The sequence below is a fragment of the Mesorhizobium sp. B2-3-6 genome, assembly GCF_006442305.1.
Lineage (GTDB): Bacteria > Pseudomonadota > Alphaproteobacteria > Rhizobiales > Rhizobiaceae > Mesorhizobium.
Map to the genome: position 1 here is coordinate 1 of NZ_VFVW01000003.1, position 54,943 is coordinate 54,943.

General features: G+C 63.1%; 55 protein-coding genes, 1 tRNA gene and 2 pseudogenes. 24 read left to right on the forward strand and 34 right to left on the reverse strand.

Annotation, left to right across the window (positions count from 1 at the left end):
• Positions 1–267: 267 nt before the first annotated feature.
• Positions 268–454, reverse strand: a pseudogene (locus tag FJ953_RS30820) (serine/threonine protein kinase); the annotation flags it as partial.
• 221 nt (positions 455–675) lie between these two features.
• Between FJ953_RS30820 and FJ953_RS09135 the strand changes: the two are divergent.
• Positions 676–1,200: an EF-hand domain-containing protein gene (locus tag FJ953_RS09135; RefSeq protein ID WP_140495889.1), complete on the forward strand. Its 525-nt coding sequence runs from the start codon at positions 676–678 to the stop codon at positions 1,198–1,200.
• Positions 1,201–1,532: 332 nt separating this feature from the next.
• Here the strand turns inward: FJ953_RS09135 and FJ953_RS30825 are convergent.
• Positions 1,533–1,637: pseudogene (locus FJ953_RS30825) on the reverse strand (DUF488 family protein); the annotation flags it as partial.
• A 25-nt stretch (positions 1,638–1,662) separates the two neighbouring features.
• Between FJ953_RS30825 and FJ953_RS09145 the strand changes: the two are divergent.
• A complete protein-coding gene (locus FJ953_RS09145) occupies positions 1,663–1,884 on the forward strand; it encodes a DUF2188 domain-containing protein (protein WP_140495891.1) in 222 nt (73 codons plus the stop codon).
• A 177-nt stretch (positions 1,885–2,061) separates the two neighbouring features.
• On the opposite strand, the gene FJ953_RS09150 is transcribed toward FJ953_RS09145, so the two are convergent.
• Positions 2,062–2,137 (reverse strand) — tRNA-Ile (locus tag FJ953_RS09150).
• 145 nt (positions 2,138–2,282) lie between these two features.
• On the opposite strand from FJ953_RS09150, the gene FJ953_RS09155 reads away from it, so the two are divergent.
• Positions 2,283–2,993: an SIMPL domain-containing protein gene (locus FJ953_RS09155; RefSeq protein WP_140524832.1), complete on the forward strand. Its 711-nt coding sequence runs from the start codon at positions 2,283–2,285 to the stop codon at positions 2,991–2,993.
• Positions 2,994–3,261: 268 nt separating this feature from the next.
• On the opposite strand, the gene FJ953_RS09160 is transcribed toward FJ953_RS09155, so the two are convergent.
• On the reverse strand, positions 3,262–3,618 hold the full coding sequence (locus FJ953_RS09160; RefSeq protein WP_140516721.1) for a hypothetical protein: 357 nt from the start codon (positions 3,616–3,618) through the stop codon (positions 3,262–3,264).
• A gap of 257 nt (positions 3,619–3,875) precedes the next feature.
• Positions 3,876–4,322: a YcgN family cysteine cluster protein gene (locus tag FJ953_RS09165; RefSeq protein ID WP_140524949.1), complete on the reverse strand. Its 447-nt coding sequence runs from the start codon at positions 4,320–4,322 to the stop codon at positions 3,876–3,878.
• A 197-nt stretch (positions 4,323–4,519) separates the two neighbouring features.
• Between FJ953_RS09165 and FJ953_RS09170 the strand changes: the two genes are divergently transcribed.
• Positions 4,520–6,664, forward strand: a complete 2,145-nt coding sequence (locus tag FJ953_RS09170) for an OmpA family protein (protein WP_140624054.1) — start codon at positions 4,520–4,522, stop codon at positions 6,662–6,664.
• A 364-nt stretch (positions 6,665–7,028) separates the two neighbouring features.
• Here the strand turns inward: FJ953_RS09170 and FJ953_RS09175 are convergent, their stop codons facing one another.
• From FJ953_RS09175 to FJ953_RS09185, 3 genes are all read right to left on the reverse strand, one after another.
• Positions 7,029–7,895 (reverse strand): NAD(P)-dependent oxidoreductase, encoded by an 867-nt coding sequence (locus FJ953_RS09175; protein ID WP_140495895.1) that lies wholly within the window; start codon positions 7,893–7,895, stop codon positions 7,029–7,031.
• 142 nt (positions 7,896–8,037) lie between these two features.
• Positions 8,038–8,718, reverse strand: a complete 681-nt coding sequence (locus tag FJ953_RS09180; RefSeq protein WP_140624056.1) for a helix-turn-helix transcriptional regulator — start codon at positions 8,716–8,718, stop codon at positions 8,038–8,040.
• 8 nt (positions 8,719–8,726) lie between these two features.
• Complete coding sequence (locus tag FJ953_RS09185) at positions 8,727–9,599, reverse strand: S1C family serine protease (protein ID WP_140495897.1); 873 nt, start codon at positions 9,597–9,599, stop codon at positions 8,727–8,729.
• A gap of 168 nt (positions 9,600–9,767) precedes the next feature.
• On the opposite strand from FJ953_RS09185, the gene FJ953_RS09190 reads away from it, so the two are divergent.
• Positions 9,768–10,718: a trypsin-like peptidase domain-containing protein gene (locus FJ953_RS09190; RefSeq protein ID WP_140581996.1), complete on the forward strand. Its 951-nt coding sequence runs from the start codon at positions 9,768–9,770 to the stop codon at positions 10,716–10,718.
• A 10-nt stretch (positions 10,719–10,728) separates the two neighbouring features.
• Here FJ953_RS09190 and FJ953_RS09195 read toward each other — a convergent pair whose 3' ends face one another.
• Complete coding sequence (locus tag FJ953_RS09195) at positions 10,729–11,154, reverse strand: VOC family protein (protein WP_140624058.1); 426 nt, start codon at positions 11,152–11,154, stop codon at positions 10,729–10,731.
• A 66-nt stretch (positions 11,155–11,220) separates the two neighbouring features.
• Here FJ953_RS09195 and FJ953_RS09200 point away from each other — a divergent pair, with 66 nt between their 5' ends.
• Positions 11,221–11,814: a TetR/AcrR family transcriptional regulator gene (locus FJ953_RS09200; protein ID WP_140555972.1), complete on the forward strand. Its 594-nt coding sequence runs from the start codon at positions 11,221–11,223 to the stop codon at positions 11,812–11,814.
• Positions 11,815–11,856: 42 nt separating this feature from the next.
• On the opposite strand, the gene FJ953_RS09205 is transcribed toward FJ953_RS09200, so the two are convergent.
• Positions 11,857–12,810: a LysR family transcriptional regulator gene (locus FJ953_RS09205; protein WP_140560664.1), complete on the reverse strand. Its 954-nt coding sequence runs from the start codon at positions 12,808–12,810 to the stop codon at positions 11,857–11,859.
• 108 nt (positions 12,811–12,918) lie between these two features.
• Between FJ953_RS09205 and FJ953_RS09210 the strand changes: the two genes are divergently transcribed.
• Positions 12,919–13,554, forward strand: a complete 636-nt coding sequence (locus FJ953_RS09210; protein ID WP_140495902.1) for an FMN-dependent NADH-azoreductase — start codon at positions 12,919–12,921, stop codon at positions 13,552–13,554.
• 55 nt (positions 13,555–13,609) lie between these two features.
• Here FJ953_RS09210 and FJ953_RS09215 read toward each other — a convergent pair whose 3' ends face one another.
• Both FJ953_RS09215 and FJ953_RS09220 read right to left on the reverse strand, forming a co-directional pair.
• Complete coding sequence (locus FJ953_RS09215) at positions 13,610–13,909, reverse strand: AzlD family protein (RefSeq protein WP_140495903.1); 300 nt, start codon at positions 13,907–13,909, stop codon at positions 13,610–13,612.
• The gene (locus FJ953_RS09220; protein WP_140555975.1) at positions 13,906–14,643 is read right to left on the reverse strand and encodes an AzlC family ABC transporter permease; all 738 of its coding nucleotides are present in this window, start codon (positions 14,641–14,643) and stop codon (positions 13,906–13,908) included. Before FJ953_RS09220 ends, FJ953_RS09215 begins: the two co-directional genes overlap by 4 nt.
• Positions 14,644–14,814: 171 nt before the next feature.
• Here FJ953_RS09220 and FJ953_RS09225 point away from each other — a divergent pair, with 171 nt between their 5' ends.
• On the forward strand, positions 14,815–15,273 hold the full coding sequence (locus FJ953_RS09225) for an Lrp/AsnC family transcriptional regulator (protein ID WP_140524836.1): 459 nt from the start codon (positions 14,815–14,817) through the stop codon (positions 15,271–15,273).
• Positions 15,274–15,419: 146 nt separating this feature from the next.
• Positions 15,420–16,622: an MFS transporter gene (locus FJ953_RS09230; protein WP_140560661.1), complete on the forward strand. Its 1,203-nt coding sequence runs from the start codon at positions 15,420–15,422 to the stop codon at positions 16,620–16,622.
• A gap of 77 nt (positions 16,623–16,699) precedes the next feature.
• On the opposite strand, the gene FJ953_RS09235 is transcribed toward FJ953_RS09230, so the two are convergent.
• The 8 genes from FJ953_RS09235 to FJ953_RS09270 form a co-directional block, all read right to left on the reverse strand.
• The gene (locus tag FJ953_RS09235) at positions 16,700–16,993 is read right to left on the reverse strand and encodes an HlyU family transcriptional regulator (protein ID WP_140495907.1); all 294 of its coding nucleotides are present in this window, start codon (positions 16,991–16,993) and stop codon (positions 16,700–16,702) included.
• Between the two features lie 113 nt (positions 16,994–17,106).
• Complete coding sequence (locus FJ953_RS09240; RefSeq protein ID WP_140555979.1) at positions 17,107–17,781, reverse strand: PadR family transcriptional regulator; 675 nt, start codon at positions 17,779–17,781, stop codon at positions 17,107–17,109.
• Positions 17,782–17,947: 166 nt separating this feature from the next.
• A complete protein-coding gene (locus tag FJ953_RS09245; protein WP_140496404.1) occupies positions 17,948–18,316 on the reverse strand; it encodes a DCC1-like thiol-disulfide oxidoreductase family protein in 369 nt (122 codons plus the stop codon).
• 20 nt (positions 18,317–18,336) lie between these two features.
• Positions 18,337–18,606 (reverse strand): DUF333 domain-containing protein, encoded by a 270-nt coding sequence (locus FJ953_RS09250; protein ID WP_140495909.1) that lies wholly within the window; start codon positions 18,604–18,606, stop codon positions 18,337–18,339.
• Between the two features lie 105 nt (positions 18,607–18,711).
• Entirely contained in the window at positions 18,712–19,005 is a 294-nt protein-coding gene (locus FJ953_RS09255) for a GYD domain-containing protein (protein WP_140495910.1), read from the reverse strand.
• Positions 19,006–19,213: 208 nt separating this feature from the next.
• Positions 19,214–21,238: an RNA polymerase sigma factor RpoD gene (gene rpoD / locus FJ953_RS09260; RefSeq protein WP_140495911.1), complete on the reverse strand. Its 2,025-nt coding sequence runs from the start codon at positions 21,236–21,238 to the stop codon at positions 19,214–19,216.
• Between the two features lie 521 nt (positions 21,239–21,759).
• Positions 21,760–23,694 (reverse strand): DNA primase, encoded by a 1,935-nt coding sequence (dnaG, locus tag FJ953_RS09265; RefSeq protein WP_140560660.1) that lies wholly within the window; start codon positions 23,692–23,694, stop codon positions 21,760–21,762.
• 141 nt (positions 23,695–23,835) lie between these two features.
• Positions 23,836–24,231, reverse strand: coding sequence for an RcnB family protein (locus FJ953_RS09270; protein WP_140495913.1), 396 nt, complete (start codon positions 24,229–24,231; stop codon positions 23,836–23,838).
• A gap of 390 nt (positions 24,232–24,621) precedes the next feature.
• Here FJ953_RS09270 and FJ953_RS09275 point away from each other — a divergent pair, with 390 nt between their 5' ends.
• The 3 genes from FJ953_RS09275 to FJ953_RS09285 all read left to right on the forward strand — a co-directional run bounded on the left by FJ953_RS09275 (position 24,622) and on the right by FJ953_RS09285 (position 28,018).
• Positions 24,622–26,283 carry a Na/Pi cotransporter family protein gene (locus FJ953_RS09275; RefSeq protein WP_140495914.1) on the forward strand — a complete coding sequence of 554 codons (1,662 nt, stop codon included), beginning with the start codon at positions 24,622–24,624 and terminating at the stop codon, positions 26,281–26,283.
• 218 nt (positions 26,284–26,501) lie between these two features.
• Positions 26,502–26,711 carry a DUF2061 domain-containing protein gene (locus tag FJ953_RS09280; RefSeq protein WP_140495915.1) on the forward strand — a complete coding sequence of 70 codons (210 nt, stop codon included), beginning with the start codon at positions 26,502–26,504 and terminating at the stop codon, positions 26,709–26,711.
• Positions 26,712–26,833: 122 nt separating this feature from the next.
• The gene (locus FJ953_RS09285) at positions 26,834–28,018 is read left to right on the forward strand and encodes an MFS transporter (protein ID WP_140555985.1); all 1,185 of its coding nucleotides are present in this window, start codon (positions 26,834–26,836) and stop codon (positions 28,016–28,018) included.
• Positions 28,019–28,127: 109 nt separating this feature from the next.
• Here the strand turns inward: FJ953_RS09285 and FJ953_RS09290 are convergent, their stop codons facing one another.
• Positions 28,128–28,685: a GNAT family N-acetyltransferase gene (locus tag FJ953_RS09290; protein ID WP_140582017.1), complete on the reverse strand. Its 558-nt coding sequence runs from the start codon at positions 28,683–28,685 to the stop codon at positions 28,128–28,130.
• Positions 28,686–28,737: 52 nt separating this feature from the next.
• The gene (locus FJ953_RS09295) at positions 28,738–29,442 is read right to left on the reverse strand and encodes a DNA helicase (RefSeq protein WP_140624060.1); all 705 of its coding nucleotides are present in this window, start codon (positions 29,440–29,442) and stop codon (positions 28,738–28,740) included.
• A 290-nt stretch (positions 29,443–29,732) separates the two neighbouring features.
• Between FJ953_RS09295 and FJ953_RS09300 the strand changes: the two genes are divergently transcribed.
• Positions 29,733–30,722: a hypothetical protein gene (locus tag FJ953_RS09300; RefSeq protein WP_140624453.1), complete on the forward strand. Its 990-nt coding sequence runs from the start codon at positions 29,733–29,735 to the stop codon at positions 30,720–30,722.
• A 46-nt stretch (positions 30,723–30,768) separates the two neighbouring features.
• On the opposite strand, the gene FJ953_RS09305 is transcribed toward FJ953_RS09300, so the two are convergent.
• Positions 30,769–31,560 carry an alpha/beta fold hydrolase gene (locus tag FJ953_RS09305; protein WP_140624062.1) on the reverse strand — a complete coding sequence of 264 codons (792 nt, stop codon included), beginning with the start codon at positions 31,558–31,560 and terminating at the stop codon, positions 30,769–30,771.
• A 100-nt stretch (positions 31,561–31,660) separates the two neighbouring features.
• On the opposite strand from FJ953_RS09305, the gene FJ953_RS09310 reads away from it, so the two are divergent.
• A complete protein-coding gene (locus FJ953_RS09310; RefSeq protein ID WP_140560658.1) occupies positions 31,661–32,587 on the forward strand; it encodes a LysR family transcriptional regulator in 927 nt (308 codons plus the stop codon).
• 36 nt (positions 32,588–32,623) lie between these two features.
• On the opposite strand, the gene FJ953_RS09315 is transcribed toward FJ953_RS09310, so the two are convergent.
• Positions 32,624–33,073: a GatB/YqeY domain-containing protein gene (locus FJ953_RS09315; protein WP_140524847.1), complete on the reverse strand. Its 450-nt coding sequence runs from the start codon at positions 33,071–33,073 to the stop codon at positions 32,624–32,626.
• A gap of 278 nt (positions 33,074–33,351) precedes the next feature.
• Between FJ953_RS09315 and carA the strand changes: the two genes are divergently transcribed.
• A complete protein-coding gene (gene carA, locus FJ953_RS09320) occupies positions 33,352–34,563 on the forward strand; it encodes a glutamine-hydrolyzing carbamoyl-phosphate synthase small subunit (RefSeq protein WP_140555988.1) in 1,212 nt (403 codons plus the stop codon).
• A 13-nt stretch (positions 34,564–34,576) separates the two neighbouring features.
• On the opposite strand, the gene FJ953_RS09325 is transcribed toward carA, so the two are convergent.
• The 3 genes from FJ953_RS09325 to mntR form a co-directional block, all read right to left on the reverse strand.
• Positions 34,577–35,878, reverse strand: coding sequence for a TCR/Tet family MFS transporter (locus FJ953_RS09325; RefSeq protein WP_224671676.1), 1,302 nt, complete (start codon positions 35,876–35,878; stop codon positions 34,577–34,579).
• Positions 35,879–35,999: 121 nt separating this feature from the next.
• Complete coding sequence (locus FJ953_RS09330) at positions 36,000–36,932, reverse strand: neutral zinc metallopeptidase (protein ID WP_140555992.1); 933 nt, start codon at positions 36,930–36,932, stop codon at positions 36,000–36,002.
• A 204-nt stretch (positions 36,933–37,136) separates the two neighbouring features.
• Entirely contained in the window at positions 37,137–37,586 is a 450-nt protein-coding gene (gene mntR / locus FJ953_RS09335; RefSeq protein WP_181165236.1) for a manganese-binding transcriptional regulator MntR, read from the reverse strand.
• Positions 37,587–37,818: 232 nt separating this feature from the next.
• Between mntR and FJ953_RS09340 the strand changes: the two genes are divergently transcribed.
• From FJ953_RS09340 to FJ953_RS09350, 3 genes are all read left to right on the forward strand, one after another.
• Positions 37,819–39,183, forward strand: a complete 1,365-nt coding sequence (locus tag FJ953_RS09340; protein WP_140555994.1) for an Nramp family divalent metal transporter — start codon at positions 37,819–37,821, stop codon at positions 39,181–39,183.
• A 46-nt stretch (positions 39,184–39,229) separates the two neighbouring features.
• Entirely contained in the window at positions 39,230–40,072 is an 843-nt protein-coding gene (locus FJ953_RS09345) for a protein-L-isoaspartate O-methyltransferase (protein ID WP_181169820.1), read from the forward strand.
• 102 nt (positions 40,073–40,174) lie between these two features.
• Complete coding sequence (locus FJ953_RS09350; RefSeq protein WP_140524852.1) at positions 40,175–40,825, forward strand: dihydrofolate reductase family protein; 651 nt, start codon at positions 40,175–40,177, stop codon at positions 40,823–40,825.
• A gap of 61 nt (positions 40,826–40,886) precedes the next feature.
• Here FJ953_RS09350 and FJ953_RS09355 read toward each other — a convergent pair whose 3' ends face one another.
• Positions 40,887–41,756 (reverse strand): LysR substrate-binding domain-containing protein, encoded by an 870-nt coding sequence (locus tag FJ953_RS09355; protein ID WP_140524953.1) that lies wholly within the window; start codon positions 41,754–41,756, stop codon positions 40,887–40,889.
• Between the two features lie 95 nt (positions 41,757–41,851).
• Between FJ953_RS09355 and FJ953_RS09360 the strand changes: the two genes are divergently transcribed.
• Complete coding sequence (locus FJ953_RS09360) at positions 41,852–42,451, forward strand: LysE family translocator (RefSeq protein WP_140495928.1); 600 nt, start codon at positions 41,852–41,854, stop codon at positions 42,449–42,451.
• 62 nt (positions 42,452–42,513) lie between these two features.
• Here FJ953_RS09360 and FJ953_RS09365 read toward each other — a convergent pair whose 3' ends face one another.
• Positions 42,514–43,308 (reverse strand): SDR family oxidoreductase, encoded by a 795-nt coding sequence (locus FJ953_RS09365; RefSeq protein WP_140560656.1) that lies wholly within the window; start codon positions 43,306–43,308, stop codon positions 42,514–42,516.
• A gap of 192 nt (positions 43,309–43,500) precedes the next feature.
• Between FJ953_RS09365 and FJ953_RS09370 the strand changes: the two genes are divergently transcribed.
• Positions 43,501–43,965 carry a MarR family winged helix-turn-helix transcriptional regulator gene (locus tag FJ953_RS09370; RefSeq protein ID WP_140495930.1) on the forward strand — a complete coding sequence of 155 codons (465 nt, stop codon included), beginning with the start codon at positions 43,501–43,503 and terminating at the stop codon, positions 43,963–43,965.
• Between the two features lie 41 nt (positions 43,966–44,006).
• Here the strand turns inward: FJ953_RS09370 and FJ953_RS09375 are convergent, their stop codons facing one another.
• A complete protein-coding gene (locus FJ953_RS09375) occupies positions 44,007–45,185 on the reverse strand; it encodes an MFS transporter (RefSeq protein ID WP_140516769.1) in 1,179 nt (392 codons plus the stop codon).
• A gap of 194 nt (positions 45,186–45,379) precedes the next feature.
• On the opposite strand from FJ953_RS09375, the gene FJ953_RS09380 reads away from it, so the two are divergent.
• The 4 genes from FJ953_RS09380 to carB all read left to right on the forward strand — a co-directional run bounded on the left by FJ953_RS09380 (position 45,380) and on the right by carB (position 51,395).
• Complete coding sequence (locus FJ953_RS09380; RefSeq protein WP_140624066.1) at positions 45,380–45,736, forward strand: helix-turn-helix transcriptional regulator; 357 nt, start codon at positions 45,380–45,382, stop codon at positions 45,734–45,736.
• Positions 45,737–45,807: 71 nt separating this feature from the next.
• Complete coding sequence (locus FJ953_RS09385; protein ID WP_140624067.1) at positions 45,808–46,566, forward strand: metallophosphoesterase family protein; 759 nt, start codon at positions 45,808–45,810, stop codon at positions 46,564–46,566.
• Between the two features lie 217 nt (positions 46,567–46,783).
• Complete coding sequence (locus FJ953_RS09390; protein ID WP_246674768.1) at positions 46,784–47,635, forward strand: SH3 domain-containing protein; 852 nt, start codon at positions 46,784–46,786, stop codon at positions 47,633–47,635.
• A gap of 256 nt (positions 47,636–47,891) precedes the next feature.
• The gene (gene carB, locus FJ953_RS09395; RefSeq protein WP_140624071.1) at positions 47,892–51,395 is read left to right on the forward strand and encodes a carbamoyl-phosphate synthase large subunit; all 3,504 of its coding nucleotides are present in this window, start codon (positions 47,892–47,894) and stop codon (positions 51,393–51,395) included.
• Between the two features lie 146 nt (positions 51,396–51,541).
• Here the strand turns inward: carB and FJ953_RS09400 are convergent, their stop codons facing one another.
• From FJ953_RS09400 to FJ953_RS09415, 4 genes are all read right to left on the reverse strand, one after another.
• A complete protein-coding gene (locus tag FJ953_RS09400; RefSeq protein WP_140624073.1) occupies positions 51,542–52,855 on the reverse strand; it encodes an RNA-directed DNA polymerase in 1,314 nt (437 codons plus the stop codon).
• A 103-nt stretch (positions 52,856–52,958) separates the two neighbouring features.
• Positions 52,959–53,747, reverse strand: coding sequence for a type I restriction enzyme HsdR N-terminal domain-containing protein (locus FJ953_RS09405; RefSeq protein ID WP_140624075.1), 789 nt, complete (start codon positions 53,745–53,747; stop codon positions 52,959–52,961).
• Positions 53,748–53,909: 162 nt separating this feature from the next.
• Positions 53,910–54,302 carry a RidA family protein gene (locus FJ953_RS09410; RefSeq protein ID WP_140624077.1) on the reverse strand — a complete coding sequence of 131 codons (393 nt, stop codon included), beginning with the start codon at positions 54,300–54,302 and terminating at the stop codon, positions 53,910–53,912.
• Positions 54,303–54,444: 142 nt separating this feature from the next.
• A complete protein-coding gene (locus tag FJ953_RS09415; RefSeq protein ID WP_140624079.1) occupies positions 54,445–54,909 on the reverse strand; it encodes a cupin domain-containing protein in 465 nt (154 codons plus the stop codon).
• Positions 54,910–54,943 lie beyond the last annotated feature (34 nt).

Here is a 54,943-nt window from a genome sequence, read left to right on the forward strand (position 1 = left end):
TGTAAGCCAGCAGCACCAGGAATGCTGCCGGCCGAGAGGTCAACGTGCCAATTGAGGTGAGCACGCTCGTGATCGGGCGAGTTGCCATCATCAAGAACTTTCGACTGCAACGCAGGTTCCCGTTGTGCCAAGCTCTACAATGCATGCCGGCGGAGCGCCAAGCAGTGGTGGGAGCGCATGTTCCATTCCAAGCGGCGTTCGATCATCTTTTTTAGGAGCAGCCTGCGAGCATTCTCTATCTCACCATTTCGGCAGCAACGATCACCGTGGTTTGTGTTCCTCGATTGCGCGTTCGATAGCCTTTACGCGTCTCACCCAAGCGAAGGTCGGCAGTCTGGAAATCGTCTGATGGCCGCGCCACTGACAGTCTCCGAAGCCGACAGTTCCTCAACACGGGTTCGGGCGTCCAGCCGTGTGAAGATGCAATCGCTTCCAGTTCGGCGGCGGTTTGCGTCGTCGGCGCCCGCCAAACGGTGAGTACCCCGCAGCCGTGAGCGAGGCGGCCCATCAAATGACCGAAGATGTTGTCGCTCGACATCGCTGCATCGTACTTCAGCTGCCGAACCTCACGATTTGAGCTTCTATTGTGCAGCTTGCATCCGGAACCAAAGTCTGAGGAGCAAGTTTGGCCGTGATGCCGAAGTTTGGCATGGCCATTCAAGGAAGGAAAATCCGATGAAAGTACAATGTGGGACGACGGCAGCTGCCGCTGCTTTGGTCATGTTAAGCTTGCCGGCGCTGGCCCAGACGAGTGGGACACCGGAGCTTAAGCCGCCGCCGCAGCAGTCTGGATCCACACCACTGCCAGGCCCTAACAAACAGACAGAAGACCAGACGCGTGAGATGATGCGGCAGATGATGGACGAGATGTTACAGGACAAGCTGCAGGGAGATCGCGGCCCCGAAGAAAGGCTTCCGCATCGGCAAGATTGGCACCGGGACATAGGGCAAGGGCCGCACGATGGGGACAGGATAGCTCGAAAGCCTGATCGCATGGGGCCTCGCATGATGCACGCGGCCAGGATGAAAATAATGTTTGCGATAATGGACGCCGACGGCGATGGAGCACTTTCGCAGAGCGAGATCCAGGATGTGATCGGGAGGATATTTGACGTCGTCGACGAGAACGGCGATGGCAGGATTGATTTGGAGGAGATTGAATCCTTCTCACATAGTCGCGGAAGTGGAGAGATGCAGTAGCACTTCGAACTTAGGCGCTTTTTTGGACGCTATCCCTAGCATCGGTTGGTAGTATGCCCGGCTGGTCGATCGGACCTCCACACCGATGCGAGCATGCTCGTGCAGTGACCCGAAGCAGGCAAGCGTCTCTTCAATTCGTGGAACGTGCCAGATGCCGAAGTGCCTCGGCGCTTCCAGCAAGGTTTCATGAATTGGCTCAGTTCCGCACCCTGATGGGCGGCTGGTGCAGGCAAAGCACGTCTATTCAAATGCAGGACTGCACAAAACCCGGCGCAAGCCGAACATCCGCCTCACACACCCGACCTTGCGCGTCTCCGATGCCGCGGCGGCGCGGACTCGCCACGACTGATCAGATAATTCGCGACGATTCTCCTGTGGCAGCGCCACCAAAGCGTTTCCGAGCACATGATGGCGCACCGCTGCTGCCTGCCGACGGACAAACGAACCTTAACGGAGACTTTCATGGGCAAAAATCAGCATGTCGTACCTCGCGACGGTCAGTGGGCGGTGCTCGGCGCCGGCAATAACCGCGCCACTTCGCTTCATCCGACCCAAGCCGGTGCGGTCGCCTCGGCAAGAGACATCGCCATCAACCAGCACAGCGAGGTGGTGATCCATCGCCCCAACGGGCAGATCCGCGACTCGAACTCTTACGGCAACGATCCCTTCCCGCCGCGCGGTTAGCGGCTTCAACACAAGGATATCCTGCGCACGTAAAAATAGGCGCTCTTCTTTCTTATCAGACCAGCGACTTTTGCCACCCAAAACCACCCAAATGTTGGAGCCAATGTTGGAACCATACAGGGCGGAAAGCGCTTGGAAACAGCAGTTTGTAGGATTTACAAGGGGTCTAGAGGACGATGGTGGGCCCGGAGGGACTCGAACCCCCAACCAAGCGGTTATGAGCCGCCGGCTCTAACCATTGAGCTACAGGCCCCACGCGGGCTGGATTAATGTTTTTCGCATCGCGGCACAAGGCTTTCCGGGACCGCTGGTCACAATCGTCCAAATCAGCCCATAATCGCGCCATAAGGAGCCGCGTGCGCCCGCTGGGCGCGGATATGCTTACCCGAGGAGATTTCATGACCAGACCTCTTTTGCCCCTCGCACTCGCCGCCGCCATCGCCTTTCCGGCGCTGGCCGCGGCCGCTGAGTCGCCGACACCGCCCCGTATCGTGGTTTCGGGCGAAGGGGCGGCGACCGTAGCGCCCGACCTGGCGGTCCTGACGCTCAGCGTCATGCGCGAAGCCAAGACGGCGCGCGCCGCACTGGATGCCAACAACGACGCCATGGCGGCCGTGATCGCCGCGATGAAGTCGGCCGGCATCAAGGACCGCGACCTCCAGACCGCGGGCATCCAGATCAATCCGCGCTATAACTACACAAACAAGCCCGACGGCGGCCAGGAGGCCGAATTGATTGCCTACCAGGTAACCAACACGCTGTCGGTGCGCGTGCGCGATGTCGACAAGACCGGCGAGATCCTCGACAAGGCGGTATCGCTGGGCGTCAACCAGGGCGGCGGCATCGTCTTCACCAACGACAATCCGGCTGCCACCGTCACCGAAGCGCGCAAAAAGGCGGTGGCCGATGCCATGGCCAAGGCCAAGACGCTGGCGGAAGCCGCCGGCGTCAGCATAGGCCGGGTGATCGAAATCACTGACCAGAACATCGCGCCGCCACCGATGCCGATCAACGCCAAGGCCTTCGACGCGGCCGTCGGTGCTGCTCCGGTGCAGGCCGGCGAGAACGCCTACAATGTCCAGGTCACCGTTACCTTCGAACTGAAATAAGCGTCTTCGATGGTCCATGGCCGAGCCCGACCCTGAACCGTCCGCCGTGGTGCATGAAAAACCCGCGGGATCGCTCCCGCGGGTTTTTTGAGCCGCATTCTTCCCGAAGGAAAGCGGCTCCACTACTCCAGACCGACCTTCGCAGAAGGTCGTGTCTCCAGACTGATCCTGAAAGGATCGATCTTCGCAGAGGGTGGGTGTCTGCCGACTGACCCCGCAGAGGATCATGCCGCTACCAACCCTCGCAGAAGGTCGCGCCTTAAGAGGCTCAGCGGTTGATGATCGGGCAACCACGCTCATTGGCGAACACGATGACGACGCGGTCGCCATACTGGCGGCCCATCACCTTGACCGTGCGGCGGCTGACGTCGACGACGCGGGCACGGTGCAGCCCCATGCGTTCGGCCTTGTTCAGGGCCCAGTCGGGCGAACAGCCGCGGCGCCAGTCGTCGCGGCGTTCATCGCGGCGGTGGCGATAGCCGTCATCGCCGGCATAGACGCCGAAGCGCGGATCGTTGTTGTTGCCGAAGCCCAGGTAAAGGCTGTCGGCATGGGCGGGAACGGCCGCCAGCGTGCCGAGGCCGACGAGGGCCGAAAGGGCTGCCGTTTTCACCGAGTTGAACATGGTCTTCTCTCCTTGTTGCGGGCTCTCGCCCGTCCTCTTGAAATCGATGATGGGAGAATGCACCCGCCTGTCTGAACTATTTACGAACCTGCCGTTCATCGGCGGTTCATGTGGCGGAAAAAGGAAGCTTCTACGGGTTTTCCAACAATGTGCCCCAAACGTCTCGCATGGTTCCTGGTTCCTGCGCGCCCTTGCGGACACCGGCCTCAGGGCTCGTCATCCCGATGCGAGCTATGGTTCCTCGTCCCGATGCGAGCTTATGGCTCGTCGTCAAGCATATAGTCGAAATAATCCTCCGGCTCGGCCAGATCCGTCTCGTTGGCCTTGACCCGGCCGCGCATCGACATGCCGGCCTCATGCACCGTCTCGGCACTGCCCGACACCAGACGGTGCCACCAGTAGAGATCGTGCCCCTCCGCGACCAGCCGGTAGGCGCAGGTGCTGGGCAGCCAACTGATGGTGCGTACATTTTGCGGCGTCAGCCCGACGCAATCGGGAACGCGCGCCAGCCGGTTGTGATAGTCCGAACAGCGGCATGTCTGCGCGTCGAACAGGCGGCAGCCGACGCTGGTCCAGTAGATGTCGCCAGTATCCTCGTCCTCGAGCTTCGACAGGCAGCATTTGCCGCAGCCGTCGCAGAGCGATTCCCACTCGGCCGGGCTCATTGCTTCCAGCGTCTTTGTTTTCCAGAACGGCGTTTCCATCTCCGGCATGTGGCCCCAGCCGCCGCGAAGGTCAAGCAGGGCAAAGGCTGGAATGGGGCGGCACCCCCGTCGAAAGACATGAAGTTGCCTTCAAAAGGCCGGCCAATCGCCCCGTACGGTCCCTAACCATGAGCCGCCGGAACCAATTTCGTTAAAATCGGTTTCGGCAAGGATGGGACCCCACAAGGAGAATTTCGATGAAACGCCAACCACGGATTCTGGCAGGCACCGCACTCGGCCTGCTGATAGCATCCGCGCCGTTGGGCGCATCCCCGCTTCAGGGAAGTGCCGCGTTCGGCCCCATGCGAGACAGCGCAATGCCGCTGGTCCTGGCCCAGGACACCCAGACTGACGATGCACAGCAGAGCGACCAGGAACTGCTACGCAAGAAGAAGCGCGATCAGCAACAACAGCAGACCGAACAGGCACCCGCACAGCAGTCCGCGCCAGCCGCCGAGGAACAACAGCCACGCAGGAAGAAGCGCGATCAGCAGCAGGTCGAGCAGGCGCCGGCTGGTGAAGCCGCGCCCGCTGTCGAGGAACAACAACCGCGCAGGAAGAAGCGCGATCAGCAACAGCAGACCGAACAGGCCCCCGCGCAGCAGGCCGCACCAGCTGCCGAGGAACAACAGCCGCGCAGGAAGAAGCGCGACCAGCAGCAGCAGACCGAGCAGGCGCCAGCCGGTGAGGCAGCACCCGCCACCGAGGAACAGCAGCCGCGCAGGAAGAAGCGCGACCAACAACAGCAGACCGAACAGGCACCGGCGGGCCAAACGGAACCTGCCAACGACAACCAGCGCAAGAAGCGCAAACAGGAGCAGCAGGCCGAGCCCAGCGCCGTGCCGACACCGAAGGAAGCACCTGCCGCAGAAGCACCCAAGGCAGAACCGGCACCCTCAGGCGAGAGGCCGGCAGCCCAGGGCGAACAACCCCAGGACAAGAGGAAAAAGAACGCCAGACAACCGGCTAGCGAGCAGCCGGCGAATGGCGAACAGCAGCCGGCCAATGGCGAACAACAGCAAACCGGCAGGCAGCCTGCAACGGGCGAGCAGCCGGCCACGGGTGAACAGCCGGCCACGGGTGAACAGCCCAGTGCCGGCAAGGCCGCGCCTGTCCAGGGGCAAAACCCCGAGCAGGCCGAGACGCCCGCCGACAAGAACGCTGCCCCCATTCTCGACAGCCAGAAGGATGCCAGACGCCGCGGCCGCGGCGAGAACGGCCAGGCCAGCAGGAACCCCGCCAACCAGAATGGCGAGCAGCAAAATGGCGAGCAGCAGAATGGTGGGCAAAACGCCCGGCAGGGCGGTGCTCAGGGCCGCCAACCCGCGGTCGCTCCCGTCGACCAGGGTCCGCCCCCGACCGACGATAGAGCTGCTCAGCAGGAGATCAAACCGGAAAAAATCGTCCCGGTTACCGAGGAGAAGGGCAAACGCCTCGAGCGCGCACCGGACGAGAACATCCGCGACCGCCGCCGCCCCAAGGGTGTCGACGTGCTCAAGGAGATCGGCGATCGCGTCATCATTCAGCTCAACGATCAGACATACGTTCAGAGCAGTGACCGGCCGCGCCTGACCCGCGGCGCCAAGGATGTCTACTATGAGGATCTGTCGCAAGGCCGCACGCGCGAGACAGTCGAGCGCGACAACGGCGTGCAGATCGTCACCATCCGCAACCGCTACGGCGACATCATCCAGCGGTCGCGCATCATGCCCGACGGTCATGAGTATGTGTTGAGCTATGTCGACGAACGAAGCTACGACGACGATAACGATTGGCGCGATCCGGGCGACGACCTACCACCGATGCGGCTGACCATTCCGCGCCGGGACTACATCCTTGACTCCGAAGAGGTCGAAAGCCCGGACGACTACTACACCTTCCTCGAGCAACCGCCGGTGGAGAAGGTGCAGCGCCTCTATTCGATCAACGAGGTCAAGCGTTCCGCACGGGTGCGCGACATTGCCCGACGCATCGATCTTGACACGCTGAACTTCGAATTCGGCTCTTCCTCGATCTCCGATGCCGAGGTGCAGAAGCTCGAGGGTGTCGCCACGGCCATGGAGAAGCTGTTGAAGAAGAACCCGGCCGAGACCTTCCTTATCGAAGGCCACACCGACGCTGTCGGCACACCGGAGGCGAACCTCGCTCTGTCGGACCGCCGCGCCGAAGCGGTGGCCGAAGCGCTGACCAACGCCTTCGGCATACCGCCTGAAAACCTGACCACGCAGGGCTATGGCGAGGAATATCTGAAGGTCGACACCTCAGGCCCCAACCGCGAGAACCGGCGTGTCGCCATCCGCCGCATCACCTCGCTGGTGGCGCCGGTGGCGAGCAACAACTGACCACGATCCGGGAGCCGGAAACCGGCTTTCGGAAAAGATCATGGTCGATCAAATTTCTGCATTTCCAGACGCTTGAGCAGGCTTCTGGAATCGGATCGGTAAAAGGCCCATCCCGGTTTCGCCGGGATGGGTGAGATCGCGGCAACGGCCCAAGTTCAACAAGAATTGTCCTGGTGTTAGATCCCGCTCATTGAATCGCGAGATGGCCTACCCCAGATTCAGGATCGGGCGTTCCCTGCCCCGTCCCGACTCCAGCGGGACGCACTGAGCCCCGCCGGCCCTCTCCGGCGGGGCTTTTTGCTTAGAGCAACTCCAGGAATGTCTGAAACCGAGTTCCATCCGGAATTTGCGCCTCGATACATCTTTAGAAAGCCGTCCTGATCTTCGTGTCGGAATTGGCAAACACCTCGTCCGGGACAAAAAAGTCGCCGGCCAGCGGCCCGGCCGCACCCGGCGCATACACCGAAAAATCGCTGATCCCCTCGGCGCGCAGCACTTCCTCGTCGATGTAGAAATTGCCGGTCGCTTCGCGTGATGGCCGCATGAAGATGGCATGCGCGGCATCGGCCATGATTTCGGGCGAACGGCTCATCGCGGCCACCGTCGCGCCGCCCAGAAGATTGCGCACCGCCGCGGTATCGATGGTCGAGATCGGCCACAGCGAATTGACCGCGATGCCGTCCTTGGCGAACTCCGCGCTCATGCCCAGCGTGCACATGGACATGCCGAACTTGGCCATGGTGTAGGCGACATGGTTCTTGAACCACTTGGCCTTCATGTCGAGCGGCGGCGCCAGATTCAAGATATGAGGATTCCCGGCCAACTTCAGATGCGGAATGCACATTTTGGAAACGAGAAACGTGCCGCGCGTGTTGATCTGGTGCATCAGGTCGTAACGCTTCATGTCGGTTTCCAGCGTGCCGGTGAGCTGGATGGCGCTGGCATTGTTGACACAGATATCGATGCCGCCGAATTTTTCGACCGTCTTGGACACCGCTTCGGCCACTTGCGCCTCCTCGCGAATGTCGCACAGGACCGGCAACGCCTTGCCGCCGGCTTGCTCGATCTCTTCAGCGGCGGTGTAGATCGTGCCCGGCAGCTTCGGATGTGGCTCAGCGGTCTTGGCCGCGATCGTCACATTGGCGCCGTCGCGCGCGGCGCGCAAAGCGATCGCGAGCCCGATGCCGCGCGACCCGCCGGAGATGAACAGCGTCTTTCCCTTGAGCGACATTTTTCCTCCGCTTGCATTGTCCGGTGGCGCGATCCTTGCCTGTGGCGGTCCCGGATACAAGAGCTTGCGGCGGCAGGCCATGCTGACGCTGCGGAGGGTCCATTCGTTGGCGATGATCGTCAATTCCGGCTGAGACGTCACCTCAGACCAACACCAGCCCCTGCCGCATGGCAATGGCGATGGCATCCGTTCGGTTGGCGGCGCCGAGCTTGATCAGGATCGCTGCGACGTGGAACTTCGCCGTATGCACGGAAATGTCGAGCCGCCGCGCGATCACCTTGTTGGGCGCGCCTTCGGCCAGCAGCGCCAGCACTTCCGCTTCTCGCGGCGACAGCGCCGGGCGGGCGGCATGCTCGTCGGGATGCTCCTCGTCGAAAAGGCCGTCGCCGCCAATATCGCCGCCGTGGAAATCATCGCGGCGGCCAGGAACGGATCCGCTGTCGCCAAAGACGCGGTAGCCGGCCGCCGCCAGCCTGGCGGCGGCCGCAATCAGCATTGCATCCGCCGCCGTCGGCAGCACGGCGAACACCTGCCCCTGCGGCCGTGCCAGACCGGCCTGCGAAGACAACAGCACCCGCGCGGTCGCGGCGGGAACGGCGTCGCCCTCCCCTGTTCCCGCACCCGTGGGGCCGGCGGTCTCGTCGACGATGGCGACATCGACCGCTTCGCTGCTGCCCGGCGTCACCGGCAGCAGATCGTCGGTCGCGGCAAGCGACGCGGACAGCCGCTCGGCGCGCGCGGCATCACCGAGCGCGACCAGCACGACCAGCTGCCGCTCGCCGGTGCTGCTTTGCGTCATCTTGCCTGTCGCGATCGCGTCCATTAATCCTCTCAGCTGAGCGGCTTTTCGCCGACCGTCAGCGCCACGTCGCGCTGTTCTCCGCCGCGCACGACACCGAGCGTAACCGAAGCTCCGGCACTGTCGGGGCCGAGCCTGCGGATCAGCTCGCGCGGGCCGCTCACCGCCTCGCCGTTCCAGGCGACGATGATGTCGCCGAGGGAAAGGCCGGCGGCCTTGGCCGGACCGTTGTCATCAAGGCTCATGACGATGGCGCCGCGGGCCTCGCCGTCACGGATCGGATGCAGACCGGCGCCGAGATAGCCGCGGGCGACATGGCCTTTTTCGCGCAGCGTTGCGACCGCTCGCTCGATCGTCTCGTAAGGCATGACCAGCGCGCGGCCGCGCGGCCCGAACAACAGCATGCCGATCAGCGCGCCCTTGGCATCGAGCACCGGGCCGCCCTCGAAACGGCCGCCGGCGCCCACCGCCAGGTTGATGCGCCGGTCGATGGTGCCGCCGCGCATTGAGCGCCAGGCCGGGCCGACTTCGCCGACCGAGCCCGAAACTGCCAACGCCGAACCCCGGCTGTTGCCGATGGCGACGGCAATGTTGCCGGGCCGCACCGCATCCGCCCTGGCCAACGGCTCGGCATTGGTAGCACCGGCCGGCTTGAGCAGGGCGACGCCGGTCGAGGGATCGCGGCCGACAAGATCGGCCTTCACCGTCTCGCCCGAAGCCAGCGTCAGCTCGATCTCCTCGCCGGCCTCGACGGCTTCCTCGGCGGCAACGAAGTAGCCGTCGCGCCAATGGAAAGCGCTCGCTGTGCGATGATTGTGGGTGGTGAAGCTCGCGGTCGCCGGTGCCGCCTTGGCTGCCAGATCGGCAATGGCTTCCGAAAAGGCACTTAGATTGAATTCGCTCATAACAGTCTCCTGGGTTCATCCATGCCCCAGATATCGCGCGGCAGCGCGCTTGGAGATACTCGCCTGACGGCTAGTCGGCCGGGCGACTGGCCATCTGGTCAGGTCGCGGCGGATGAAGCCGCTCCGCACATATAGTCATCGTTGCGCCTGAAAACATGGAGCCTGCCAATGGCCGTTGCTGCCGCCAAATTCCAATCCGACGACGCGCTGCTCGACGCCTACTCGACGACGGTGGCCGATGCTGTCGACCGCATCGGCCCGGCTGTCTGCCGCATCGAGCGCATCGGTGGCCAGGGCGGGCATGGGTCGGGCTTCGTCATTGCGCATGATGGGCTCGTCGTCACCAACTTCCACGTCGTCGGCGATGCCAGAACGGTGCGCGTATCGATGCCCGACGGCGCCTCCAGCGAAGGCCGCGTGCTCGGCCGCGACGCCGACACCGACATCGCGCTGGTGCGCGCCGACGGCAGCTTTGCCGATGTCGCGCCGCTGGGCGATTCCAAGCGCCTGCGGCGCGGCCAGATCGCCATAGCCATCGGCAACCCGCTCGGCTTCGAATGGACCGTCACCTCGGGCGTCGTCTCGGCGCTCGGCCGCTCGATGCGCGCTTCCACCGGGCGGCTGATCGACGACGTCATCCAGACCGACGCCGCGCTCAACCCCGGCAATTCCGGCGGACCCTTGGTATCCTCGGCGGGCGAGGTGATCGGCGTCAACACCGCCATGATCCATGGTGCGCAAGGCATTGCCTTTGCCGTCGCCTCCAACACCGCCAATTTCGTCATTTCGGAGATCATCCGTTTCGGCCGCGTCCGTCGCGCCTTCATCGGGGTGTCGGCCGACACCGTCAACCTGCCCCGTCGCGCAGCCCTTCTGTCACAAGTATCGAGCAAGACCGCGGTTCGGCTGCGCGGCGTCGAGAAGGAGGGCCCTGCGGCCAAGGCCGGCCTCAGGGAAGGCGATATCGTCGCCGCGATAGACGGCCGACCGGTCACCGGCGTCGACGACCTGGTGCGTTTGCTCGACGCCGAGCGGATCGGCCGCGAGACGCGGTGCACGGTGGTGCGCCGCACCGGTGTCAGCCAGGTGACAGTGACGCCAGTGGCAAGGGCTGGTTGAGGGTTTCCACTCAGGCGCTCACTGCACCCTGCGCATACTGTGCCAGGAATTCCTCGCTTGGCGGGATCGGCTTGATGACATCGATCAGGACGCCGTTGGGATCCCTGGTGATGAAATGGCGCTGGCCAAAAGGCTCGTCGCGCAGGGACCGAAGGATGGGCAGGCCGGCGGCTGTGATCCGCTCATAGACCGCATCGGGATCACGGACTTCGAAGTTGATCAGCAGGCCCGAGCTCCGACCCCGTCCCTCTTCCGGGATCGTCTCATGGTCGCCTTGCACGATACCGAGATTGACGCGCTTGCTCTCCACCGATTGCAGATGCACGTACCAGTCGCTCGTAAACAGCGGCCCGAAGGCGAAATGTTCGACATAGAACGCCGCTGTGCCGGCAACGTCCCCGGTCATCAGCACCGGATAATAGCTGGTCGTCTTCATCTTTCCTTCTCCCGTCAAGCAACATACAGTCTGCATGTAAATTGAATTAACATACAGGCTGCATGTATGCAACAGAGATCAGCGCGCCGTTCCAACCGTGACCGCACCGAGGCGACACGCGCCGATCTGATCGCCGCGGCGCGAAAACTGTTCATCGAAAAATCCTACGCCGAGACCGGCACACCAGAGATCGTCGCCGCGGCCGGCGTGACGCGCGGCGCGCTCTACCACCACTTCTCCGACAAGCAGGCGCTGTTCGGCGCCGTCGTCGAGCAGGAGGCAGAGGCCGTGGCGCGGGAGATCGAGGGCGCAGCGCCGCCTTCGCTCAATGCCCGCGACGCGCTCATTGCCGGCTCCGACGCCTATCTTGCCGCCATGCGCGCGCCCGGCCGCACGCGGCTCCTGCTGCTCGACGGCCCGGCCGTGCTCGGCCGCGCCGAAATGGACGCCATCGACAACCGCCATGGCAATCGCTCGCTGCGCGAAGGGCTGGTCGCGGCGATGCGGGCGCGGACCATAAAGAAGCTTCCGGCCGAAGCGACGACCGCCCTGCTCGCCGCCGCCTTCGACCGCGCGGCACTTGCCATTGAGGCGGGCGGTTCGGCCGAAGACTACCGCACCGTTCTCACGGCACTGATCGATGGGTTGTCCCGCGCGTGATCCGAGGCTTCCCGCCGATGAGATCCAGGGCAAAGGTTGGAATCAAATCTGTGCGCTGGAAATTTCCGGCTCTTCGTCGGGCACCTCGCCCGGCTCGAACTCGTTGAAGCAGCCAAGTTGGCGCTTGAACTGGTCGATCAGCCAGGCCGCCGCCGGCTTCGGGCTGCGGTCGGCGCGGTGCATGGCATAGAGCGGCGAACGCACCTCCCTGAAAGGCTCGAGGTCGAGTTCCACGAGACGGCCGGTAGCCAGATCGTCAGCGATCAGCCAACGCGGCAGCCCGCCCCAGCCCAGCCCCTCACGCATCAACATATGTTTGGTGCGCAGGTCCGTCAGTCGCCAGGTTCGGTAGGCGAAGACGCCAAAATCGCGCCCCTTGGTACGCTCGGACTGGTCGGTGACGACGAGTTGTGTGTGTTCGCGCGCGTCCTCGATCGCGACCGGTTTGGGCAGCAGCGCCAGCGGGTGGGTGGGCGCGGCCGCCAGCACTATCGACATGAAGCCTATGCCCACCAGGTGGACGTCGACATCGCCCAGCAGGCCGCCAATGCCGAGATCGGCCTGGCCACCGACAACATGGTCGGGGATTACGCCGAGTGTGCCGATGTGCAGGCGCAGCATCACGGTCGGAAATTGCGCCTCGAACGCCTTGAGCACCCGCACCAGCACTGGCGAAGGCAGCGCCGCATCCACCGACAGCGCGACTTCCGCCTCCAGCCCCCGATGGTGACCATCGACGCGCGAGCGTATGCGGTGCAGCACGCTGATCATCCGCCGCGCGTCTTCCAGCATCGCCCGACCGATCTCGGTCAGCTGCGGCTCTCGCGTGCCCTCGCGCTCGAACAGCTTCAGCCCGAGTTGCGCCTCGAGATTGGCGATGCCGTAGCTGATGACGGATTGCGCCCGGTTGAGCTTGCGGCCGGCGGCGGAAAAACTGCCGGTGTCGGCAACGGCCACGAGGATCTGAAGCTGGTCGAGTGTCGGATTAGGCTGCATCATCGTATCTAATTAATGGATGGATCATATATAAAATATACCGGTTTATCTGATGGGTTAATAGCCCATATGTAGCGGGACAGTCCAATTCCACTGGAGAGACCCAACATGTCCATTCTTCTCGTCACGTCGAGCCCGCGCGGCGCTGCCTCGCACTCGACCCGTATCGCCACCGAATTCGCTCAGAAGCTGCTCGCAGCCGACCCGTCGAACACGCTTGTCGTGCGCGACCTTGTCGCCAATCCGCTGCCGCATATCGATACCGACTATGCGACCGGCATATATACGCCTGCCGAAGCCCGCACGCCGCGTCAGGCCGAAGTGGTCGGAGTCTCGGATGCCGTGCTCGACGAACTGTTTGCCGCCGACACGGTGATCCTGGCGACAGGCTTCATCAACTTCAACATCTCCTCGACGCTGAAGTCCTGGGTCGACCATGTCGCCCGTTCCGGAAAAACCTTTGCTTACGGCGAAAACGGCCCCAAAGGCCTCGTCACCGGCAAGAAGGTCTATATCGTGCTGGCATCCGGCGGCATCTACTCGGAAGGCGCGGCTGTGCAGTTCGATCACGCCGTTCCTTATTTGCGCTCGGTGCTCGGCTTCATCGGCATGACCGACGTCGACGTCATCCGCATCGAAGGCGTCGCCAAGGGTCCTGACGCAGTCAGCGAAGCGCTCGCCAAGGCAACCGCCAAGGTCGACGCCGTGGTGGCTGCCAGCCGGGATGTCGCGGCAGCCGCGTAAAAGCTCTGATTGCCAACCAGATCGAAGGCAGGCGCCCGCGCCTGCCTTTTTTGGCCTATCCAATGATGTGCCGCAGCAGTCCCGCCGAAGCGACCCCGATCAGCACGGTCGGCAGCATCGAAAATCGCGTGGCGGCAATCAGCGTGACGGCCAGAGCCAGAAGATCGGCCGGGTTTTTCGAGACGAAGGCAGGCGCGATCACCGAGATCAGCACGCAGCCGGGCGCCGCCTCCATCACGGCCGTTGCCCGCGCGCTGAGCACCCGATTGCGCAGCACGACATAGCCGCCGACGCGGCTGAGGTACGTGACACCGGCCATCAGCACGATGGTGAGAAGCGTCTGCGCGTCGATCATGCCTCATCCCTCCACAACAGCCAGGCCGAGACCAGCCCCGCCAGCGCGCCCGCCGCTACATACCAGGCGCCGGGAACGAAAAGGTAGGTCAGCGCCGCGATGATCAGACTGACCAGCCACGGCCGCGCAGCGGCAACATCCTTCCACATGCCGCGCAGCAGTACCAGGAAGACGGCCGCGAACGCCATGTCGAAGCCGTAGGTCTCGGCTTCGCCCAGCACCGGCCCGAGCAAGGCGCCAATTGTGGTGAAGGCCACCCAGGTCAGGTACATCGCCACTGCCGCGCCCATATAGTAGCGCGGGCTGAAGGCTGGCGCGACGCCGTCGGCGGCGCGCCGTTTGGCGTCGGCCAGGCCGAGCGCCCAGCTTTCGTCGCACATGAAGAACAGCGCGGAAAACGCCTTGCGCCGCGGCAGGTCGCGCAGGAACGGCGCCAGTGCCGCCCCCATCAGGAGATGGCGGCTGTTGACCAGGAAGGTAATGGCGACGATGAGCAGGACATGCGGCGGCGACGTCCACAGCTGGATCGCCGCGAATTCCGAGCCGCCGGCGAAGTTCAGTCCCGTCAGCAGCGACAGTTCTGCGGTGCTGAGCCCCCTTTGTGTGGCCTGTGCACCAAGCACCAGCGCATAAGGGATGGTGCCGAACAGCACGGGCGCGCAGGAGGCCACGCCGCGCCGGAACTCGGAGTTCAGTCCGCCGCCCGCCGCCGATCTGGTCTCTGCAATGCTCATGATCTTCCTCCGGCCGCGCCGCGCGGCCGCCTCTGCCGGTTCCGTTGGATGCCGCTGATGTCAGGGCAACCATAGCCGCCAGGCCTCGCAATTTGGTTGCGAAGATTGTTGTCTTTTACCAGATTTTGGCATCTTATGCCATGAATCAACAGATAAACGGAATTTAGAGCCATGAAACTTGACGAGATCGACAGGCGCATCCTGCGGGCACTGCAGCGCGACGGGCGCATGGCCAACAATGAACTGGCCGCTGAAGTCGGCCTGTCGCCGTCGCCGTGCCTGCGTCGCGTCAAGCTCCTGGAGGAGGCCGGCGTCATCGACCGCTACGTCGCAGTGCTCAATCCGGCCCGCATCGGCAAGGGCCTGACCTTCTTCACCCGCATCTGGCTGAAAGCGCAGGACGAAGACACGATCGAGCATTTCGCCACCGAAGTGGCCAAGCTGCCGCAGGTGATGGAATGTTATCTGATGCTCGGCGACTGCGACGCCATGGTGCGCGTGGTGGCGGCCGGCATCGACGACTACCGCCGCTTCCAGTCGGAACATCTCAGCCGCATCAGGGGCGTGCAGAACGTCAAGACCGACGTTCCCAGCCAGACCATCAAATACACATCGGAACTGCCGATCTAGGCGCCGGGGAATGGCCCATCCCGGACTGGATAAAAAATGCAACCGGATTGTAGGATTGGTGCCGGCGCCGGCGTCCTTCGGACGCAAGCGGCAGGCCAAGTCAGGCCGTGCCGCACAACAAATGCCTTACGGCATGGGAGAAAACCATGAACCTTTCCTATCGTTGGGTCATTGTCGCGGCCGGCGCGCTGATGTCCTGTGTCGCCATCGGCACCATGTTTTCGCTGGCGATCTTCCTCGAGCCGATGGCGCTCGATACCGGTTGGTCACGCGCCGGCATATCGAGCGCGATGACGCTCAATTTCCTGGTCATGGGCCTTGGCGGCTTCGCCTGGGGCGCGCTGTCGGACCGCTTCGGCGCCCGCATCGTCGTCACGATCGGCGCGTTGCTTCTCGGCCTGGCCTTGGTGCTGGCCAGCCGCGCGGGCTCGCTTATCACCTTCCAGATCACCTTTGGCGTGCTCGTCGGGCTCGCGGCCAGCGCCTTCTTCGCACCGATGATCGCGCTTACAACAGGCTGGTTCGACACCAATCGCGGCCTTGCCGTGTCGCTGGTCTCGGCCGGCATGGGCGTCGCGCCGATGACGATCTCGCCCTTCGCCCGCTGGCTGATCTCGGCCTATGAATGGCGCACCGCCATGTTCGACATCGGCATCATGGCTTGGGTGCTGCTCCTGCCGGCGGTGCTTCTGGTGCGCCAGCCACCGAAGCCTGTCGTGACCGACACCGGCTCCTCGCCGGTTGCCGAGGGCGCCGGCCTGAGCGTCGGCCAAGCGCTGCGCTCGCCGCAATTCATCGTGCTGGGGCTGACCTTCTTCGCCTGCTGCGCGGCGCATTCGGGGCCGATTTTCCACATGGTCAGCTATGCCATGCTGTGCGGCGTGGCGCCCATGGCCGCCGTCTCGATCTACAGCGTCGAGGGCCTTGCCGGGCTTGGCGGGCGTCTGCTCTATGGCGTGCTCGCCGACAGGCTTGGCGTCAAGCCGGTGCTGATCGCCGGCTTGTTGATCCAGGCCGTGGTGATCGCCGCCTATCTCTCGGTCAGCCAGCTCGACCAGTTCTACATGCTGGCCGTCATCTTCGGCGCCACCTATGGCGGCGTCATGCCCCTCTACGCGGTGCTGGCGCGCGAATATTTCGGCCAGCGCATCCTGGGCACCGTGTTCGGCGCCGCGACCATGCTGTCCAGCCTCGGCATGGCGCTCGGCCCGCTGGCCGGCGGCATGGTGTTCGACGCCTACGCCAACTACCATTGGCTGTTCATCGGTTCGGCCCTCATCGGGCTGGGTGCGGCAGGCATCGCCATCGCCTTCCCGCCACTGCCGCGCAGAGCGTTGCAGCCGGCATAGCGGAGCAAACGAAAGGGCCGGCCCAGGATCTGGGCCGGCCCTCGGGTCTGTCGAATTCTTGAGCTGTTCGTCGGCGCCTACCCGAACATCCGCTCGCCCTGCTCGTCGACGAGCTGGATGCCCTTCTTGATCGAGATGTCGACGGCATCGTCCAACCCGGCGAAGCGGTCGGCGCGGATGAATCTGTGTTCCTTCAGGACGCCGTCGACATCCTTGGAGACGACGCCGCAGGTCTGGTACTGGCCATCGGCCTTGTAGGGCGTGGCGCTGATCGTGAAACCCTTGTGCTCGACCTGCTTGGCCGGTGCGGCGCTCTTTGGCTCGGCCGCTTCATCACCGCCACCGCCGAAAAGACGCTTCAGAAAAGACATCGGACTTCCTCCAACAGCATTCATCCCGCACCACATAATGTGGCGCGGGATGAATTTCACTATCGCTCCTTGCCTGAACGGGCAAGGGCCGTGCCGGTTGGACCGAAGCCGGGTTATTTGCGCGACAGCGCTTCGAGCGCCGCGGCGGCGTCTTCGAGGATGCTCATCGCCTCGGCCTGCTTGTCCGCCGGCGCATCGACGATGTCGCTCAGCGCGGCGCGCAGCCGGTGGCGCAGCGCACGGAATTCGTCGCGCTTTTCCGAACGGCCGCCTCGGCCGTCGCGCCGATCCTCGCTATCGTCGTTCCAGCCGAACCAGTCGCGCGCCTTGGCCATCTTGCGGCCGAAGCGCTCGAGATGGTCTAGCACGCCGTCGATCATCTCACGGTTGTCGGCAAGATGCGCCTGCCCGGCCTCGGTGATCGAAAACACCTTCTTGTTGCCTTCGCTCGAGGACACGGCATAGCCTGCCTCTTCCAGGAAGGTCAGCGTCGGGTAGACCACGCCCGGGCTCGGGCTGTAGATGCCGCTGGTGCGCTCCTCCAAGGCCTTGATGATGTCATAGCCATGGCGTGGCGCCTCGGCCAGCAGCGACAGCGTGATCAGCTTGAGGTCGCCGTCGGCCAGCATGCGCCCGGCGCGGAACATGTCGCCCGGGCCGCCGCGTCCGCCGCCCCTGCCATGGCCGAACGGGCCAAAGCCGCCGCCCCCGCCTCTGCCGCCAAATTTGCCGGCCATGTGCATGAAGACGCGCTCGGCGCGATCGCCAAAATGATTGTGTCTGTGCATTGATTGCTCCTTGAGTTCTATCTTACGATATATCTTAGCTAGGCGCACGCCAGCATGGAGTCAAGATATATCTTACGATGTATCGGGCCGGAAGCGAACAGCATCTGTCGGACGCCGACCCGCCGGTCGCGCGCGAACATCTTCACCATGGTTGGAGTAGCCGGCGTTACCAGCGGCCATTGCGTCGGTTCCAGGCATAGAGCAGGTCGGCAAAGCGGTCGTAGCCGAAGCGAGCGAGCGGCAGGGTAAGGGCGTTGCCGAGCAACTTTGCCAGCCAGCCCTCGCCCGGCGTCAGCGCCCACACGGCGATGGCGACATCGGCGCCGACCAGTAGCCTGCCCTGAGCATCGGTCGCGTGCAGCCGGCGGCGGATGTCTTCCAGCGAAGCGCCAAATCCGGCCAGTGCTTCCGGTTCATGATTGATGTCGCGAAATTCGATCCGCCCGGCCTTGATCGCCTCGATCAGCCGCCGCTTCTGCCTGGCAATTCCGGCATCACAGACCGGGCAGCGCGTGTTGTACCAGACGGTCAGCAAGGGCCTGGTTCTGCTGTCGATCACTTCAGGCCCATCACCGTCTTCGGCCCGACGCATTTGTTGTCGCGAAACAGCTCCCACTCTTCGCACAGCCGCCGATTGGGCAAGCGGCAAAATCCATATTCATTGCCAGCCTTGTCCTTCTTGATCACCAGGCGCCCGCCGATCTCTCCGCAATGGACCGATGCGGGATTGGACATGCCGACCGGTTTTTGCGGGGCAGTGTGGGCATCGATCGGCATCGACGACCACGCGGCAAGGCTGATAGCCAATATCGAAACTTTCTTCATCGCGATCTCCGCTCGCTGCACTCTATCACGATGGAGCGCACCGTCTTGCCGCAAGGCGCCGTCGAGCCGGCACCTGCTCATCGGCTCCGGAACGTCCGATTTGCATCATCCAAGCGACGAGATGATCTCGCGGTAAGCAAGCTCCGGGAAAGCCTTCAGGGTCCGTGACTTGACGTTGCCGCCCGCGGCCAGCATCAGCGCGAAACGCGCCAGCACCGCATCGTCGGGCGCTTCGACCACCGCCACCATGTCGAATTCCCCCATGGTCAGGTAGAACGACTTGAACGATCCCCCCATCTCGCCCAGTTGCGTCTTGGCGGCATCGAGGCGCTTGGGGGATTCGCGCACGTTCTTCGCGCCCTGCTCGGTCCAGTTCATCAGCATGATGTAAGTCGTCATGGCACGCCTCCTCCGGGGCCACGGAGCACGGTGCTCAGGCCATGCGATGTCGACACGGCCTCGACCGGGGCGGGCTTCCCGGGCTGTCGCCCAGAAAAATGCATCCGACACGAAATTATCCTCCCTAACGGCGCGTGCCGCAATGGCGAGCGCCAAAGAAAAAGGGCGCCACGATGGGCGCCCTTGATCTCTTCGCAATCGGTAGGCCTCAGCTATCCAGGAAGCTTCTGAGCTTGCGCGAGCGGCTCGGGTGCTTGAGCTTGCGCAACGCCTTGGCTTCGATCTGGCGGATACGCTCGCGGGTGACCGAGAACTGCTGGCCGACTTCCTCAAGCGTATGGTCGGTGTTCATGCCGATGCCGAAGCGCATGCGCAGCACACGCTCCTCGCGCGGCGTCAGCGAGGCGAGCACGCGCGTGGTGGTCTCGCGCAGATTGGCCTGGATCGCCGCGTCGATCGGCAGGATCGCCATCTTGTCCTCGATGAAGTCGCCCAGATGCGAATCCTCCTCGTCGCCGACCGGCGTTTCGAGCGAGATCGGCTCCTTGGCGATCTTCAGCACCTTGCGCACTTTTTCGAGCGGCATTGCGAGCTTCTCGGCCAGTTCCTCCGGCGTCGGCTCGCGGCCGATCTCGTGCAGCATCTGGCGCGAGGTGCGCACGATCTTGTTGATCGTCTCGATCATGTGCACCGGAATGCGAATGGTGCGCGCCTGGTCGGCGATCGAACGCGTGATCGCCTGCCTGATCCACCATGTCGCGTAGGTCGAGAACTTGTAGCCGCGGCGATACTCGAATTTGTCGACGGCCTTCATCAGGCCGATATTGCCTTCCTGGATCAGGTCGAGGAACTGCAGGCCGCGATTGGTGTATTTCTTGGCGATGGAGATGACGAGGCGCAGATTGGCCTCGACCATTTCCTTCTTGGCGATCGCCGCTTCGCGCTCGCCCTTCTGCACCTGGTTGACGATCTTGCGGAATTCCAGGATCGAGATGGCCGTTTCCGTGGCCAGATTCTGGATCTCGGCGCGCAGATCCCTGATCGCGTCCTTCTCGTTCTTGGTGAACTCCTTCCAGCCGCGCGAGGTCAGATTGGCGATCGAGCGCGTCCAGTTCGGGTCGAGCTCGGAGCCCTGATATTCCTTCAGGAACTCCTCGCGGCGCACGCCATAGCTTTCGGCGAGACGCAGAAGCTTGCCCTCGTTCTGCACCAGGCGCTTGTTGATGTCGTAGAGCTGCTCGACGAGCGCCTCGATGCGCGCCGTGTTGAGCGACAGCGACTTCACCGCCTTGATGAGCTGATCCTTCAGCTCCTTCAAGCGGCGGTCCTGACTGGGCGACAGCGTGCCGGCCGCGGCCAGCCGGTTCTCGACCTGCTGATCCTGCAGCTTGCGCAGCTTCTTGTAGGTGTCGGCGATGACGTCGAGCGTTTCCATGACCTGCGGGCGCAGCTCGGCTTCCATTGCCGCCAGCGACAGGCTGGCCTCGTCCTCGTCCTCCTCGTCGTCATCCCCGATGCCGCGCGTGTCAGCGCCGACATTGGTGATGTCGTCTTCATCGTCGCGTCCGCGGCGCGGCTTTTCCTCGACCTTAGGCGCTTCCTCGACGCGCTCCACCACTGGCGCCTGCTTGGCCTCGGGGCCGGCATAGGTGGCTTCGAGGTCGATGATCTCGCGCAGCAGGATCTTGGATTCGTTGAGCTCGTCGCGCCAGATGATGATGGCCTGGAAGGTCAGCGGGCTTTCGCACAGGCCCGCGATCATCGTCTCGCGGCCGGCCTCGATGCGCTTGGCGATGGCGATTTCGCCCTCGCGCGACAACAACTCGACCGAACCCATTTCGCGCAGGTACATGCGCACCGGATCGTCGGTGCGGTCGGTCGGCTCTTTCTTCGTGGTTGTGGCGGCGACGGCGGTGCCGGTCTGCTCGGCCAGCTCGTTGGCGTCTTCCTCGGCATCCGCCGCGGTGTCGCCGGCCTCGGCCTCTTCGCCCTGCTCGTCGTCCTCGACGACGTTGATGCCCATGTCGGACAGCATCGCCATCGTGTCCTCGATCTGCTCGGAGGTCACTTCCTCGGAGGGCAGCACCGAATTCAGCTCGTCCATGGTGACATAGCCGCGCTTCTTGGCGGCCTTGATCATCTTCTTGACAGCATCATCGGAAAGGTCGAGCAGAGGGCCATCGGTGGCGCCTTCGCGTTCGGTCTCGACCTCTTCCTTTTCCTTTGTCGCCATAGTCTTTATCTTCTCCTAGCGGCCCGACATCGAGGCCGCGCAAGCTGTCGGACCGGTCAAATCGGCTGGGCTCGCTTTTGCAACGCGCTTCACCGGGCCAATAACTGCATCATCTCTTTGTTGGTGCCCTGTCGTCGCCCAAAACCGGTTTCCATTTTTGGGCGACATGCATTAAGTCCAGATTAACCCTGATATCTGTGGCAGGCTGGCTGCCTGTCCAGTGACCAAGACCTCACATCGCTGCTTTTCCCGTCGACGCGGGTGCGGGTTAACGTTTCGAATCGTCCTGATTCCGCCATTCTGCCGGAAGGTCAAGCGCCTCTCGCATGATTCGCATGAAAAAAGCGAATCAATTACCCGACTTAGCGCGGTCCGGCTCTAGAAGATCCATGACAACGCCGTCATTCCTGCACTTGCTGGCATGAGCCCGTCCCAACCCTCGGGCCGAAATGAGCTCCGCCTTTCTTCTGCTGGAGTATGATCGTTCCCGAAAACCGGGTCCCGCTTTTCGGAACCATGCTTCAGGCCCGACCAGCCCTGCCCGACGAAACACCGAAACCTTCGATCAGCGCTTCCGTCGCTTGAACATCCCGAAATTGCGCTTGAATTTCGATCAGATGGCGGAAATTCTCGTCCGAAGGATCCGCATCCATCGCCGCTTCCGCCTGTTTCAGCTCCTTATGTAAGGTGCGCGCGCTACGCTGCAAGTGCAGCGCCTGGTTCAGAGCGTCGCGGGCATCCTCGAGCGCTGCCGTCTCCAGCGCCGGCCACTGCCGCGCCCGCCTGATCAGGCCGACGGCACGCTCCCAGATCTCGGCGCAGCCGGCGCGCTCGATCGTCGCCACCACGGCGTGGCGGTCATTGGCCATGTCATGTGCCATCGCGTCGAGGATGGCACCGTGCAGCCGCCTCAGCTCGGGGTTGGCGAGATCAAGGAACTCGACATGGGCGAAATTCTCGTCGATCAGCGCCGGGTGGTTGACCAGTGCCACGATGATCGTCGCTTCGCGCACCGACATTCCTTCGTTGCCGCGCTTGACCAGTGCCGACTGGCCGAGACTTTCCGTGATGGCGATGCGACCACCGCCGGCTTTAGCGAATTGTCCGCCGGGAGCGGGCGCCTTGCCCTGCCCCGGTTTCCAGTCCGGACGACCTTGCCGCGTTGCGCGCTGAGAACCGAAGAAGCTCAGCACGCGCTCGCGCATCTCCTGCTGGTAGTGATATCGCAGGCTTTCATCACGGATGCGGCTGGTCAGTTCGCGCAGCCGCTTCTCCAGTTCGGCCCGCCGCTCCGGCGTGTCGAAGACGCCGCCCGCCGTCTCGCGCATCCATAACAGATCGGCAAGAGGACGCGCTTCCGCCAGCACGGCGCGGAAGGCATCCGGCCCCTCCGCCTTGACCAGGTCGTCGGGATCCTTGCCTTCCGGCAGCAGCGCGAAACGCGCCGTGCGCCCGGCTTGGACTACGGGCAGCACCATGTCGGCGGCCCGCCATGCGGCCTTCAGCCCGGCCTTGTCGCCGTCGAAGCACAGAACCGGCTCGGCGGCCATACGCCACAACAGTTCGAGTTGGTTTTCGGTAAGCGCCGTGCCGAGTGGCGCGACGACATTCTCGAAGCCGGCCTGCGCCAATGCGATGACATCCATATAGCCTTCGACGGCGATGACCGTGCCGCCCTTGGCCAGCGCTTTTCGCGCGCGGGCGAAATTGTAGAGTACGTTGCCCTTGTGGAAGAGCTCGGTATCGGGCGAGTTCATATATTTGGCGAGCGCATCCGGCGCCAGCGCTCGCCCGCCGAAAGCGATGATCTTGCCGCGCGAATCCGGAATCGGGAACATGATGCGGTCGCGGAACCAGTCATAGGAGACCGGAATGTCATCCCCATGGCGCACCAGCCCACAGGCCTCGATATCGGCCTTCGGCACGCCCTTTGCGGCCAGATGCTCCTTCAGCGCATTGCGGCTGTCGGGCGCATAGCCCAGCCGGAACGCATGCTGCGTCGCGGGCGTCAGTCCGCGGTCGCGCAGATACGCACGGGCCTTGGCGCCCTCCGCGCCCTGTAGCCGCTCCTGGAAAAAAGCAGTCGCCATTTCCATGACGTCGGTAAGGCTGGCGCGTTCCTTCTCGCGCCGCTCCTCCTGCACGTCGCGAACCGGCATCGGCACGCCGGCCATGTCTGCGATCTTCTCGACCGCCTCGGGAAAGCTCAGTCCGTCAAGTTCGGTCAGGAACTTGAAGTGATCGCCCGAGACCGAGCAGCCGAAACAATGATAGCGGCCCTTCTTGTCCTCGCAATGGAAGGATGGGCTCTTCTCGCCATGAAACGGGCAGCAGGCCCAATAATCGCCGCGTGACGCATTGGTCTTCTTGCGATCCCAGGCGACGCGCTGGCCGATGACCTGCGAAATCGGCACGCGGTCGCGTATCTCGTCGAGGAAGGCGGGCGGAAAGCGCATCGGGGAACTCGTTTATCCCCCATATAATCATGCCCGCGAAGTCCGGCGACCCCTAATGCTGACGATGCCCGGTTTCCACAGGGCAAAAGGAAAGGCGGCCGTTGCGGGCCGCCCTTCCTCCAGTCTGGCACTATCGGGACTTTACTGCGCGGCGATGGCGCCAAAGATGATGCCGGAGAGGGCGCCGACCAGCACATAGTCATTGCCGACGCGGATCCATTCCTGGCCACGGCCCGGACGATGCAGGCCGTAGCGCCCATAATCGCGGACCGGCTGATGCTGCCGCCAGCCGGAATATTTCTGGCCATTGCGCCAGTTGTTCCGCTTCACGACGACCTTCTTTTGAATGATGCGCTTCTGGATGACCCGCTTCTGGATGACGCGCTTCCTGACATCCCGGTTGGTGGGCTTCTGCCAGTCGACATTGGTATAGTTCGACTGCGGCGCGACCGGCGCATTGAGCGGCGCGGCCTGGCCCGTCAGGGACGTGGCGGCCAGCATCGAGAAAGCAAGACCGGAAAGAACGATGCGTTTCATGAAGGAATCTCCTTGGTTGTCAATGCCGCAGAAATAGCCGTCGAAGAATGAACCGAAACTGAACATGAGCATTACAATTCCGTAATAAATCCGAAGCGTTAGATCGATTGGTTGAACATCTTCGCAAATTCCGGGCGAAGGGCGGGCGGCAACACCGGCCGATCCGCCGCGTCAAGGCGGCGAGGCTCATGCAACCATTTCGGCATCCGTCCATTCTCCGACACGCCCCGTCGCGCGCCGGCAGCCCTTGAAATCGACAAATTTTTATTATCCGGCTAAAATATTCGAGCTATTATCGGCCAACGTCATGATCATGATTCGCACCCCTCCTCTTTCTCCCGACCGCCGCGCTGCCCGTGTCGCCGGCCTTGCCCGTATCGGTGCGCCGCAATGAGCGGCTCCGTGGTTCTCCTGCATCTGGCCGGCGCCGTGGCGCTGATGCTGTTTGCCACGCGCATGGTGAAGACCGGCGTCGAGCGCGCCTATGGCGACGTGCTGCGCCACAAGCTGCGCGCCACCATGCGCAATCCTGTCATGGCGGTGCTGGCCGGCACCGGCCTCGCTATAGCGCTGCAGAGCTCCACCGCCGTCACGCTGCTGGTCGGCTCCTTCGCCGGCTCCGGCATTGTCTCGGGCGCGGCCGGGCAACTGGCCGTCCGCGGCGCCGAGATCGGTTCGGCTCTCGTGGTCAAGCTGCTCACCTTCGATCTCACGCTGCTGGTGCCGCTTTGCCTGATCACCGGCACGGTCATGTTCATGGCCACCGAGCGGCGCGACTGGCGCCAGACCGGTCGCATCCTGGTCGGCATCGGCCTTTTGATCCTGTCGCTGGAAATGATCGGTCAGGCATCCGAGCCGCTGCGCAACAGCCAGTTGATGCCGGTCATCATCAATTACTTCTCCGGCGATTCCATCACCGCCTATCTGCTGGCGGCGCTGATCACCTGGCTGTTCCAATCGAGCATCGCCGCGGTCCTGTTGATGGCGACGCTGGCGGGCCGCGGCCTGATCACGCCCGAACTCGGCGTCGTCCTCATCCTGGGCGTCAATCTCGGTTCGTCGATCATCGCGCCCATGCTGACCCGCTCCTCCGGCCCCGAAGTGCGCGTCGTGCCGATCGGCAACCTCTTGATGCGCGGGCTTGGCTCGCTGGTCATGCTGATCCTGGTCATGATCTTCAGGCCGCATTTCGCGTTCCTTGGCGCGACGGCAGCGGACCAGATCGTCAATGCCCACATCCTGTTCAATGTGCTGATCCTGCTCGCCGGCCTGCCGCTGGCGGGTCTCGTCTACCGCGCCTCGGAGAAGATCGTGGCGCTCGGCACCAAGACGCCAGCCGCCACGCTCGACGTCGTCGAACTCTCGGCGCTCAACGAAAGCGCGCTCGACGTGCCGAGCCAGGCGCTGGCCAATGCCACCCGCGAGGTGGTGCGGGTCTGCGAGACGGTCGAGATCATGCTCAAGCGCATCATCGAGCTCTACGAGAGCGCCGATGCCGACAAGATCAAGGCGCTGGCCGCCCTTGACGACCGCGTCGACCGCAAGCACGCGGCGATCAAGCTCTACCTCGCCAAGGTCACCAAGAACCCGCTGACCGAGGACGAGGCGTTGCGCTGCCAGGAACTGATCGGCGCCTGCGTCAAGCTGGAGCAGGTCGGCGACATCATCGTGCGCAACATGCTGGTACATGTGAAGAAGAAGTTCGACCGTGGACTGGAATTCACCGACGAGGGTTGGAGCGAGCTGTGCGCCTTCCACGCTTCGGTGCTCGCCAATGCGCGGCTTGCCTTCAACGTGCTGGTGTCGCGCGATGCCGAGACGGCTCGCCAATTGGTGCTGGAGAAGGAACGGCTGCGCGACGCCGAAAAAGAGACCAGCGCCAGCCATTTCCTGCGGCTGCGCGAAGGCACTGCCAAAAGCGTCGAGACCAGTTCGATCCACCTCGACACCATCCGCGATCTCAAACAGATCAACTCGCTGCTGGCATCTATGGCCTATCCCGTGCTGGAAGAACGCGGCCTCCTCGGCGGATCCAGGTTGAAGGCGAGCTGATCAACGACATCTCTCCCTTCTTTGAGACACCTCATCCCACCTCGCTTTGCGACGCCACCTCCCAACAAACAAGGGCAGAAGGAAGAGCGCCGCACTCTGCCGAAAAAATTGTATTGCGGCAGAATTGCATGGCGTCGGTCCTTCGGCGGCAAAATTGCCATTGCCGCGTTTCCATCGCTCGGGCTAGGCATATCAGCCAAAGCTTTCGGAGGAGATCGATGGACACCCATTCGCGCAGTTTCGCCAAGGCGCTTTCGTGGCGCGTGACCGGCACCATCGATACGATGATCATCTCGCTGGTGGTGACCGGAAGCGTCAAGCTGGCGGCCGCCATCGGCGTGACAGAAGTCTTCACCAAGTCGCTGCTCTATTATTTTCATGAGCGGGCATGGCTGAAGGTTCCTTATGGACGCAAGACCCCGTTCTGAACCCGGGGTCAAGATTTTGAACCCGGAGATCAAGAAAAGCTAAAGCGGCGACAAAAATTTCTGGATTGCCGGCAGCGCGCATCCGTGGTTTGAGGCCTGCATTCGAGGATTTAATTCCCGCCATGTCGCTTCCGCTCATCGCCCTGTTCATCGCTGCCTTCGCTTTCGGCACCACCGAATTCGTCATCGCCGGCGTGCTGCCGCAGGTGGCGCAAGGGCTTGGCGTTTCGGTTCCGACATCGGGCTATCTCGTCTCCGGCTATGCCTGCGGCATCGCCATCGGCGGTCCGCTTCTGGCACTTGCCACCAAGTCCTTGCCGCGCAAGACCTTGCTGCTCGGCCTCGCGGTCGCCTTCACCATCGGTCAGGCGGCCTGCGCGCTGGCGCCCGACTTCACCTCGATGCTGCTTCTGCGCATTGCCGTCGCAGTCGCGCATGGCGCTTATTTCGGCGTCGCCATGGTGGTTGCGGTCGGGCTGGTGCGCGGGGACCAGCGCGGCATGGCGGTGGCCGTCATCCTGTCGGGCCTCACTGTCTCCAACGTGATCGGCGTGCCAGCGGGCACTGCCATCGGCAACATCTGGGGCTGGCGCGCGACCTTCTGGGTTATGTGCGCATTGGGCGTGGCGGCCACGCTTGCCATGGCAGCCCTTTTGCCGCGCACCGCAGGCTATCAGGCCAAACCCGCCGGCCTCGCCCGCGAGGTCCGCGTGCTTGCCCGCCAGCAGGTCTGGACCTCGCTGATCCTGATGCTCATGCTGATGATCGGCCAGTTCGGCCTGTTCACCTACATCACCCCGACTTTGCTTGAGATCACCGGCCTCGACGAGAACCTGGTGCCCTGGGTGCTCTTGCTCAATGGCGTCGGCGCCACGCTTGGCGTCTTCCTCGGCGGCAGGCTAGCCGACTGGAAGCTGATGCCCTCGCTGATCACCATGCTGGCCCTGCAGGCGGTGACGCTTGCGGTGATCTATGCCGTCAGCCCCTATCCCGTGCCGATGGTCGTGGCGATCGTCATCTGGGGCGGCCTCAACTTTGCCATCGGTACGCCGATCCAGACCCGCATCCTGTCCTGGACTGCGGATGCCTCGAACCTGGCCTCCTCGCTGATCCCATCCGGCTTCAATGTCGGTATAGCGCTCGCGGCATCGCTCGGTGCCGCCATGCTCAATGGCGGTTACGGTTATCGCAGCCTGCCGCTGCTTGGCGCTGTGGCGATGCTGGTCGCAGTCGCGGTGGCGCTCGCCTCGCACATCTGGGAGTGGCGCAGCAACGCCACGCCACCGCTGACGGCAGCGGCTGAGTAGATTATCCGCGTCAGGACATCCACCATCGATAATGCCTGATCCGGGCGTCCACCGGCGCAAGCACGACGCGATGAACAGTCTCGCCCGGCGGCTGCGCAGCTCCAACGCATTACAGATCGATGCGGAACCGCAGGCTCTCCGCTCCGCCATAGGCGGCATCTTCGAGGAAACGTTCGACCAGTCTGCCGCCGTTGGCCAGGATCACTTTGTGCGAGGCCGGATTGCCAGGTTTTGCGGTGATGTCGACATGAGCCAGGCCGACCGCCCTCGCCTCATCCAGCATAAGCCGCAGCGCTTCCGTCGCGTAGCCGCGTCGTTGTTTCCACGGCACCACGGCGTAGCCGATATGGCCAAGCACGTGCGGCGGCAGCGCCGACGTGCCCTTCTGCCAGCGCAGGCCGATCGAGCCTGACGTCTCGCCGTCCCACATCCAGCGCCTGAAGCCCGGCAGGCGCGGGACCTGTCTGCCGTCAGGCAAGGTGATCGGCGGCCCCTTGGCCTCGGGATCATCGAGGCTGGCCAGGAACGCCGCCGGATCCTCCTCGATTGCGGCAAGCTGCTCGCGAGCTGCCTCCATGAGCCGTACATTGTCGGGCGACCAGCCGCGCTCGAGCGCAGCCTTGTAGGACGCCAGATGCTTGAGCCCGGGCTTGACGATTTCGATCATGATCCATGCTCCCTCGCAGGCCAAGCAGGCATAGCGATGGCCACTGGAACGCTCAAGCGGGCTGGAAGCGGATCGCGCCCTTGTTGAGGAAACACGCTTTGCTGAACAGCGACAGATCCAGCGGGTTCGGTAGCCGAACGTCGCTGATATCGGGAAACGGCTTCGTTGACGGATCGTAGGAGCGGTCGATCTGCGAGATGAAGACCAGGATCACGCCCCTGTCACGCGCAAAAGCCTTCAATGTCCGGACCTGGTCCATCAGCTCCGGATTGTCCCGCTTCTGGTCGAGCAGTTGCAGATAGTCGATGACCGCGAGCGTCCCACGCGCCACCGATCCCAACACCTCGACGATGTAGTCGGCGCTGATGGCTTCGGAAGTGTCGGACGCGAACAATCGGTCGAACTGGGCGGGGTCCGCCCCAATGGCGCGAAACCGGTCCAGCACATCGCGATGCGTGTATTCCAACGAGAAGAACACGCTGCGATGGCCACGCTTCATGGCTTCGACCGCGAGTTCGAGGCTCATCAGCGTCTTGCCGTGGCCTGGTCGCGCACCGACCAGAACCAGGTCGCCGGGCATCAGCCGCGAGAACAGCCTGCCGGCGGCCGTCGTCTCGGCTGCCTTGGCCGCAAGCAGACTCCAACTCGCAAAACCTTCGCGGGCTGCAACACGGTCAAGCGCCTGATGGAGCGGAATCTTCTCCTTGCGGGACAACAGCCTGGCTTGACGCTTCAGATGGTAAATGGGCGCAATCATCGCAAACCTCCTGGTGCGAGCGGTCTTCGCAACCCCTCCTTATGCTTGGTGCTCGAACAGTCGGTTCGATGATCGGATTGCCCCGCATGAATGATGCTTTCCCGACGGAGGGAGGAGGCGTGGGCGCGCCGGAATCAGACAATACCCCAATGCTGACGGGTCGAAAACGCGCATACGTGCCGGGAATGCTGAACAAGATGTGTTTCGCCGGCCGGCATAAGCCGATTTATGATCGTGCCGGGGGTGATTCACCGCCAAAACACAAACGCTTCGACAGGAGAACGGGTCTGGTGCGGTTGAGATCTATCCCGCTGGGTGTCGTCGCCAGCCTCTTCCTCGTTGTCGTCGCTTTGACGGCACGGTCCTTTGCCGCGCCCTCGGCCATTCCGGCCTGGCTGCAGGCCCATGTCGGCGAAGGTGATGGCCAGATCTCAGCTGTGGTCCTGGAGCGGGCCCGAGCGCTTTACCTGAAGAAAGTCGGCGCAGGAGCCGTTAACAATCCCTGCTACTTCGCCATGGATGCGACGCGCCCTAGCGATCTGGGCAACAACAAACTGGGTCACCGTTATTACATCATCTGCGAGGCCAGCCAGGCGTTTCGCGCCGTTTCGGCGGGCCACGGCAGCGGCCGGAATCTGAAGGGCGTCGCTGATTTCGCCAATGGCAAGCGCTGCGCGAAGAACTTCGGCAATGCGCTGGATTCGTCACTGACCGCCGGCGGCGCCCATATGACCGGCGAGGCGAAAACCTCGTTCAAGGGCTATTATCGTACCGCGGCGAAGCAGGACGTGGCTTTCATGCGTACCTTCGTGCAGTTCGATGGCGAGGGCGAGGCCGCGAACGCCAGGCAGCGCGTGATCGGCGGGCATCCGGCGGAAGTGCTGAAGGGAATGTGTCTTCGCAAAGACCCGGCCAGCTCGCATGCCGACCATGACGGTTACGTGCCGTTCGGCAAACTGGTGGATTATGCCGGCGGCCGCAGCAATGGCTGCACCAGTTGGTCGGCGGCGGATGCGCGGCAGATCATCCCGATGGTGAAGGACAATCCGACGACGCTCTACATCTACCCTGAATCGCGCGACATCGCCGCCGTTGCGCAAATCGTGGCGGCGGGTCGTTCGCCGTCGGACGCTGGGCCCTATTGGAACGCATCCTGCCTGAAGGAAATCGGCTCTCCGAAATTCTGGCCGCGAAAGACGCTCGAGCCGATCATCGCCCAATACAGGAAGGACCACCCGGCACCGCCGCCGCAGCCGGTGCCGATCTGCAAGGAGCCTTGAGGTCCGTCCCGGCTCCGGGGATGCGGGGTCTACGGGATCGCATCCCTCAGCGCAGAAAATCGAACACCGCCTGCATGAAACCGGATGGATATTCGACATTCGACAGGTGAACCGCCGGCAGGACGACCAGCTTCGCGCCGGGCACCGCCGCGGCGATCAGTTCGCTGTGGCTGGCCGCCGTCACCGTGTCGTGCTCGCCGGCGATCACCAGCGTCGGCCGCGAGATCAGCGCCACGGTGCGGCGAAGGTCGGCGTCGCGCACCGCCGCAAAGAGGCCCGCCAGGCCTTGCCGGTCGATGGTGAGCAGCATGGCGCGAAATTCCTCGATGAAGGGCTCGTTGGCCGCCACCATTTTTGCCGGGAACCAGTTGTTGAGGAACGTTTCGGCGGTATCTGCCATATCGGGCGCCTGCCGGACGGCGGCAATGCGCTCGTCGAAATGGCGTGCCGGTCCGAGATGCGACGAGGTGTTGCTCAGGATCAGCCGGTCGATCCGCTCCGGCGCGTGGATGCCGAGCCATTGCCCGACGAAGCCGCCCAGCGACAGGCCGAGGAAATGCACGCGGCCAAGGCCGAGCGCGTCGAGCAGCTCGATCACGTCGCCGCCGAGCCGATCGAGCGAATAGGCGCCGGCCGGCACGCTCGATCCGCCATGGCCGCGAAAATCATAGCGCAGAAGATGGAAATGCCTGGACAGCTCGCCGACCTGTCCATCCCACATATGCAGCGTGGTGCCGATGGAGTTCGACAGCATCAGCACCGGCTTTGCCGCATCGCCGTCGAAGCGGTAGGCGATGCGCGTGCCATCGCCAACAGTCACAAAATTCAGCTCACTCATGATGAAAGATCCTTCTGGAAGGGTTGAATGACAGAGCGTAGTCAGATCGTTGGTTTGTTGATATTACAAAGTCAGGACAATCTCTGTAATCAAAGCTGACATGGCTGAATTCACCTTGCACGACCTGCAGTGCTTCGACGCCGTGATCCGCACCGGCGGCTTTCAGCCGGCGGCGGCCCTGTTGCATCGTTCACACCCGGCTGTATTCGCCGCTGTCGCCAAGCTGGAACGGCAGCTCGACCTCGTTCTCCTGGACCGCAGCGGCTATCGCGTGCGCCCGACCGAGGCCGGGCTGTCGTTCCACCGCCGGGCGCAATCGCTGCTGCGCGAACTGGAAGGCCTGCGCGTGCATGCCGCCCAGCTCTCGATGGGCGAAGAAAGCGAAATCCATGTGGTGATCGGCGACCTATGCCCACGACCGCAGGTGCTGGGCCTGCTCGGGCGGTTCTTCGCGCAATGTCCCGGCACGCGTCTGCACCTGCACTTCGAGGCCGTCGGCGGCCCTTGGGAACGCCTTTTCGACGACGAGGCCGATCTGGTCCTGCACTGGATCGACAAGGGCGATGCGCGGGTGGAATGGATCGATTTGTGCAAGGTGCCGTTCATTCCCGTGGTGGCACCGGGCTTTCTGCCGGAGCGCATCGAGCCGCCGATCACACCCGACCAGATGCAGGCGCTCACCCAATGCGTGATGCGCGACACTGCCCGCCATTCACCGCAACAAGACTACTTCATGGTCGAAGGCGCGCCGCAATGCCTGGTCGCCGACCAGGGCATGAAGAAGGAGATCATCCTGCAGGGCCTCGGCTGGGGCCACCTGCCACGCTTCCTGATCGAGGAGGAGCTGCGTGATGGACGCCTGCGGTCCATCGCCGGCCCTCATATGCCGGGCCGCACCGACGAACTGGTGGTTGCGCGTCGCCGCGACCGTCCCCACGGGCCGGTCGCCAACCGTTTGTGGGATCATATCCAGCAGGAGGCGCCGGCATTGCGCCACGCGTTGGAGCCCCAGAAGGTTGTTTTATAGGCAGGCGAGCGCTGGCGCTCGCGCTCGACGCGCCGACTATTGCAAAAGCCCCTTGATGATGCCGCTTGCCTTGCCGAAATCCATCTGGCCGGCATATTTCTGCTTCAGTGCCGCGATCACCTTGCCCATGTCCTTCTGGCTGGCGGCACCGGTCGCCGCGATCGCCTCGCGCGCCGCGGCGGTGATGGCGGCATCGTCGAGCTGCGTCGGCAGGAAATCGCGGATGATCTCCATCTCGCTGCGCTCCTGCGCGGCCAGTTCCGGACGCTTGCCGTCTTCGAAGGCCTTGGCCGATTCTTCGCGCTGCTTCACCATCTTGGCCAGGATCTGCAGGATCGCCTCGTCGCTGGCCGGTTCCTTGCCGGCACCGCGATTGGCGATATCGCGATCGTGGATGGCGGCTTGGATCAGCCGCAATGTCGGCAGCCGGTGCTTGTCCTGCGCCTTCATCGCGCTCTTCAGGGATTCGGCGATTTTTGCGCGCATCGTGCTCTCTCCTTCGGTCGGCGCGGACAATAGCGCCCGGTGCGGACCAACGCAAACCCTGATATGTCGAGGCAAGCCTATGATATTGCTCAATGAAATAAATCGTAGCGGCATTTCCCATCATCATTGACCGACCTGCCCCCTTCCCCTATGTACTGGGCCTTGCATGAACTGAAGCTTGAGTGCGTGGAGGCAGCGAATTCGCCGCTCCGCGCCGTTTGCCGCGCAAATAGCCCGCCGGGCCTGTTTGAAGCGCGCGGCCTGATAGGAGTGCCGCCATGGCCGACACCGCGTCCACCCCCGCTTGGGCCACCGAGAAACCGACGGCATTGCTGGTGCTGGCCGACGGCACCGTCATTGAGGGTCGCGGTCTCGGCGCAACGGGTTCGGCGGTCGCCGAGGTCTGCTTCAACACCGCGCTTACCGGCTATCAGGAGATCCTGACCGATCCGTCCTATGCCGGCCAGATCGTCACCTTCACCTTCCCGCATGTCGGTAATATCGGCACCAACGGCGAAGACATCGAGGACCTCAATCCGGCTGCTCGCGCCGGTGCCGTCGGCGCCGTGTTCAAGGCCGATGTCACCAATCCCTCCAACTACCGCGCTGCCGGCCATCTCGATCAATGGCTGAAGAAGCGCGGCATCGTCGCCCTCTCGGGCATCGACACCCGCGCGTTGACCGCGTTGATCCGCGAAAAGGGCATGCCCAACGCCGTTATCGCGCATGCGCCCGACGGCGTCTTCGATCTTGACGACCTGAAACGCCGCGCCGCCGCGTGGTCCGGCCTGATCGGCCTCGACCTCGCCAAGGAGGTCACGTCAGGCCAGTCCTCGGTGTGGCGCGAGACGCCTTGGGTGTGGGACGAGGGCTTTGGCGAACAGGACGAGCCCTCCATGCATGTCGTCGCCATCGACTATGGCGTCAAGCGCAACATCCTGCGCCTGCTTGCGGGGCTTGGTGCCAAGGTGACCGTGGTTCCGGCCAAGACCGGCGCCGAGGAAATCCTCGCCATGCAGCCGGACGGCATCTTCCTGTCCAACGGCCCCGGCGACCCTGAAGCCACCGGCGCCTACGCCGTGCCGGTCATCCAGGACCTGCTCAGGACCGAGATTCCGGTGTTCGGTATCTGCCTCGGCCACCAGATGCTGGCGCTGGCGCTGGGCGGCAAGACCGCCAAGATGCATCAGGGCCATCACGGCGCCAACCATCCGGTCAAGGACCACACTACAGGCAAGGTCGAGATCGTCTCGATGAACCACGGCTTTGCCGTCGACGCCGACTCGCTGCCGTCAGGCGTCGAGGAAACCCATGTCTCGCTGTTCGACGGCTCGAATTGCGGCATCGCGCTGACAGGCCGGCCGGTATTCTCGGTCCAGCACCACCCCGAGGCCTCGCCCGGCCCGCAGGATTCGCATTATCTGTTCCGCCGCTTCGTCAACCTGATCCGCGAAAAGCGCGGCGAGGAACTGCTGGCCGAACGGGCTTAGTTCCGACAGATCCTCATATTCGTGCCCCATCATCCGCGACGCCTTTGGTGACGGTTCCGAGTGCCGCAGGCCTCGCCACTTTCGTAACGAAGACAACGAGCGCCAGCACTAGGAAAACCGCGCCAACCAGGTAAGGCGCACCGCCGAAGGTCACTGGCGCGCTTGGCCCGGTGAACCAGGAAAAGATCGCGGTATAGAGCAGCGGCGTGACGATCGATGTGATCGAGAAGATCGACGTCATCGCGCCTTGTAATTCACCCTGCGCCGAAGGCGGCACCTTGGCGGCGGCGAGGCTCCTGAGCGGCGGGTCGGCCAGCGCTTCCAGGCAGCCGACGACGATCACCGCATAAATCATCCAACCCTGCGTCGCGAAGGCGTAGCCGAAAGCACTGAGCGCCGTGAACGCCAGACCGATCACCGCCGTCCTCCACTCGCCAAGCCTGGGAATGATGCGTGGCAGCACCGTTGCCATGACGATGGCTCCGCACAGGCCGAAAGCGCCGAGCGAAAAACCGATCTGCTGCTCGTTCCAGCCATAGCGATAGTTGGAGACGAACGACCAGACCGCCGGATACATCATGTGGCCGAGCGTCATCAGGAAGAAGACGAGCCCGATCCAGCCAATGCCTTGATATTGGCGCATCTGCAGAAGCGTGCCGACTGGGTTGGCGCGCTTCCACTCGAAGCGGCGGCGGTGCTTTTCATCGAGCGTTTCGGGCAGCAGGAACAGCGCGATCAGGAAGTTCACCAAGGCAAGTCCGGCGGCGAAATAGAACGGCACGCGCGGCCCGAAGGTGCCGAGCAGTCCGCCAAGGACGGGCCCGATGACGAAGCCGACGCCGAAGGCGATGCCGAGCAGGCCGAAATTCTTGGCCCGGTTCTCATCGTTCGAGATGTCGGCGATGAAGGCTGATGTGGTCGAATAGCTGGCGCCCGAAATGCCGGCCAGCACGCGCCCGATGAACAGCATCGGGTAGGACCAGGCTATGGCGCAGATCAGATTGTCGATGGAAAACGTCAGCACGGAGGCGAGAAGGATCGGCCGCCGGCCGAACCGGTCGCTCAACCCGCCCATGACGGGCGCGAAGAAGAACTGCATGGCCGCATAGACGAAGAACAGCCATCCGCCCTCGATCGCCGCCTCCGAGACGCCGACGCCGGTCAATTCTTGCAGGTAGGCCGGCAGCACCGGCATGATGATGCCGAATCCGATGATGTCGAGGAGCAGCGTCGTGAAGACGAGCGCAAGCCCCCGCTTGGCGGTTTTGGGATCGATCATGGTTTCGTCTGCTCCTTCCCGGCGCCTGGCGCGCAGGCGGAGGCACTTATAGGCGAGCAGGCCGTCAGGAACAATGAGGGAACAAGCAGGACGTTCGCATCCTGACACCCCCTGACGACATCCTTGCCGTCAGGTCACCCGTGAAAGAACCGGATGCTCAGATCGGGTTGTTGAACGTATCGCAGTCGGAAAGCTTGCCGCTCTTGTAGCCGCGCGCCAGCCAGGTCTGCCGCTGCGCCGACGTGCCGTGGTTGAAGCTTTCCGGCACTACGTAGCCCTGCATCTTCTTCTGCAGCGTATCGTCGCCGATCTGCCTGGCGGCATTGAGCGCGCTTTCCATATCGCCTTGCTCCAATATGCCCTTCTGCGCCGTGTAATGCGCCCAGACGCCGGCGAAGCAGTCGGCCTGAAGCTCGACGCGCACCGACATTTGATTGGCTTCGGCCTCGCCCATGCTTTGCCGCATCTGGTTGAATTTGGACATGATGCCGGTCAGATTCTGCACGTGATGGCCGACCTCATGCGCGATCACATAGGCCCGCGCGAACTCGCCCGAGGCGCCGAACTGCTGGTCCAGCTGCTGGAAGAATGTCATGTCGAGATAGACCTTGTGGTCGCCGGGGCAATAGAACGGTCCGGCCGCCGACGAGGCGAAGCCGCAGGCCGAGCGGATCTGCCCGCTGAACAGCACCAGCTTGGGGTCCTCATAGGTCAGTCCGTTGGCCTTGAAAATGCCTGTCCATGTGTCCTCGGTCTCGGCCAGCACGGTTGCCACGAACTGCTTCATCTCGTCGGAAGCCGGCGCACCGGTGCCCCCGCCCTGGCTGCCGCTGTTGTCCGTTATCTCGCCGCCGCCAGGCAGCAGGCCTCCACCGCCGCCGCTCAGCACCTGGATCGGATCGATGCCGAAGGCTTTCAGGCCGAAATAGAGCACGACGAGGATGATGATGGTCGAGATCGACATGCCGCCGCCGCTGCTGCCGCCGATCGGAATGCGGAACTGGCCGGGTCCGCCGCCACCAAATCCGCCGCCGCCGCTGCTGCGCTGGTCCTCGACATTGTCACTCTGACGACGGCCTCTCCAGAGCATGGCAACTCCCCGCGCTGCGAATTTACTGGTCGATCCGGCGCGAGGCCGGCTCCACCTCATAAACAATTATCTCAATGGTTGCGCCAAGTCACAGCATTTTTCGCAGCCGTGGCCGTGCTGGCATGTTGGCTCCGCTGCTCTGGCCGCGACTGTGGAATGTCTATGGCATCGCCGGCGAAACGAGCCAACGGCTTGGCAAAGTCCCTAGCCCGCCGTCATCGCCTTGCGGAACGCTTCCAGTGTCTCGGCACTGACATGGTGCTCTATGCCCTCGGCATCGATGCGCGCCGTCTCGGCGCTGACGCCGAGCGAACGCAAAAAAGCCTCCACCGTCTGGTGGCGAATGCGGCTCTCTTCCGCGACCTTGCGACCTGCTTCGGTCAAGAACACGCCGCGATAAGGCTTTCTGGAGACCAGCCCGTCGGCACACAGCCTGGTCAGCATCTTGGCCACTGTCGGTTGGGCGACCCCCAGCCTGGCCGCGATGTCGACCTGGCGAGCCTCGTTGCCGTCCTCGATCAGGTCGGCGATCAACTCGACATAGTCCTCGACCAGCGCGCTGCGGCGCGCTTCGCGCGTCTGCCGGAACCCTTCCGAATGGACATCGGCATCGGGCAGCGGCTCACGCGGGACCGGTCTGTTCTTCAGCGCCAATATGCGCTCCTCCTTGGCTGCCCGAAGATTGAATCGGCCCGCATTCATAGCACGGGCCCCCACAATCCTGGCGTTTATTTGCATTCGGGCCCAGGCGCAACCGCATCGCCGCCGCGTCGGAGCACGATCGATCACATCACAAAAGCATGATCAATGAAATATAGCATATTGCATAATGTTGAGCCGCGACATAGATAGGAGACATCATCCATTGCATCAAGCGGAATTCGCCATGTCCGAGACCGACGCCACCGCCATAGCCAGACCCGCGTGGCGGTTCGACAGGCCAGGCGACGAGCAGCCGAGTCTGCGCGAGGTCAATTCCTCGATCGCCGTGCCGAATTCGGGCGTCTGGTTCCGTCGCCTGTTTGCCTTCATGGGGCCGGGCTACATGGTCTCGGTCGGCTATATGGACCCGGGCAACTGGGCGACAGACCTCGCCGGCGGCGCCCAGTTCGGCTACACGCTGCTGTTCATCATCATGCTGTCCAACCTGATGGCGATCCTGCTGCAGGCGCTGGCCGCGCGTCTCGGCATCGCCACTGACCGCGACCTCGCCCAGGCCTGCCGCGCCTACTACCCGCGTCCGGTGAACTTCGTGCTGTGGATCGCCTGCGAGCTCGCCATCATCGCCTGCGACCTCGCCGAAGTGATCGGCACCGCGATCGCGCTGCAGCTCCTGTTCGGCATTCCGCTGATCGGCGGCGCCATGCTCACCGCGCTCGACGCCTTCCTGGTGCTTTTGTTGATGAACAAGGGCTTCCGCTATCTCGAAGCCTTCGTCATCGCGCTTCTGATCATCATCTTCAGCTGCTTTGCCATCCAGATCTTCGTCGCCGCGCCGCCGGCCGGCACGATCCTGCATTCGATGTTCGTGCCGTCATCCGAAATCGTCACCAATCCGGCGATGCTCTACATCGCCATCGGCATCATCGGCGCAACCGTCATGCCGCACAATCTCTATCTGCACTCCTCGATCGTGCAGACCCGCGCCTATGAACGCACCGACAAGGGCAAGCGCGACGCCATCAAATGGGCAACGACGGACTCGACCATCGCCCTGATGCTGGCCCTGTTCGTCAACGCCTCGATCCTGATCGTGTCGGCGGTCGCCTTCCACAACACCGGCCACCACGACGTCGCCGAGATCGGCCAGGCTTTCGAACTGCTGTCGCCGCTGCTCGGCCTGAGCATCGCCTCGATCCTGTTTGCCGTGGCGCTGCTTGCCTCCGGCCTGAACTCGACGGTGACCGCCACGCTTGCCGGCCAGATCATCATGGAAGGCTTCCTGCGCCTGCGCATCCCGCAATGGGCGCGGCGCCTGCTGACGCGCGGCCTCGCCATCATCCCCGTCGTGGTCGTCACCGCGCTCTACGGCGAAAAGGGCACTGGCCAGTTGCTGGTGTTCAGCCAGGTGATCCTGTCGATGCAGCTGCCCTTCGCGGTGATCCCGCTGGTCCAGTTCGTCTCCGACGGGAAGAAGATGGGCAATCTCGCCATTCCGCGCGGCGTTGCGGCGCTCGCCTGGGTGGTCGCCGCCATCATCCTGGTGCTCAACTTCAAGCTGCTCTACGACACGCTATTCGGGATCGGCTGAGATCGGCCGCGACAAAGACGCGACCCGCGCTATTTTTCGGTCTGTCATGACGACGATAGCCCAATCCCGAAGCTTCTATGCCAAGCTGATGGCTGCCCAGGCGCATTCCGCCGATCCGCGTCTTGAAGAGGTGTTCGCGGCCGTGCCGCGCGAGGCGTTTCTCGGTCCCGGCCCATGGACGATCGTCGCCGGCAAAGGCGTTATCGAGACGCCGAGCGCCGACCCGCGCTTCATCTACCAGAACGTGCTGGTGGTGCTCGATGCCGACAAGGGCATCAACAATGGCGAGCCGTTCCTGCACGCCATGTGGATCGGGAAACTCGCGCCCAGGCCCGGCGAGGCTGTCACTCACATCGGCGCCGGCACCGGCTACTACACCGCTTTGCTGGCCAGGTTGGTTTCACCTGGTGGCACCGTTGCCGCCTTCGAACTGGACGCCGATCTTGCCTCGCGGGCAAAGGCAAACCTTGCGGCCTACGAGAATGTCACTGTCATTCCTGGCGATGCCGTCACATCGGACTTGCCGCCATCGGATGCCATCTATGTCAATGCCGGCGTCGCGGCACCTCCACCCGGCTGGCTCAAGGCGCTGAAGCCGGACGGCCGCATGATCTTCCCGTGGCGCCCGGCCGAGCGCGTTCCCCTGGCCGTTCTGGTGACCCGCACCGAAAAAGGTTTTGCCTGCGACCCTTTCATGCGCTCCTGGTTCATCCCTTGCTCCGGCGCGTCGATTGCAAGCCCCGCGGCAAAAATCCCGACGCGCGACCAGGCCGCGCGCAGCCGCTCGATCTGGCTGACGGCGGACAAGTTGCCGGACCGCACCGCCACCGCGATCTTTGAGCATGTCTGGTTTTCGTCACGCAGCCTCGATGCGCGGCCTCGGGGCTGACGAACCGAAATTCGGCAGGGCCTGTCGGACGGCCAGCCAGTCATCCGTCCTTGGACTGAAGTCCGGCCCTGACGGCATGGATCGAAACAGGAGGAGCATCCCATGAGAAAGATCATAGCGGCGACATTCGTCAGCCTCGACGGCGTCATGCAAGCGCCGGGCGGCCCGGAGGAGGATCCCGTCGGCGGCTTCAAGTTCGGCGGCTGGACGTTCCACTATTTTGACGAAGTGGCGGGCGCGGCGATGGATGAACTATTCTCCAAACCCTTCGCCCTGTTGCTCGGCCGCAGAACCTACGACATATTCGCCGCATACTGGCCGTATCAGAAAGATCCGATCGCGGATGCCTTCAACCCTGCGACCAAATACGTAGCGACGCATCGTCCGGATTCGCTCACCTGGCAGAACACGCAATCGCTTGGGCCTGATATCGTCCCGGCGTTGCGCCGCCTCAAACAGGAAGATGGACCTGACCTGCTCATCCAGGGATCGGCCAATCTGATCCAGACCCTGCTCGCCAATGGGCTGATCGACGAGATTCGGCTGATGATCTTCCCGCTGTTGCTGGGCAAGGGCAAGCGGCTGTTCGGCGATGACGCGATGCCGGCCGCCTTCAAGCTGACCCGCTCGCAGGCTTCCAGCACCGGCGTCATCATGGCGACCTACGAGCGCGCCGGCGAAATCAAGACCGGTTCCTTTGTCACGGGGGAGCCATCCGACGCCGAGCTCGAGCGGCGCAGGACCTGGAAGTAAACGCTTCTTTTCCTCTCCTCCACGAACGTGGAGGAGAGGAAACCAGGTTCTGAAAATTCCCTCAAGCCGCCTGCGGCCGGCGCGCCAGCCCGTCGCGTATATGCCGTGCGAACGCTTGCGCCGCCGGGCCGACGCCGTGCCTCGGCAGATGCAGGTTGATCGAGAAATTCGGCAGCGGCGGCAGGCCGGACTCGGACGGCAATATGTCGAGATCGGCCGGCACCGTGGAGGCCAGCCAGGTGGTGACGGCCAGATCGGAACGCACCGTTGCGGTCGTCGCGTCGATATTGCCGTTCTCGAACACGGTGCGCCATTCCAGCCCATGCTCGTGGAGCGCCGAAAGCACCACCGGCCGGAAGGCGCAGCTGTCGGCGACCATCGAGACCGGCAGGGGGCGCTTGGCGCGCGCGACACCGCCCTTGGCGCCGACCCACACCAGCCGATCGATGGCGAGGCACTCGCCATCCGATGCCCCCACCCGCTCCTCGATGACCGCCAGGTCGATAGTGCCGGCCGCGAGCGCCGCGGCCAATTCCGGTGAGGAGGCGCAGACCAGCGATATCTCGACCTGCGGATAGGTTTGCGCATAGGCTTTCAGCACCGGCGCCAGCGTCGTGCCGACAAGGTCGTAAGGCACGCCGAACCGCACCTGGCCGGCCACGACATTGGCAGCCATTTCGGCCCAGATCTCGTCGTTGAGGCTGAGCAGCCGCTTTGCCTTGCCGAACAGCCGCTCGCCGGAAGAGGTCAGCCGCAAGCCGCGCCGGTCGCGCTCGAACAGGCTGCGGCCGAGCGCCTCCTCCAGCCGCCGGACTTGCTGGCTGACGGCGCCTTGCGTCAGGTGCAGCGCATTGGCCGCCGCCGTCATGCTGGCCTTGTCGGCGACGGTGACGAAGGTGCGCATGAGCGTCGTATCGAGGTTGCGGATCATGCCTGCATTATAGATGCTAATGCCCGTCATCGCAAATATTGCATTTACTGATATTCGGCTGCATCTACCATGGGGCCTCCGACTGAGGACGCCGCATGCTCCAACCCGTCATCCCCCTGATCCTGTTCGCCCTGGTGGCGACCAGCACGCCCGGCATCGCCACCACCTTGTCGACGGCGTCGGGCGCGCAGTTCGGCTTTCGCCGCTCCATCCCGCTGGTGGTCGGCAGCGCGGCCGGCTTGGCCACCGTCACCGGGGCGGCGGCCGCCGGGCTGGCCGGCCTGCTTCTCGCCATGCCGTCCTTGCAGCTTGCCATGAAGATCGCCGGCTCGCTCTACCTCGTCTGGCTGGCGCTCAAGATCGGCCGTGCGGGGGCCCCCAAGCTCGATGTGACGATGATCAAACCGAACAGTTTTCTCGGCGGTGCCGGCATTCAGTGGCTGAACCCCAAGGGCTGGGCGATGGGGCTTGGAGCCGCGGCATCCTTCGCCGCACTCGCCGACGGGCCGGCGCGGCTGGCCCTGCTGCTCGGCTCCACCTTCGGCCTCACCGCCGCCTTCTCGCTGTCGCTATGGTGTGTGGCCGGCATGCTGCTCGCCCGGCTGCTGAAGACCGAGCAGCAATGGCGCGCGCTCAATATCCTGCTCGGCCTGGTGCTGGCGGCATCGATCATTCCGATGTGGCGGCAGGCGTAAGATGGGCCTGCAGAACCTGGGTTCCTCGCCCCCGCAAGGCGAGGCGAGGAACCCGAATCCTGTCAAGCCGCGTAGCGTGCGGCTGGCTTGTCGGCGTGCAGGCTGCCGTAGAAGGTCTGCCGGGCGCCAAGGAAGGCGTCCAGCTTGGCCGTATCGGCAAGCGCGGGCACGGTGACGGCTTCGCCCCTGGCCAGGCCGACAAGGGCAGCATCGACCATATCGTCGGCGGTCATGATGATTTCCTTCGGAAGCTGGTCGATATCGCTTCCCGCGACTTCCCAGAAATCGGTCCGGGTCGCCCCCGGCAGCACCACCTGCGCCTGGACATGGGTGCCGGCAACCTCGCGCTGCAGGGCTTCGGTGAAGTTGACGACATAGGCCTTGGTGCCGCTGTAGATGCCGCCGAACGAGGTGTCAAAGGCCAGCACCGAGGCGATGTTGACGATAGCGCCGCGGTTGCGCGCGAGAAATCCCGGCAGCACAGCACGCGTCAACCGCGTCAGGGCGATCACATTGACCTTGATCATGCGTTCAGCCGCATCGGCGTCCGCCGTCGCAACCACCTGCGCACCACCAAGCCCGGCATTGTTGACCAACAGCGTGACGCTGTCATCCGTCGACACCGTCCGCTCCACCCGCCGCACATCATCGTCGTTGGCCAGATCGGCACTGATCACGCTGACCTTGCGGCTGTAGGCATAGCGCAGCCTTTCAGCCAATTCCTCGAGCCGGTCCGCGCGGCGCGCCACCAGCACCAGGTCATAGCCCTGCCCCGCCAGCCGGTCGGCATAGACAGCGCCGATGCCGGAGGAAGCGCCGGTGATGACGGCGGTGCCCTTGTTCTCATTCTTGCTCATTGTCCTGTTCCTTTCGCGCTCTTCGCTCTGGTTCGGCTTCGACGGATGCGCCGGCTGCCGAGCTTCTCGATCGTCAATTGGTGGCATATGCCACTTTCGGCGAAGTAGGTATATGCCACTATCTTGTCAACGGCGGCCGCGAAAACTATTTCTGCGGCAGGCTGGCACAGGCTTTGCCAGCGAGGAGTTGACATGACCGATCTTCAGCAACCGGGATTCAGCCGATGCAACAATGCCACCTTGCGGCGCACCGCGCGCAGGCTCGGCCGCTTCTACGACGACGCGCTTGCGCCTTCCGGGCTGAAAGGCACGCAATTTGGCCTGCTCTTTCAGATCAGTGCCAGCAGCGAACCGGCGATGGGGACCGTTGCCGAGGCGCTGATCATGGATCTCTCGGCGCTCGGCCATACGCTGAAGCCGCTGGTCCGCGACGGCTATGTCGAAACCTTCCCCGATAAGGACGATCGCCGCGTCAAGCGCGTCCGGCTGACGCCGCACGGCCAGGCCAAGCTCGAAGAGGCGATCAGGCTGTGGAGTGTCGCCCAGCAGCGCTTCGAGGAGATGATCGGCGCGGAGCAAGCCGCGAAGCTGCGTGCGACGCTGGATGATGTGGCCTCTCTGGACCTCGAAACGCCGGCGGCCGCTCCCTCCAGCTGAAGCGGCCGCGAAAGAACCAGCGACGAAAAGCTTGGCGCCCTCTACTCCGCCGGCATGGCGACCGGCCGCGCCAGCATCCGGCCGGCCAGCACGATGCCGAGCCCGACAACGGGGAAGACGGCCGCGATGAGGCCGAGATCGGCCGGACCGCCATAGCGCAGCACGGCGCCGCCAACCACCGCGCCGAGCGCCACGCCGAGATAGAGCGCGGAGGCGTTGAGCGACAGCACGATCGGGGCAGCGTCCGGGGCGAGCTTGATGATGCGGCTCGCCTGCGCCGGCGGGAAGGCCCAGCCGACGATGCCCCATGGCACCATCATGCCCATCAGCGCCGGCCCGGCGAGATGATGCGGCAGAAAGGCCGGGATCAGCGAGAAGGTGACGAGCATGGCAGCGCTCAGCGCCAGCGACCAGCCGACGGTGCGCGTAGCGCCGAAGCGGTCTGCGGCCTGGCCGCCGGCGATGTTGCCGATGACGGCGCCGACGCCGAAGGCGAGCAGCATGCCGGGCAGCGCTATCGGGGAGAGCCCGCTGGCTTCGATGGCCAGCGGCGCGATGAAGCTGAACACGGTGAAGGCGCCGATGAGGGCAAGTGTGGTCGTCACCAGGATCGGCATCACGCCGGGACGCATTGCCGCCGCCAGCCGACGCTTCAGCGGCAGCTTGGTGCCGATGATGCCGCGCGGCAGCCGATACCAGAGGATGGCACCGGCGAGCGCGCCGAGGCCTGCGATGGCATAGAACGTGCCGCGCCAGCCGGCTATCGCCGCGACCAGCGCACCGAGCGGGGCGCCCACCGCCACCGCCACCGTGGTGCCGCCGACGACGACGGCAATGGCGCGGGCCCGGTGATGATCATCGACCAGCGCCACCGCCGTGCCTTGCGCGGTCGCCGCGAACAGGCCAGAAGACAGCGCCATGATGATGCGCGCGGCGAGCAGCACTTCGAAGGAGGAACTCAAGGCCGCGGCAACATTGCCGATGACGAAGAACACCAGCGTCCACAGGATGACGCGGCGCCGGTCCCATTCGCCGGTCAGCGTCGCCAGGATCGGCGTGCCGACCGCATAGGCGAGCGCGAAGGCGGTGATCAGCGTGCCGGCGAGCGGAACGGAGATGCCGGCATCCCTGGCGATGTCGGGCAGAAGGCTGGAGATGACGAAGCCTTCGGTCGAGATCGCAAACGATCCGAGCGCAAGCCAGAAAATCCGCTTGTCCATGGCGATGTGTCCTTAGTTCAAAAGTTATTGAACAATTGGACATAACCCGGCAGGATGTCAATGAAGCCAGGGAAAAATAGCACAACCATCCTGACAGCCCTGTGTCAGCACGGTCGTGAAAGGGAGAGCGGTGTGCACGGCAGACGCGGAGCGGGTGCGTTGAAATCGGCCGGAACTGTGCTTAGGTTGCAGCCATGAGCCTGCCACATCCTAATACGGACCAGATCAGCCTGCCGATCGTGCTCGCCGTGCTCGGCGACCCGACGCGGCTGGCGATCGTGCGTTATCTCGCCAGCAAGGAAGGCGTGCCGCTGAACTGCAGCAAATTCCTCGATCTCGCCTCCAAGACCAATCTGAGCTACCACCTGGCAAAGCTGCGCGAGGCCGGCGTGACCCGCGCAGAAGTGGCCGGCACCAACCGCATGATCACGCTGCGCCGCGCCGATCTCGATGCCCGCTTCCCCGGCCTGCTCGACAGCATTATTGCCGCCGCAGGCGAAGATCCGGCGCTGCCGGCGGTCGGCGGCCATGATATCGAAGTGACGGCCTGACTCGCGGGATCTGGGTTCTCGCCCCCACGGAAGTGGGGAGAGGAAACGCTGCCTCACAACCGGAGTTCCCCATGCGCATCGCTGTCCTCGCCGATATCCATGGCAATGTGCTGGCGCTTGACGCCGTGCTCGCCGACCTCGAGCGGCGCGGCGGCGCGGATATCACGGTCAATCTCGGCGACAGCGTTTCGGGTCCGCTCTGGCCGCGCGAGACGTTTGCGCGGCTGGAAGCGCTGGACCTGCCGACCGTGCGCGGCAATCATGACCGCCGCGTCGCCGCCGATCCGGCCGATGAGACCATGTGGGCCTCCGACGTCTACGCGCGGGAACGGCTGACCGGGGCGCAGCGCGAGGTGCTGTTCGCCCAGCCTCTGACGCTGGAGATCGCGCCCGGCGTGATCGCTTTCCATGCCAGGCCCGATCATGACGAGAAATACCTGCTCGATGCGATCACCGATGGCCGGCTGGTGCGTGCGCCGCTGGCGGCGATCCGGCGGCGGTTGAAGGCGCTCGATCCGGCCTGCCGCCTGGCCCTGTGCGGCCATAGCCACCGGGCCGAACTGATCCGCTTGCCCCGCGGTCCGGTGATCTTCAACCCGGGCAGCGTCGGCTGTCCCGCCTATGAAGACTCGACGCCGCCGGCGCATTCCTCCGAGCAGGGCGCGCCGCATGCGCGCTATGGCATCGTCACTTCAGGCGAGCCCGGCCGGCCCGACCGTTTCGAGGCCATCGCCGTCGACTACGATCACGAGGCGGCCGCCAGCCAGGCCGAACAGGCGGGACGGCCCGAATGGGCCCATGCGCTGCGAACCGGCTTCATGCCCGGCTGAATGCTCTTCGCATTCATGCCGCCAGGCTGCTCTCTCCCCGCTCTCCGATCATCGCCCTCACGCAGCTCCGTCCCTGCCGGAAGAAAATCTCGCTTCTGGACATGGCGCAGCGTCGTCGCCTATAAAATCGGCTTCGCGTGTGGCGGCGTTTTCGTATCTGGCGGTGCCTTTGGTAATGCAATCTATCGGCCACGGCGAAGCGATGAAGCGCCGGTCTATGCTCCGAACGACGCTCTTCGCGCTGATCGCCGCTCCTTTGCTTCTGACGGTGGCCCATGCCGAGGATGGGCCGTTCATCTCCATCGTCACCGGCCTCGCGCCCGACGATCTCCTCAACGTCCGCGCCCAGCCATCGCCGATCGGCAAGACCGAGGCGCGTCTGGCCAACGGCGCCAGCGTGAACAATCTCGGCTGCATCGATGTCGATGGCCGCCAATGGTGCAAGGTCGAGGCCGAGAACCCGAAAATCAGCGGCTGGACCCCCGCGCGTTACCTGAACCCCGTCAATCCGGCTTCGCCGCCCGATCCGGATCAGGCGGATGCGGCCGCCGCCGCGACCAACGATGCAGGCCAGGCGCTCGGCGCCGCAACGGTCAGCCCCGCTGCCGCGCCGCCGCCCGCCTTGCCGCCCGACCTGACGGCGCGGCTGGGCGGAGCCGACAATGCGGCTGCCCCCGCAACCACGCCGAAATCCGCCGCGGTAATCGCCATGCAGGATGCCTACGGCCTGGCGCTGGTGGCGAATGAACCGCCGTCCACTGGGGAGAATCCGGCTCAGGCGGAGGCCAGCGCCGGAGGCGCCGCCATTGAAATTCCCTGTGCGCGCAATGTTGGCCAGCCGATGACCCTTTGCGCGGCAAGTGTCGAGCACAAGGGCAGCGACAAGGCCGACGTCACCGTGACCTGGCCGGACGGCGGCAGCCGCGTCATCTCCTTCTACGGCGGCCTGCCCGCAGGTTCCGACGGCGACAGCGATTTCCGCTTCACCCGCGAAGGCAGCCTCAGCATGATCCGCGTCGGCATCTCGGAGCGATTCGAGATTACGGACGCGGTGGCGTTTGGGGATTAGTTTGGAAGGCAATAGGGCAGTAGGGCAGTAAGGCAATATGTGAAGTGCCTGGAGTGACTGCCCTACTGCCCTACTGCCCTACTGCCCTACTGCCCTACTGCCCTACTGCCCTACTGCCCTCATTTTCGGGGTTACATCAGGCAAAACTCTTCCCTATAAGGCCCTCCTAGCCTGATACCAGAATCGCAAGCACAACCGGCCGGGTCTCCCGTCCCGGTTTTTCGTGCAAGCCGCTCGCCGAACGGAATTCATAAAGATGCCAAGACGCACCGACATCAAGTCGATCCTGATCATCGGGGCCGGCCCCATCGTCATCGGCCAGGCCTGCGAATTCGACTATTCCGGCACGCAGGCCTGCAAGGCGCTGAAGGAAGAGGGTTTCCGCGTCATCCTGGTCAATTCCAACCCGGCCACCATCATGACCGACCCGGAACTGGCCGACGCCACCTACATCGAGCCGATCACCCCCGAGGTCGTGGCCAAGATCATCGCCAAGGAGCGACCCGACGCGCTGCTGCCGACTATGGGCGGCCAGACCGCGCTCAACACCGCGCTCTCGCTGCGCCGCATGGGCGTGCTGGAACGCTATAATGTCGAGATGATCGGCGCCGACGCCACGGCCATCGACAAGGCCGAGGACCGGGCGCTGTTCCGCGAGGCGATGAAGAAGATCGGCCTGGAAACGCCGAAGTCGATGCTGGCCAACGCCACCGACGTCAAGAATGCCGACCGCAAGACGCATGAGGCCGAGCGCGCGGCGCTGAAGGCCGAAAAGCCCGACAATCTCGACGCCGCGCTCGACGCGCTGGAGACAAGCTGGAACCTCGGCGAAGGCGACCGCAAGCAGCGCTACATCAGCCATGCCATGGCGATCGCCGCCCAGGCGCTCGACCATGTCGGCCTGCCCGCCATCATCCGCCCCTCCTTCACCATGGGCGGCACCGGCGGCGGCATCGCCTACAACAGGGCCGAATTCTTCGACATCGTCCAGTCCGGCCTCGACGCCTCGCCGACCACCGAGGTGCTGATCGAGGAAAGCGTGCTCGGCTGGAAGGAATACGAAATGGAGGTCGTCCGCGACAGAGCGGACAATTGCATCATCGTCTGCTCCATCGAGAACATCGATCCGATGGGCGTGCACACGGGCGATTCGATCACCGTCGCGCCGGCGCTGACCTTGACCGACAAGGAATACCAGATGATGCGCAACGCCTCGATCGCGGTGCTGCGCGAGATCGGCGTCGAGACCGGCGGCTCCAACGTGCAGTTCGCCGTCAACCCGGCCGATGGCCGCCTTGTCGTCATCGAGATGAACCCGCGCGTCTCGCGCTCATCCGCACTGGCCTCCAAGGCGACCGGTTTCCCGATCGCCAAGATCGCCGCCAAGCTTGCCGTCGGCTACACGCTGGACGAGCTGGAGAACGACATCACCGGCGGCGCCACGCCCGCCTCGTTCGAGCCCAGCATCGACTACGTCGTCACGAAAATCCCGCGCTTCGCCTTCGAAAAATTCCCCGGCGCCGAGCCGGTGCTGACCACCGCCATGAAGTCGGTCGGCGAAGTCATGGCCATCGGCCGCACCTTCCAGGAATCCTTGCAGAAGGCTTTGCGCGGTCTGGAGACCGGCCTCACCGGCCTCGACGAGATCGAGATCCCCGGCCTTGGCCATGGGACGACGCCCGCCAGCCATGTCGACGACCGCAATGCCATCCGCGCCGCACTCGGCACCCCGACGCCCGACCGGCTGCGCATGGTGGCGCAGGCGATCCGCATGGGCACCTCGCTCGAAGACGTGCACGCAATGTGCAAGATCGACCCCTGGTTCCTAGAGCAGATCGCGGGCATCCTCGCCATGGAAGCCCGCATCCGCGAGCACGGCCTGCCTGAGGATGCCGCCAATCTGCGCATGTTGAAGGCCATGGGCTTTTCGGACGCCCGCCTCGCGTCACTGACGAGGACCGACGTGGAAGTCGTTCAGAAGATTCGCGAAAAGCTCGACGTTCATCCAGTTTATAAGCGCATCGACACCTGTGCGGCCGAGTTCGCGTCGCCCACCGCCTACATGTACTCCACTTATGAAGTGCCCTTCGCCGGCGCGCTCGCCAACGAGGCGCAGGTGTCGTCGCGCAAGAAGGTGGTTATCCTCGGCGGCGGTCCGAACCGCATCGGCCAGGGCATCGAATTCGACTATTGCTGCTGCCATGCCGCGTTTGCGCTGCGCGACGCCGGCTATGAAGCGATCATGATCAACTGCAACCCGGAGACCGTGTCGACCGACTACGACACGTCGGACCGGCTCTATTTCGATCCCCTGACGGCGGAGGACGTGCTGGAGATCCTGCGCGCCGAGCAGGTCTCGGGCGAGCTGGTCGGCGTCATCGTCCAGTTCGGCGGCCAGACGCCGCTGAAGCTCGCCGATGCGCTGGAGAAGGCCGGCATCCCGATCCTCGGCACCTCGCCCGACATGATCGATCTGGCGGAGGACCGCGACCGCTTCCAGAAGCTGCTGCACAAGCTCAATCTCAGCCAGCCGAAGAACGGCATTGCCTATTCGGTCGAGCAGGCCCGCCTCGTCGCCGGCGAGCTCGGCTTCCCCCTGGTGGTGCGCCCCTCCTATGTGCTGGGCGGCCGCGCCATGCAGATCATCCATGACGAGGGCATGCTGCAATCCTATTTGCTCGACACCGTGCCCGGCCTGGTGCCGGAGGACATCAAGCAGAAATACCCCAACGACAAGACCGGCCAGATCAACACGCTGCTGGGCAAGAACCCGCTGCTGTTCGACACCTATCTCTCCGGCGCCATCGAGGTCGATGTCGACTGCCTCTGCGACGGCAAGGCGACCTTCGTGTCGGGCATATTGGAGCACATCGAGGAGGCCGGCATCCATTCGGGCGACTCGGCCTGCTCGCTCCCGGTGCACTCGCTGCCTTCGGAGCTGGTCGACGAGTTGGAGCGCCAGACGGCAGCCCTTGCCCGCGCGCTAAATGTCGGCGGGTTGATGAACGTGCAGTACGCGATCAAGGACGGCACGGTCTATGTGCTGGAGGTCAACCCGCGCGCATCCCGCACCGTGCCCTTCGTCGCCAAGACCATCGGCCGCCCCATTGCCAAGATCGCCGCCCGCATCATGGCCGGCGAGAGCCTGGAAGACGCCTTCGCCCATTACGGCGCCATGCCCGACCCGCGCAATCCCGGCCACATCGCGGTCAAGGAAGCCGTCTTCCCCTTCGCCCGCTTCCCCGGCGTCGACATCCTGCTCGGCCCGGAAATGCGCTCGACCGGCGAGGTCATGGGCCTCGACCGCGATTTCGCGCTTGCCTTCGCCAAGAGCCAGTTGGGCGCCGGCGTCGACCTGCCGCGCTCCGGCACGCTGTTCGTCTCGGTGCGCGACGAGGACAAGAAAGGCATATTGCCGGCGGTCAAGCGCCTCGCCGGCCTCGGCTTCAAGGTGATGGCCACGTCAGGCACCGCCCGCTTCCTCGCCGAAAACGGCGTCGTCGCCGAGAAAATCAACAAGGTGCTCGAAGGCCGCCCCCACATCGAAGACGCCATCCGCAACCGTCAGGTCCAGATCGTCTTCAACACCACGGATGGCCAGAAGGCGGTGTCGGACTCGAAGTCGTTGCGGCGAGCGACGCTGATGCAGAAGGTGCCGTATTACACGACTCTGTCGGGTGCCGCCGCGGTGGCCGAAGCGATCGCGGCGCTGAAGGCTGGGAGCTTGGAGGTGCGGCCGCTGCAGGAGTATTTTGCTTGAGGCATCTACTTCCACACGAGAGGGGAGCCGGCAGCAAGCATGAGTTCATCCGTCGAATCAGATAGCGGCCTTCGCCGCAGGAACGCATATTGACAGGTTAATTTCACTGTCCTGCGATTCCACTTCGATTCGCTCGACAAATTTCTTCAAATTAGATACAGAAACGCTTCTTTAAGAAGTCTAGCTCTGTATTTTCTAATAAAAGACAGAAATGTCGCACGCGGCGCCGCGTATGGATGCCTAAGGATAATTTCTATATCCTTTTTAAGCTCAGTTCCGATATTTCCATAAAGAAGATACTTCTTTAATAGTTGGCTCTCGTTCAACCCTGACAAAAACTCATACTCACGCAACCTTTCGCGTAAGTAATTCATCGAAAATAAGGTTCTAGCTCTCGGTTCGGCAGAAAGAAGGTTGAGCGAGGCTTTAACTACGGTATCGATTCGACCGCCTTTCAACGGATACCTTGCAGAAAATCTCCTTAACTCTCTATCGAATGCACCTATATTTTTCTTCGAGACAGCACTAAGTAATGAAAGAGCCCTATACTCTTTGAACTCACGCTTTGAAAAATGCCTTGTCTTAGAGGCATTAAAATTTAGACCCAAGTTTAGTAAGAACCTAGATGCTTGATGCATGGTAGCTTCAAGGTGAATCCTTGACTTTCCGAACAGGACTATGTCGTCAGCCCACCTTAGATATAATATTCCTTCACTTTTACAATATTCAATAAAATTTCTGTTGAATTGATTCAGATAAAAATTTGAAACAATTCTAGACGCGTCTGAAATTATTTCCTGAGGTATTCCCTTTGATGAGGGGCTGTACCCCTTTATACGCCTGTCCCAATAATTTAAAAAATACCCAAGCAGAGAGACAATCTCGTCGTTTCCAGGAACCTTGCTTCTGATGTTATTTATCAGGCGACCTATGTCGATCGTGTCATAAAAGTTAGCAACATCAGACACAAGAACGTAATTTCCAACAGTAGAATCGTTACAAGTCTCAATGAGAAGATCGGTAAACTGAGACCAATCCTTGAACCAAGCTCTCCTAGAAAAGGTGTCGCGAAAATAAGGATCGATTATGTCATCTTCTTTCTCCGGGTCCCTTACCTTCTTGGCCAATTTCGGAACGGACCGGTATGCGCCATACACTCCCTCGAAATCCTCAATGAGGTACTCTTGGAGGGCGAGCACAATTAAGTAATATACAGTCATATCTTCAGCTGTCAAAATCGGGACAAACCGGGTACAGCCAGCAGATTTCAGATAACCAAGGTAGCCATGCCCTATTGATGGAATGTACTTATGTTGCTTAATATCTGATTTTAATTGGTCGATCGATGCAACAATTTCTTTTAGTTCTTTTGCGCCGATGATTGGAACGATACTCTCACTAAGTTTTTTCCAAATTGGGCGAGCATTTTTGGTAGTGATTATTGCGTCAAAAGCACTCATACTTGTCCTGAGCAATTGAAAGGCATTTTGGCACCGTCACGGACAAAAACCGCAGCTGACTGGCGTGAGGTACCGGCAAAGGTGTTACGATTCAACTGAGACGTCAGGTCTCAACATTAATAGCAATTGGCTTCGACGCCTTAGCTTTCGCTCTTTCCAATTTGCTCGCGGCTTTTCGCATCCTAGCGACCGCTTCCTTCGCCTTGTCGCCTTCGATCGTGTCCCGCTTGATCACCTCATTTTCGACCAACTGCGATAGGTTCTCGTTACCGACTTTGAGGTCTGGAAAGAGCTTCCGGATTTCGCGACGTACCACCGAAGTTACTGCTTCGGACCGGATGACCGCCGAAACCGTAAACTTGTTGAACAACTGGGCCTGCTGATGGAAGGCATCCATCGCATCGGTGGTCAGCCCTTCCTTGGCATATAGGAAGAGGCATTGCAGATGATCCTCATTCTTGGGATTCATGTCGGCAAGTACGATGCGGCAAACTTCTTCGTGGCTGATCTGGTTTGCTACGTAGATGCGGACCAGCCGCCATTCGACCGCATTGGTCAGGATCACCCAGTGAATGCCTTGGTGAGCCCCATAGTCAATAACCTGCCTCAGGTGATTCTCGGCCAAGCTGCTGCCTGCTGATTTCACTTCGACAAGCAATCGCAGTTTCCCTGCGATCTTGATCGCGAGATCACAATATGTGGCCTTAATCTGATGTTCCGATGTCAGTTCATCATATTTATCATAGCCAAAGACATCAGCCAGGATGTCTTTGACTAAGGTAACTGTGTCGGCTTCCGCGACATCCGATTTTTGCTGAGCGAGCGTGATCCCCTGATACTTCTTGAGATTCAACGCAACCCGTTCGACGAATTTTTTCGGTAATTTGTTCAATGACTCGCCCTCCCTATCCCCGAAGTGAGTTGAGGACGAGTTTACTTGAAAGACAAGTAAAAACTTGCGCTAAGGATTCCCGCCCTTGGCGGGCTCAGAGCATTCGAAACTCGAACCGCCAAACAATCAGCTTTCGTCCGCTACCCGCGTGCTTCTCACCCCTCACCCCACAGCCACACACTCAATCTCGATATCAGACTCCATCGGCCAAGACGCCACCGGCACGAAACTCCGCGCCGGCGGGTTGGTCGAGAAGTACCTGGCATAAACCCGGTTAATCGCGTTGTAGAAGCCGGAATTGACGGCGTAGATGCGCACCATCACGACATTGTCCAGCGAGGTGCCGGCCGCTTCCAGGCAGTGTTTCAGCGCCTTGAGCGACGCCTCGGTCTGCACCTCGATGTCGCCGCGCACCATCTCGCCGGTCACCATGTCCACCGGCGGCGTCGCCGAGATGAACACGAATCCGTTGGCCTTCACCGCCGTCGAACAGGGCAGGCCGAGCGCCCGCACCTTGTCCGACATGACGGGCACTTCGATGATTTCTTTCTTCATGGTGGTGCTCCCTGGGTTTGGGGGAGCTTATAGTGCCGGCCGGGGAACGCCAGCGCCGACCCGCAGTCCAGAGCCGGAACTCGTCCCTCGCCTGCGAAATCTCGTAGGGCGCTCCCCCTGGCGCCGACGCGTTGTCCAGCGCTCACCCCTGCCCCGGATAGGGTGTGCCATCCTTGTGCAGGAAGCGTCCGTCCGAACTCGGGCTCATCATGTCGATGTCGGAGCAGGTGATGACATCGTCAGGGTTGCGCGAGCCGACCTCGAGATAGAGCGCCGTCGTGGACGAGCGGTTGATGAGGTGGTGGCCATTGCCGCTGTTCTTGGCGAAGGTGGCGCAGTCGCCGGCGCTGAGCAGCGTCTCGCCGCCATCCTCGACCAGCGTTACCTCGCCTTCCAGCACATAGACGAACTCGTCCTCATGGCTGTGCCAGTGACGCTGGCTTGACCAGCCGCCGGGCGGCAGCGTCATCAGGTTGACGCCGAAATCGGTGAGCCCGCCGGCATCGCCAAGCCGGCGGCGCGTGCGGCCGGCGCAAGGGCCATCGAAGGGCGCGGGATAGCCCGAGCCCTTGCGGATGGGCAGGGATGCGAGGTCGAGTTTGGGCATGGGTGCTCTCGGGGTGGTGGTGCGGCAGTGTAGT

Bases quoted from the DNA above. Each gene is read 5' to 3' on its own strand.
- FJ953_RS09360 (WP_140495928.1), top strand. From the start codon at position 41,852: ATGCTCCAACCCGTCATCCCCCTGATCCTGTTCGCCCTGGTGGCGACC.
- FJ953_RS09305 (WP_140624062.1), bottom strand. From the start codon at position 31,560: ATGAGTGAGCTGAATTTTGTGACTGTTGGCGATGGCACGCGCATCGCC.
- FJ953_RS09200 (WP_140555972.1), top strand. From the start codon at position 11,221: ATGCAACAGAGATCAGCGCGCCGTTCCAACCGTGACCGCACCGAGGCG.
- FJ953_RS09345 (WP_181169820.1), top strand. From the start codon at position 39,230: ATGACGACGATAGCCCAATCCCGAAGCTTCTATGCCAAGCTGATGGCT.
- FJ953_RS09315 (WP_140524847.1), bottom strand. From the start codon at position 33,073: ATGCGCGCAAAAATCGCCGAATCCCTGAAGAGCGCGATGAAGGCGCAG.
- FJ953_RS09415 (WP_140624079.1), bottom strand. From the start codon at position 54,909: ATGCCCAAACTCGACCTCGCATCCCTGCCCATCCGCAAGGGCTCGGGC.
- FJ953_RS09180 (WP_140624056.1), bottom strand. From the start codon at position 8,718: ATGGACGCGATCGCGACAGGCAAGATGACGCAAAGCAGCACCGGCGAG.
- dnaG (WP_140560660.1), bottom strand. From the start codon at position 23,694: ATGCGCTTTCCGCCCGCCTTCCTCGACGAGATACGCGACCGCGTGCCG.
- FJ953_RS09175 (WP_140495895.1), bottom strand. From the start codon at position 7,895: ATGTCGCTCAAGGGAAAGACGCTGTTCATCTCCGGCGGGTCGCGCGGC.
- FJ953_RS09350 (WP_140524852.1), top strand. From the start codon at position 40,175: ATGAGAAAGATCATAGCGGCGACATTCGTCAGCCTCGACGGCGTCATG.
- FJ953_RS09155 (WP_140524832.1), top strand. From the start codon at position 2,283: ATGACCAGACCTCTTTTGCCCCTCGCACTCGCCGCCGCCATCGCCTTT.
- FJ953_RS09370 (WP_140495930.1), top strand. From the start codon at position 43,501: ATGACCGATCTTCAGCAACCGGGATTCAGCCGATGCAACAATGCCACC.
- FJ953_RS09190 (WP_140581996.1), top strand. From the start codon at position 9,768: ATGGCCGTTGCTGCCGCCAAATTCCAATCCGACGACGCGCTGCTCGAC.
- FJ953_RS09135 (WP_140495889.1), top strand. From the start codon at position 676: ATGAAAGTACAATGTGGGACGACGGCAGCTGCCGCTGCTTTGGTCATG.
- FJ953_RS09375 (WP_140516769.1), bottom strand. From the start codon at position 45,185: ATGGACAAGCGGATTTTCTGGCTTGCGCTCGGATCGTTTGCGATCTCG.
- FJ953_RS09275 (WP_140495914.1), top strand. From the start codon at position 24,622: ATGAGCGGCTCCGTGGTTCTCCTGCATCTGGCCGGCGCCGTGGCGCTG.
- FJ953_RS09385 (WP_140624067.1), top strand. From the start codon at position 45,808: ATGCGCATCGCTGTCCTCGCCGATATCCATGGCAATGTGCTGGCGCTT.
- FJ953_RS09195 (WP_140624058.1), bottom strand. From the start codon at position 11,154: ATGAAGACGACCAGCTATTATCCGGTGCTGATGACCGGGGACGTTGCC.
- rpoD (WP_140495911.1), bottom strand. From the start codon at position 21,238: ATGGCGACAAAGGAAAAGGAAGAGGTCGAGACCGAACGCGAAGGCGCC.
- carB (WP_140624071.1), top strand. From the start codon at position 47,892: ATGCCAAGACGCACCGACATCAAGTCGATCCTGATCATCGGGGCCGGC.
- FJ953_RS09205 (WP_140560664.1), bottom strand. From the start codon at position 12,810: ATGCAGCCTAATCCGACACTCGACCAGCTTCAGATCCTCGTGGCCGTT.
- FJ953_RS09165 (WP_140524949.1), bottom strand. From the start codon at position 4,322: ATGGAAACGCCGTTCTGGAAAACAAAGACGCTGGAAGCAATGAGCCCG.
- FJ953_RS09280 (WP_140495915.1), top strand. From the start codon at position 26,502: ATGGACACCCATTCGCGCAGTTTCGCCAAGGCGCTTTCGTGGCGCGTG.
- FJ953_RS09185 (WP_140495897.1), bottom strand. From the start codon at position 9,599: ATGAGCGAATTCAATCTAAGTGCCTTTTCGGAAGCCATTGCCGATCTG.
- FJ953_RS09170 (WP_140624054.1), top strand. From the start codon at position 4,520: ATGAAACGCCAACCACGGATTCTGGCAGGCACCGCACTCGGCCTGCTG.
- FJ953_RS09340 (WP_140555994.1), top strand. From the start codon at position 37,819: ATGTCCGAGACCGACGCCACCGCCATAGCCAGACCCGCGTGGCGGTTC.
- FJ953_RS09355 (WP_140524953.1), bottom strand. From the start codon at position 41,756: ATGATCCGCAACCTCGATACGACGCTCATGCGCACCTTCGTCACCGTC.
- FJ953_RS09240 (WP_140555979.1), bottom strand. From the start codon at position 17,781: ATGCACAGACACAATCATTTTGGCGATCGCGCCGAGCGCGTCTTCATG.
- FJ953_RS09380 (WP_140624066.1), top strand. From the start codon at position 45,380: ATGAGCCTGCCACATCCTAATACGGACCAGATCAGCCTGCCGATCGTG.
- carA (WP_140555988.1), top strand. From the start codon at position 33,352: ATGGCCGACACCGCGTCCACCCCCGCTTGGGCCACCGAGAAACCGACG.
- FJ953_RS09285 (WP_140555985.1), top strand. From the start codon at position 26,834: ATGTCGCTTCCGCTCATCGCCCTGTTCATCGCTGCCTTCGCTTTCGGC.
- FJ953_RS09215 (WP_140495903.1), bottom strand. From the start codon at position 13,909: ATGATCGACGCGCAGACGCTTCTCACCATCGTGCTGATGGCCGGTGTC.
- FJ953_RS09145 (WP_140495891.1), top strand. From the start codon at position 1,663: ATGGGCAAAAATCAGCATGTCGTACCTCGCGACGGTCAGTGGGCGGTG.
- FJ953_RS09220 (WP_140555975.1), bottom strand. From the start codon at position 14,643: ATGAGCATTGCAGAGACCAGATCGGCGGCGGGCGGCGGACTGAACTCC.
- FJ953_RS09410 (WP_140624077.1), bottom strand. From the start codon at position 54,302: ATGAAGAAAGAAATCATCGAAGTGCCCGTCATGTCGGACAAGGTGCGG.
- FJ953_RS09330 (WP_140555992.1), bottom strand. From the start codon at position 36,932: ATGCTCTGGAGAGGCCGTCGTCAGAGTGACAATGTCGAGGACCAGCGC.
- FJ953_RS09225 (WP_140524836.1), top strand. From the start codon at position 14,815: ATGAAACTTGACGAGATCGACAGGCGCATCCTGCGGGCACTGCAGCGC.
- FJ953_RS09390 (WP_246674768.1), top strand. From the start codon at position 46,784: ATGCTCCGAACGACGCTCTTCGCGCTGATCGCCGCTCCTTTGCTTCTG.
- FJ953_RS09250 (WP_140495909.1), bottom strand. From the start codon at position 18,606: ATGAAGAAAGTTTCGATATTGGCTATCAGCCTTGCCGCGTGGTCGTCG.
- FJ953_RS09230 (WP_140560661.1), top strand. From the start codon at position 15,420: ATGAACCTTTCCTATCGTTGGGTCATTGTCGCGGCCGGCGCGCTGATG.
- FJ953_RS09400 (WP_140624073.1), bottom strand. From the start codon at position 52,855: ATGAGTGCTTTTGACGCAATAATCACTACCAAAAATGCTCGCCCAATT.
- FJ953_RS09210 (WP_140495902.1), top strand. From the start codon at position 12,919: ATGTCCATTCTTCTCGTCACGTCGAGCCCGCGCGGCGCTGCCTCGCAC.
- FJ953_RS09310 (WP_140560658.1), top strand. From the start codon at position 31,661: ATGGCTGAATTCACCTTGCACGACCTGCAGTGCTTCGACGCCGTGATC.
- FJ953_RS09270 (WP_140495913.1), bottom strand. From the start codon at position 24,231: ATGAAACGCATCGTTCTTTCCGGTCTTGCTTTCTCGATGCTGGCCGCC.
- FJ953_RS09235 (WP_140495907.1), bottom strand. From the start codon at position 16,993: ATGTCTTTTCTGAAGCGTCTTTTCGGCGGTGGCGGTGATGAAGCGGCC.
- FJ953_RS09295 (WP_140624060.1), bottom strand. From the start codon at position 29,442: ATGATTGCGCCCATTTACCATCTGAAGCGTCAAGCCAGGCTGTTGTCC.
- FJ953_RS09365 (WP_140560656.1), bottom strand. From the start codon at position 43,308: ATGAGCAAGAATGAGAACAAGGGCACCGCCGTCATCACCGGCGCTTCC.
- FJ953_RS09290 (WP_140582017.1), bottom strand. From the start codon at position 28,685: ATGATCGAAATCGTCAAGCCCGGGCTCAAGCATCTGGCGTCCTACAAG.
- FJ953_RS09160 (WP_140516721.1), bottom strand. From the start codon at position 3,618: ATGTTCAACTCGGTGAAAACGGCAGCCCTTTCGGCCCTCGTCGGCCTC.
- FJ953_RS09255 (WP_140495910.1), bottom strand. From the start codon at position 19,005: ATGACGACTTACATCATGCTGATGAACTGGACCGAGCAGGGCGCGAAG.